Raw genomic sequence first — 56,815 nt, 5'->3', positions numbered from 1 at the left:
CTCGCCGACGCCTACATCCTGGCCGGGTTCGACCAGCATGCGCAATCCTGCCGGGAATTCGCCGGCGACCTCGACGCCTACGAGTGGGAGTTCGTCCGCCGCCGCCGCGGCGAGTATCGCCCCCAGCTAACCGCCGACTAGCGAGAACGGAGACCCCATGTTCATTCGCCGCCTCCCCCTCGGCCCCATCGAGACCAACGCCTACCTGATCGCCCACGAGACCAGCCGCGAGGCCCTGGTCATAGACCCCGGGGGGCCGCCGGAACCGCTGCTGGACCTCCTGCGCCAGAACGAGTTTGCGCTGCAGGCCATCATCAACACCCACGGCCACGGTGACCACATCGCGGGCAACGTCCCGCTCAAGCAAGCCACCGGCGCGCCGGTGTGGGCGCACCAGGCCGAGGCGCGCATGTTGACCGACGCCGAGACCAACCTGCTGGCGTGGACCGGCTTCGACTGCGAAACCGCCCCGCCCGACCGCGAGCTGCGCGAGGGCGACGCCGTCGTCATCGGCGAGGGGCACGCCGACGAGATCCGGCTGCGGGTGATTCACACCCCCGGGCACACCCCGGGCGGGATGTCGCTGGCGGGGGATGGGTTCGTCTTCACCGGGGACTGTCTGTTCGCCGGCGGCATCGGCCGCACCGACCTCCCCGGCGGCTCCGAGTACCAGCTCCTGCAGACCATCCGCGACAAGCTGCTCGCCCTGCCCGACGAGACCATCGTCTATCCCGGCCACGGCCCCGAGACCACCATCGGCCAGGAGCGTCGCCATAACCCGTTCCTGCGGGGGATATGAGCGGACGACGGCGCCACAGACACACGACCGCCGCGGCAGCCAGGACGGCTGCCCTACCTTACTCTGTGCCATCCGCGCTCTAAATCGTTCGGATCTGAAATCCGCGTAATCCGCGGATGGCTCCCTTTCACGCATATTTCGGCTTGACGGCTTTGCCGGTCTGGGCGGACTTCTCGGCGGCCTCCAGGATCGCGATCACGCGCCGCGCCTCTTCCGGCTTGACCGCCAGCTCCTTGCCCCGCAGCAGGTGGTCGGCGATGCTGCGGTAGTAGGCCTCCCAGTTCTGCTCCTGGTAGGGTACCTCCATCTCCGCACGCAGGCCAGCGACGTCGGTGGCGACCAGGAAGTGCTTCTCGCGGCGGCCGTCGCGGATGCCGCCCTTGGTGCCCAGGATGCGCCAGCGGTCCTTGCCCACCGCCGCGATGTGCGAGATCTGCAGCTCGGCCACCGCCCCGTTGCGGAAGCGGATGATCGCCCGCACCTGATCCTCGTTGGTGACGTCGCGCCACACCAGCTTGTGGAAGTAACCGGTGACGCTTTCCATCTGCGCGGGCACCAGGTTGAGCAGCCAGTCGAGGTAGTGGGCGCCCCAGTCATACATCGCCCCACCCGAGATGCGCTTGTTGGAACGCCACCACGTGCCCGGGTGCGCGTAGCTACCCATGTAGGCCTCGATGTGAAAGACGTCGCCGATGAGGCCGCGGCCGATGATGTCGCGCAGGGTCATGAAGTCGCCGTCCCAACGGCGATTGTGGAAGACCGACAGCATGACCTTGTTGTCCGCAGCCGCCTGGATCATGCGGTCGGCCTCGGCGACGGTGATGCACATCGGCTTCTCCACCACCACGTGCTTGCCCGCGCGGGCGCACTGCGCCACGAGCTGCGCGTGGGTGTTGTGGGGCGTGATGATGGTCACCATGTCGAGATTAGACTTACGCAGCATGGTGGCGACGCTGGAATAGGTCTCAAGGTCGGGCAGAACCTCGTGCCCCATGGCCAGGGCGCGGGGATCAATATCGCACAATGCCACCGTTTCCAGGCCCGGCGCGGCGGTGATGTATTGCGCGTGCAGCCGCGCCATCCCGAACCGCCCGCCGCAGCCGATCAGCCCGCAGCGGATGACGTTCTGCTTGCCGGACGCTTGCGCCCGGCGGCCCTGCGTTCGTTTGGCAGCCATTAACGTTCTCCTCCATGGTTCCCTCGCTGCGCGAAGGTCGCGTGTCACGCTGAATACCACACGCGCGGAGCAGACTCCTGCAACCGCCTATGTCGGGGCATCGCCTCCCGCGTCGTTGATTGACCGGCCACAACCCCGCTGCTATAATCGTGCCGATGGCGCACGAGCGTCCCGCCGCGGCCGGGCCCGTAGCTCAGCGGCAGAGCCCCCGGCTCATAACCGGTTGGTCGCAGGTTCGAATCCTGCCGGGCCCACCATCCTGCGTCGCTCTTCATAGCTTCGCAGAACCGACGAAGAGCTATGCAGGATGGTGCCCTTCGTAGTACCGCTTCGCCCGAGCAGGGGCTCGGGCGAGGTGGGACGAAGTAGGGCTATATGAGGTGCGTCTACCTGCTCCAAAGCACTGCTAATCCTAGCAGACGTTACGTGGGTTCCACAGACGACCTTGAGAGACGCCTGGCAGAACATAACTCAGGCAAATCACCGCACACCGCAAGGCACATCCCGTGGAGGGTTGTGGTTGCCGTCCACTTCGCTAGCCGCGCGAAGGCTGACGCCTTCGAACGCTATCTGAAGCAAGGCACTGGCCACGCCTTCGCTAAGCGACACTTGTGGTAGCATACTGTTCGCAGACGACTAGGCCAAGACGCATTGCCAAGCTGCCCACCGGACTGATTGGGCGTGTCGGCGAATCGAGCAAACGCTGCCCGGGCCGACCGGCCGGAGGCTGCCCGAGCCACACGGCCAGGGATTCCTACCGCCCTAACTGACTGGGCAGGAGAACAGCTCTTGCCCAACGAATAGGCCGACACAGCGAAGAGCGAAAAGGGGAGAATAGGTACTGCCCTCCATTGCCCAAAATTGCAGTTTGTAGAACGCGCACAGGGAAGGCAACCAGATGAGCAGCGATGATCGTCGGGTTGATAGTGCAGCGACTGCTCCCGCGCAGGCCGGTCCGCCGATCTCAGCCGCCGAGCTTGACCGACGGCGGACGGTGTACTACGTGCTGATCCTCGCGCAGATACCGGTGGCGGTCGCCGCGCGCGCGGTGCACACCCCGGCCCTCAGCGTGGTCCTGGGCATTCTACTCCTAGTGTGGTTAATAGCGTTCTTGTGGGTGTTTCTGGGGACCGCCCGGCTCGCGGGGATGTCCGTGCCGGCCTTAGTGCCGATTGCAGTCCTGGTCCTGATTCCACTGATCGGCATCATCACCGTCATGGTGGTGGATTTCCACATCGCCGACACGGTCGACCGCGGTCCCGGGCAAGAAGACACTCCCAGGTTATCCCGGCTATCCTACTGGTCCCTCATCATGGCGTGGTTGCCGATGGTGGGACTGCCGATGGCGGCAGTGGCCCTGTGGCAGATCGGTGCGAGGCGCGGGAGGCTCACAGGACGGGGGCTAGCGATCGCCGGGCTGGTGGTCAACACCCTATTCGCCATGCTGTGGGTTGCGGTGATTGTGGCGATCAACATCCCGCGTGGTTAGCCGCCGAGACCTGGGACACTTGCCTATCTCCAGGTCGTTTTCCTTGAGCGGATGCAACTAGCCGTTGGCTCTCCGACCTCGTCCGCGTCCTCGTTGTCTCCACGGCAGATTGCCCCCCCGCCCGGCGGCGGCGAAGGGATAATCCCGGCGTGCGTGGTAGTTCATGGTCGGAGGAAACGCATGGCCCTGTCCAAGCCCGAACGAGAGACCTTGCGCGACCTGGCCCGGCAGGTGGCCGAGATCGCCGCCGACCCGCAGAATGCGCGCAACCGCACCGAATGGAAACGCCACAATGGCTTGCGGCCCGGCAAGGCGATGGTGCTCATCTTCCCCGAGGGCGCGTGGGAGGAGCTGTTGCCCGACGAGGTGCTCACGGTCAGCGATCCCGCTTTTCGCCCCTGGGAGTTGCACCTGCGCCGTATCATCTATCGCTGGCACCACTTGCGCGACGACAACGTCATCGAGCCGATGTGCAAGGTCGGGCTGTCCCATCGCATCACCGGCTGGGGCCTGGAGCCCGCGCGCAAGCCGAGCCCCGAGCGCCGCGGCGCGTGGACCTTCGACCCCGTGATAAGTGACCCCGCCGACGCCGCCAAGCTCACGCAGCCCGACCTCATAGTGGACGAGGAGCAGACGCAGCGCGACCTCGAAGCGGTGGCCGACCTCTTCGGGGACATCCTGGAGGTGCGTGCCCATCGGCGCGTCCACGTGAATACCAGTCTCATCGGCCACCTGGTCAATCTGCGCGGGCTGAACGAGATCATGCTCGACATGTGCGACCGCCCGCAATGGGTGCACCAGGTCATGACCTTCATGACCGAGGCCACCGAGCGCCTGCTCGACCTGGTCGAGCAGGCGCCAGACTTGAGCCTCAATAACGGCGACGACTATGTCGGTTCGGGCGGGGTGGGGTATACCGACGACCTGCCGGGGCCGGGTTTCGATGGACGCGTGCGCCTGCGCGACCTATGGGGGTTCGCCGAGGCGCAGGAGCTGGCGCTGGTGTCGCCGGCGATGCACGAGGAGTTCGTGCTGCGCTACCAGGGGCGCCTGCTGGAGCGCTTCGGCCTCAACTGCTACGGCTGCTGCGAGGACGTCACGCAGAAGCTCGAGATGATCAAGCGCACGATCCCGCGCCTGCGGCGGCTGTCGGTCAGCCCGTGGACCGATCTGGGCGCGGCGGCCGAGGCGCTTCAGGATCGCATCGTCTATTCGTGGAAGCCCAACCCGTCGCCGGTACTCCTGAGTTTCGACGCCGGCCGCATCCGCCGCGAGATCAATGAGTGTCTGGACGCCGCCGACGGCTGCATCGTCGAGATGGTTCTCAAGGACACCCACACCGTGCACGGGCATCCCGAGACCCTGCACAACTGGGTGAAGATCGCCAACGAAGTCACCGCCGAGCGTGGGCCGTGACCAGAGATTGACCGCCGATGGGCGCAGATTGAGAAGGAGGTGGAGCGCAACTGTTAGCTGGGCGAAATGACGAAGTGGAATGACAGCCTGAATGTCGCTCAGATCAATGCCCTCAACCAGCGCGGGGGGCGGATGTTGAGCGTGGTGGACCTGCTCGATGCCGGCACCATGGACCTCGACCTGGCGAGCGCCCTGTGCGCGCTGGTGGCGCGCGGGGCGAGTTTCCTCTCCGGCGCGGTGCCCGGCGGCGCGGGCAAGACCACGATTATGGCTGCGATCCTGGCCTTCCTGCCGCCGGACATGGAGATCAGCACCGTTGACGGCGAGCGCGTGATCGCCGGCGCCGACTCCGCGGGCAAGCCGGGCGCGCGCCGCTGCTACCTGGCGCACGAGATCGGGGCCGGCCACTGGTACGGCTACATCTGGGGGCGGGCGGTGCGTGAATATCTCGACCTCGCCCGCCGCGGGCACATGATCGCCACCGGCTTGCACGCGGATACGCTGCCTCAGCTCCGGGATATCCTGCTGTCGCCGCCGCTTGGCGTCGAGGAAGATGCCCTGGCGACCCTCGGTTTCACGCTCTTCGTCGCCGCCGACAGATGTGGCCGTGAGGTGCGCCGGAGGGTGTCTGCCGTGCACGCCGGGGCCGCCGCGGACGCGCCGGCGCTGTTCAGATGGGATCGCCGATCCGACCGCTTCCGCCGCGAGGCCGACCTCGACGCCCAGGTGCCGCCCGCGGAGCGAGCGGCGCTGCGCGAGCTGCTGGGGAACCTGCAGCGGCAGCAGGTGCGCCGCATCGAAGACGTCCGCGCCGCCTACCTCGACTCCCTGCTCCGTTCGTGACACCGCTTGGCGAGCCGCGTCGCGCCCCGGAAGGGGTCGGTGGCCCCTCCAACGAAGTGGGCGCCATCGTCGGCTCCAGGCACTACCTATGCGAACCAACCACGTGAAGGAAAAGCTGAGTCGTGGCGAGCCGGTCTTCGGCTGCGCCGCTTTCGGCGTGGCCAACCCGGAAATCGCCCACGCCCTGGCCGCATCGGGGTTCGATTTCCTGCTGATCGAGAACGAGCACTGGCCGATGTCGCTGGAGTCGGGGCAGCTGCTGGTGCGGGCGGCGCGCGCCGCCGACATCACCGCCATCACCCGCGTGCCCGACGCCGAGTATCACCTGGTGGCGCGCACCCTGGACACCGGCAGCGAGGGCGTGATCGTGCCGCGGGTGGAGACGCCGGAGCGCGCCGCCGAGGTGGTGTCCTGGGCGCGCTTCCCGCCCGAGGGCCAGCGCGGCTGCGGCCCCGGACCGCTGCTCTACGACTACGAGTCGGTGCCGCTGCCGGAGGCGCTGGCGCACTGGAATCGCAACACCCTGGTCGTCATCCAGGCGGAGTCCCGGCGGGCCATTGAATGCGTGGACGAGCTGGCGGCGACGCCCGGCCTGGACGCGATCATGATCGGCCCCGCCGACCTCTCGATTTCCATCGGCGCCCCCCACGACCTCGATCACCCCGAGTTCGTGCGCAGCGTCGAGCGCCTGACCGCGGCCTGCGCCACCGTCGGCATCGCCTCCGGCATGTTCATCGGCGACCTGGAGCGCATCCGACGGTACATGACCTTGGGCATGCGCCTATTCGTGGTCAGCGGCGACCTCCAGCTGGTGCACCAGGCCGGGCGCGAGCTGATGGGCAAGCTCACCACCATCGCCCGCGACGTGCTGGGCGGTGACCCGGCACTGTAGGGCGCGCGGCTCATGCGTACCGTGGGTAAGACGGATGGAAGACGAAGCCTAGGGTTTCCAGTCGGCGCTGCGCTGTCTCTGATATCTCGCAGGGTATCGCGGCAGTCGGGAAAGGAGCGAACGCGTTCAGGAAGTCAACGAGCCGCCCCTGGCTCACCAGATCCTCCAACCACCGCACCTCGCGCAGCGCCATCTCTTGCCAGAGGTCACCGAACTGACTAGCAGCGTGCATTGCCGTGAGTTCTTCTCTATCCTTGATCACGCAGTTGCGGCCACTGGCACTGATAAGCACATCAACGCACAGGTCCGTCGTGTACAGCTTGTCGCGCACCCGATAATGAGGCGTTGTGATATCACAGTTGAACGCGAAGGGGAACCCATGAGACCGATCCTCCGCGGGCATTAAGTCATGGCCGAATGTTGCTAAGACGTGGAGCCAACGCCTCAGGAACATGTAGCTGCGGCAATAGCCCCGAGTCGCCCCGCTGGAATACCACCCGTCACAGACGATTACCTCATCGTCCGCCTGGACGGGCGGCGATAGGTATCGGAAGACCCGGACCTCGCCGGGCAGGTGATGTTGGTAGAGTGTGATCTGCATGTGGGAGTCACGCCCCGAGCTGAGGCCGAAGATCATTCGTTAGGTGCGTCCAGCAATCCCATGCGCTCAATGTCCTTGATCGTCTTGAACAAGTGCTGCGGCCCAGTCGAGAGTTCCTCGAAACCGTACTTCCGGTAGAACGCCGCTGTCCGGTCGTTGAGGGCATCAACCACAAGCGCATATACGCCGACCTGCCGAGAAACGAGCAGGGCGCTGCGTTGAGCATCCATCAAGAGGCGAACACCGATGCTTTGGCCCTGGTAGCGTTTATCAACTGCAAGCTTGCCGAGGAGAAGCGCGGGGACCTTCTTGATCGCGTTCTTCCTGGGCAGTTCCCCTGGAGCGAGGGAGGTCATGGAAAGCGCGTAGTAGCCGAGCACTTGCGCGGAGCCCGGTGCGGTCACCGCCACCCAGACCTGAGCGTATCCCTTGTCAACATGCTGGCGTGCGGTGAAACGGAGGTAGTCATTGAGTTCCGGTTCTCCGCAATCGAAATTCATCCGGTCGTGGACGCTCTTATCGAGGCGCTCAATGACCAGGGGAGTGGGGTTCACTGTTTCGCTCGCCACACCCGTCTGTCTCCCTCGTCCCGACCCTTTCGGTAAAGAGAAACGGCGCGCTTCGTAGCCTCGTCAGGTTCTCGCGCCGGCCGCTCGAGGGCGCGGGTGAAGCGATCCCACTCCTCCTTGGTGAGCCGGATGGTTGAGTCGTCATGGAGCACGTCGGAGGCTGCCGTGACCAGGGTGTGGATGACGAAATCGGACACCGAGAAGCCGGATCGCCGAGCGGCTCGCTCGATCATCTTCTTGTGTTCCGGAGACACCCGGCAGGACAGGTTTTCAGACTTCACACGTGCGGTCGGCATGGTCCACCACCTCTGCCGCTAGTATATCACGATGTACTACAAATGTCACGCGCGATAACCCTGGGTATGTTCGTTTCCTGTGGGGATGGCCGGCTGCATACCCGGATGTAGCACAGTCGCCCTCGGCTGTGGACAGGGCGCACGCCGTGCGCCCCTACGCATTCCTCACCCTCGCCCTACCTCTTCCCGTACTCCGCGATGGCTTCGAGGTAGCACTCGATGTTGGGGATGGGCACCACGTATGGAATGTGATTGCCCACGGCGAAGAAGTACCCGGGGCACGCCTTGCCGAGATCGGCGCAGCGCTTGACCTCGGCGCGGATCTCCGCCGGCCCCTTGGTTTGGAGTATGCGCGAGTCAATGTTGCCGATGATGACGTGGGTTTGCCCATAGCGCTCCACGATGTAGCGCAGATCCGTCAGCGGCTCGAAGATGAACCCCTCGGCCCCCGCCTCCGCGATGTCATCAACGAAAGCGTCGAAGTTCCCGTCGGAGCAGAACAGCACCTTGATTCCCGCCTCCCGCAGCGGCCGCAGCAGGCGCTTCAGGCGCGGGAACACATAGCGCCGCATCCACGCCGGCGAGAACGACGGCCCGCTCGCCCACACGATGTCATCGTGGCACAGGAAGATCGGCACCTCCGCGCGGACATGCGCCTCCACCACCATCGCGCTGATCTCCGTGAACCCGTCCAGCACGCGCTCGAAACGGTCGGGGTCATCCATCGCCGCGGTCATGAACAAGTCCCAGCCGAAGGTCAGGATGGGCCACGTGAACACCGAGTTGTAGAATCCGCCGGGGAACACCGCATCGGGGTAAGCGGCCTGGCCCGCCTCGTAAGCGCGCCGGACGTCGGCCGTCAGCTCCTCCATGGTCGGCAGGTTTGCGGTCGCCAGCGGATCGAAGGCCAGCACCTCCTCTTCCGTCTTGAACGGATAGGACGCCGCCCACGGCGTTTCCGATTCGTAATACTTCGCCCGGCCCATGTCGGTGCGCGGCGTGCCCCAGTCGCGGCCATAGGCGGACCAGATGAAGTCGTAATCCAGGGCCTTGGCGAGCGCGGGGCCGGCCTGGGCGGCCTGCTCCGGGTTGTCAAGATCGAACCCGGTGACCTTGAGGACGAACTGGCGATGGGTGACATACTCGGTATGCGGGATTTGCTCCGGCATCTCCAGGTGGATCGCCTGCCAACCGCGCTGGTAACTCATCGCCTGCTCCTCGCTTTGGTCCGTCATGGACAGCGCGCTGCCTATTCGCCGCCTGCGTCGCCGCAACCTGCGGCGCGGTACTGGGCGTGCGCGGCGCCCCCCTTGTCGCAACCCTTCACATCCTCGCGCGCGGCGGCGTTGACTCGGCCTGGCAAGCGCCGCTATAATCGCTTCGCTCTGGGTTCGGCGCGGCTCGTTGCAGTCATTGATCGCCTGCGCAGGATGACTGACGGCAGTTCGCCTGTCGCCCTCGAGACCGCGCGGGGCAGCCGGCGACGCCGACTCCGGGCATGGTGTGCGGTGGTCGAGCGCACCTTCCCCTCGCTGGCGTCGCAGGTTCCCCGCGGTTGTCACCGGCGCCGGGCCACGGAGGCGCTGTCATGTCACTGCTGCAAGCTATCCGCGGGCGCGGCGCGCGCGTCACCATTCTCGGCCTGGGCTATGTCGGCTTGCCCCTGAGCGTGAGCATGGCCGAGGCGGGGTTCGCGGTCACCGGCTTCGACATCAACGCCGAGCGCGTGCGCCGCCTGCGCACCGGCGCCAGCGATGTCGCCGATGTCTCGCGCAAGCGCCTGCGGCAGGCGCTTGCGCACGGCAAGCTGCAACTGCTGGCCGACGCTGGCGAGCTGGCGGCCGATGTCTTCGCCATCTGCGTGCCGACGCCGTTCGGCAAGGCCCGCCAGCCGGACCTGTCGTGCGTGACCGCCGCCGCGCGCACCGTCTCCCAGCACCTGCGGCGGGGGACAATGGTGGTGCTCGAGAGCACGACCTACCCCGGCACCACCCGCGACATCGTGCGCCCGCTGCTGGAGGGCTCGGGGCTGAAGGCGGGGCGCGATTTCGCCCTCGCCTTCGCCCCCGAGCGCGTGGACCCCGGCAACCCCAGCTTCCACATCGAGAACACGCCGCGCATCGTCGGCGGCCTGACCCCGCGCTGCGCGCGCGCGGCCAAGGCGTTCTACTCGCAGGTGACCCCCGACGTGCGCACCGTCGGCTCGCTCGAGACCGCGGAGATGGCGAAGCTGATGGAGAACACCTTTCGCCACGTCAACATCGCCCTGGTCAACGAGATGGCGGTGCTGTGCACCGATCTGGGGGTGGACGTATGGGAGATGATTGACGCCGCCGCGACCAAGCCCTTCGGCTACATGCCCTTCTACCCCGGGCCGGGCGTGGGGGGCCATTGCATCCCCATTGACCCCTGCTATCTGTCCTATCGCGTGCGGGAGCTGGGGCGCCAGGCGCGGTTCGTGGAGCTGGCGGAGGCGGTCAACGAGGAGATGCCGGACTACGTGGTGGCGCGGGTGGCGGACGCCCTCAACCAGCGCAGCCAGGCGCTGCGCGGGGCGCGCATCCTGGTGCTGGGGGCGGCCTACAAGCGCGACGTCGCCGACACCCGGGAGTCGCCGGCGTTGAAGGTGATTCACAAGCTGCGGCAGAAGGGAGCGCTGGTGCGCTATCACGATCCCCTGGTGCCGGAGGTCAACGGCACCGGGGAGGCGCTCCATTCGGTGGCGCTGACGGCCCGGGAAATGGAGAGCTGTGACTGCGCGGTGGTGGTCACGGACCACAGCTCGCTGCCCTACCGCGAGCTGGTGCGGCGCTGCCGGCTGATCCTCGACACGCGCAACGCGCTGCGGCGCTACCGGGCGGACAACATCGTGCGCCTGTGAGCGCGGCGGGCTCGGGGGCGGCGGCCGACATCGGCGGCGGGCAGCCGACCCATTGGGTCTCGTCTGCCGCGGCGATTGCGTCATGCGTCCTGACCCCCTACCACACAGTGCGCGGAGAACGACGGGGTGAAGCTCCTCTGCGTCGCCGGTAGCCGCGGCGAGCGTGCCCGGCTGGCGCCGGTGGTCCAGTGCCTGGAAGGCGAACACGACATCGTCTGCGCATATGTTTCATGCGCGGGCGAGGTGCCCACCTGGGACCTGACCGCCCCGCCGCCCCCGGACTGGGGTTTGGAGATTGAGGACCCCACTCCGGCGTCGCGGGTGGGATCGGTGTTGCGCTGGTCGGAGTCCCTGCTGGCGGAGGGGCGGTTCGACCTGCTGCTGACATGCGGGGAGTCCGATATGGCGGTCGGCGCCGCGATCGCGGCGTGCCTGGCCGAGGTCACCATCGCGCATCTCGATGCCGGGGTGATGCTCGATCCCGCGAACCCCAACGCCCGCCTGCTCGATCAGGCCGCCGCATTCCTGCTGGCGCCGCACCTGGAGGCGGTGCAGCGGCTGGCCGCGCGCGGCATGGAGGACGCGGCCTACCTGTGCGGCGACACCCTGGCGGATTCACCCCCGGTCGCGGGTGTGGCCAGTGGCGCGGCGGACGGCTGCCTTTGCTACCTGGCCGGGGTCGCCGTGGGGCCGGCGGTGCTGCCCGCCGTGCTGGCGGCGCTGCGACGGTTGCCCATGGCCGTGACCATGCCCGCGGGACCGCGCGCGCAAGCCCTCCTGGCCGCCGCCGGGCTGCCGCGGGGAAACCTGGCCGTGGTCGAGCCGCTCGACTACGCCCCGCTGCAGGAGGCCGTCGCGCGCGCCGCTCTCGTGATCACCGACAGCGCCACCTTGCAGCGTGAGGCGTACTTCCGCGGCACCGTCGCCATCGGGCTGGCGCCCGCCGATTTCCCCGACGGCGAGCGCACGGGCTGGGTGCGCCCGGTGGCGGTGGACGAGGACGCCATCATCGCGGCCGCGCAGGCGCCCCCGCCCCCCCATCCACCGGAGATCGAGGGGCAGCGCGGGGCGGCCCTGCGCGCCGCTCAGTTCCTGACGGCATCATGAGCGTCTTCAACATCGCGGTCATCGCCGCCGAACGGGGCGGCTTCGTGCGCGCGGCGCCTCTGCTTGCCGAGCTGCGCGCGCGCCCGGAATGCAATCCCCGGTTCGTCTTTGCCGGCGAGGACTACGTCCCCTGGGCCGCCTCCGAGCTCTTCCACGACCTGGGGCTGCCCTATGCCGACGCGGTCATCGGCGCCAGCGAGGGCACGCGCGCCGAACGTCTAGCGCGGGTCATGACCGGCTGCGAGCGATTCGCCGCCGCCCGTGACCTGCGCGCCGTCGTCCTGGTGGGCCAGTCGCCGACGATGCTAGGCTGCGCCATCGCGTGCGCGCGCTCCCGCGCTGTGGTCGCGCACGCGGACGCGGGTCTGCGCGCCCCTGGGGTCAGCGGGCGCACCGGCCTCGCCGCGCAGATGGATCGAGCCTGCGGGCTGCTGTTGGCGGCCTCCGAGCCCGCCCACGACCGGCTGCTGAACGAGGGCGCGGCGGAAGAAACGGTGATGCTGGCGGGCACCCTGGCCGCCGACGCCGTTGCGCGCTGGCTGAAGCCGGCGCGTGAGAGCGATGCCCCGGCGCGGGCGGGCTTGCAGCGCAAGGAGTTCGCGCTGGCGCTGGTGGAGTCACCGGCCACCATCGAGAACGTCGTCAACCTGCGTAAGCTGGTGGACGTGCTGGCGCGCGTGCAGGACCAGGTGCCCATCGCTATGTGCGTCCATCGGCGGCTGTCGGAGAAGCTGAAACACTGGGACCTGGCGCAGAGTGTCGCGGAGCTGCCGCACGTGCGTGAGGTCGAGCCGCGCGGATACGTCGAGTTCCTGTCGCTGCTCGACTCGGCGCGCCTGGTGCTGACCGACGTCGGGGGCATCCAAGATGAGGCGGCCGTCCTGGGGGTGCCCTGTCTTACGCTCGCCGATGCCACCGATCGCGCGGCAACGGTGGTCTGCGGCAACAACACGCTGGTCGGCCTCGATGCGGAGCCGGCGGGGCAGGCGGTGGCGGCGGTGATGGAGAATCGGTACCCGCAAGCCAGGCGGCCCGCCGCCTGGGACGGCCGCGCCGCCGAACGCATTGTGGATGCCCTGCTGGAGACCGTGTAGGCAACAAGAACCGAAATCGCACGAATGCAGAGCGGCAAGAGCAGGCTGCCAGAGACATTGTTGCCTTGCGGTGATGACTCCCGGGGCAGCGGACGTGCGTGGAACCTCACCGGAATGATGCGCCGTCGCGGTGTACTGCGGCCGTTAGTGTGGCACAGCCGCCCTCGGCTGTGGCGCGATATACACGGGAGGGTCCCTGCTGCGCATCCGGGCTGCCAGTGTTCCGGCTCGGCGTGGTGACTCGGCAAAAAGGTGTTTCTGCCACGTGGACAAGGAACCTAGTTGCCCCGCACCGCGATGTGGGAGAGAGCAATATGGAGAACAACGAATTGGCATTCCTGATGAGGCAGTACGAGATACTCATCAGTCGAAGCGAGCACCATCATATCCGATGGAACGACCATTGGAGGGTGTATTTGACTGTCTTGGGTATCATCATGGGAGCTATGATTACAGTACTCGCCGTGGGCAGCGCGGACGTCGGCGGGCGCATCTCGTCGTTTGCATGGCGGACCGTGTCAGGGATCGGGGCTGCTGTCGCCCTGCTCGCTATGATCAGCCTGAACCGCATCAGAAACGACCACAAGCTGATCTGGCACTATCTCCGGAGAATCGAGGAGAGAATAAAGTGCGTGGCCGACGGCTGGCCGTTCATCTCGCAGTTCACCGTCGGGCGCAAGTTCTTCTCCGACGAGGTTGCCGATCTCCCGTTCCGTTCTGACGGGCAGGAGGTAGAAGGCGAGAAAGGAATGGAGAGATTCACGCCCACCTGGGTGCCGCGCCTGTGGAAGTTGAACCAGTCCCACCTGGCCACGGTCACGTTCGGTCTGTTCGCCTTGTTCTTCCTCATAGGGCTTCTGTTTCCAGGAATACTGGTCACACGAGAATCATCCGGGAATCAGAGCTCCGCGGGCGTTCAAGAATCGCAGAGGCCGACCGCCGAGATCCAGACAGACAGACGCCGCGGAGACACTATGCCCTTGAATGTCCCTGCAGAGTGAGGTGATAGGATCATGAAGCTTCTCGTCACCGGCGGCGCCGGGTTCATCGGCAGCAACTTCATCCGCTACCTGCTGCGCGGCCACCCCGATTGGGAGGTGGTCAATCTCGACAAGCTGACCTACGCCGGCAACCTCGACAACCTGGTCGAGGTCGCCGGCGATCCCCGCTACACCTTCGTCCAGGGCGACATCTGCGACGTCGAGGCGGCCCGCGGCGCCGCCCGGGGCTGTGACGCCATCGTCAACTTCGCCGCCGAGAGCCACGTGGACCGCTCCATCGCCGACCCCGGCGGCTTCCTGCGCACCGACATCTTCGGCGTCCATGTCCTGCTCGAGGTCGCGCGCGAGTTGGGCATCAGGCGCGTCCTGCAGATCAGCACCGACGAGGTCTACGGCCCCATCGAGCAGGGTGCATTCCGCGAGGACGACCGCCTGCGCCCCGGCAATCCCTATGCCGCGAGCAAGGCGGGGGGAGAGCTGCTTGCCCACTCGTACTGGAAGACCTATGGCGCGCCGGTCATCATCAGCCGCGCCACCAATAACCTCGGCCCCCACCAGTACCCGGAGAAGATGGCGTCGCTGTTCATCACCAATGCCCTCGAGGACCAGCCGCTGCCGGTCTATGGCGACGGGCGGCAGATGCGCGACTGGATGCACGTCGAGGATCACTGCCGCGCGTGCGAGCTGCTGCTGGAGCGCGGCGAGCCGGGCGAAATCTACAACATCGGCGGCACGCCGACCGCCACCAACATCGAAATCGCGACCATGATCCTCGACGCCCTCGGCAAGCCGCACGACCTCATCACCCACGTCAAGGATCGCCCCGGCCACGATCGGCGCTATGCGGTGGACGCCTCCAAGCTGCGGGCCCTGGGCTGGGCGCCGACCTATGATCTCAAGTCCGCCCTCGCCGCCACCGTCGAGTGGTACCGGGAGAACCAGGCCTGGTGGCGCAAGATCAAGTCGGGAGAGTTTTTGGAGTATTATCGGCGGCAGTACGGTCTGTGACCGCGTCGCAGCGGGGGGCAATGTGGTTCTGGCGCCCCGACGAGTCGGTGCGCGCCCGAGGGATAAGCCGTTGTGCTACTTCGGAATGACGCCTGCGCATGATCCGTCCGGAGGAACATGGTAATGCTGCCGGTGATAAGGCTGGGGACGAAACCTGCCGGCGGGCGAGACGGGTAGGCCGGGATGCATGAACTGATAACCACGCCCACACTGGCCGACATCCAGCAGGTGGTGCAACAAATTGGGGAGCGCTTCCATCCGCGCCGGGTGATCCTGTTCGGGTCCCATGCCGGCGGCAGGCCCGGTCCGGACAGCGATGTGGACTTGCTCGTCGAAATGGAAACGTCGCTGCCGAACGTAGAACAGGCGGTGGAGATTCGCCGGGCGGTGGACCTACCGTTTCCGGCTGATCTGCTGGTCAGAACTCCCGCGCAAGTCGCGGAACGCTTGGCCCTGGGGGACGTCTTCCTGCGCGAAGTGCTGACGAAAGGCCGGGTGCTGTATGAAGGCCATGACGCAGGAGTGGGTTGAGAAGGCGGAAGGCGACTACCGGGTGGCCGTCGGCCAACGGCAGGACGCCGAGCCTGTGTACGACGCGATCTGCTTCCACGCGCAGCAGTGCGCAGAGAAATACCTCAAAGCCTGGCTGGCCGAACAGGGGTTGGGCTTTCCCAAGATACATGACCTGGAGGCGCTTGCCAAGCTATGCCTCCCTTCGCTGTCGGAGTTGGATGTCGTCATGGATGATCTGCGGCTGTTGACCAGCTTCGCGGTGGAGATTCGTTACCCCGGCGTCTTCGCCCAGAGGCAGGACGCCGAGAGATGCTGGCGGGCTGCCGTGCGAGCTCGTGATGTCATCCGGCGCGGTTTCGGCATAGGCCCGGCCTGAGAGGTTGACCGATGGATGACCCGCTAGAGGAGATCGTAGGGCGACTTGACCAGGCCAAGCTGCTGGTGCTCGGCGATATCGCCTTGGAACGGGTGCTGCGCGGGGAAGCGGTAGAGGCCGGGCCGGGCGTGCTCAGGCTGCGGGCCCCGGAGCAGACGACGCGGGTGGGCGCGGCGGGCGGCATCGCCGCGGCCGCGGCCGCGGTTGGCGCCCAGGTGTGGGCGGCTGGTATCCTGGGGCAGGATCCGCAGTCCGGCGAGGTGCTGCGCGCCCTCGCCGGCGCGGGGGTTGACCCCTTCGGCATGGTCACGGCGGCGGGCGCTCGCACGGGCGAGAGCATGGTCGTGGAGTTCGACGCAGCGGGGCCGTGGTCGAGGGTGGAGATCGAGCTAGCGCCGCCCCCACCCCTGGAAGGACCGCCGGCGCAGGAGATGCTCCAGCACATCGAACCGCTGATCGCGCGGGCGGATGCGCTGGTGATGGTGTCCCCGCGGGCGGCGGCGCCGGAGACGCTCGCCCGTGCCGCCGAGTTCGCACGGGGACGAGGCAAGCTGGTCATCGGCGCCCTGGGCGACAGCCCGCTGCCACCCGGTGACGTCGTGGTGCAGGGACCGGCGGATGACGCGCCCGCCGCGACCCCCGAGGCGCTCATCGCTGTGCGGGATGACGGCAGCGTCCAGGTGCTGGGGGGCAGGGTGGAAACCGCGAGCTTCGCCGCCGCGCTCGACCGGGGCGATCCGCGGGCATGGGAGCAGTTCATCGCCGGCGTCGCCGCCGCCGCGGCGATCGGGGCGGAGCCCCTGGCGGCGGCGCGCATCGGCGCGGCAGCGGCCGCGGCCGGTTCGCGCGCGCCCATCACCGCCGACGCGATCAGACGACAGCTAAGCGCCGGGTGAACACCCTCCGCGGCCGGCGCGCGAACTGAGATGATACATTCCCAGACATCGGCCGGCGGCATCGTCGTTCGCCGCCGGGGGCAAGACGTGCAGGTGTGCTTGATCCTCGACGACTACGATGCGTGGACCTTTCCCAAGGGCAAGGTGGAAACGGGGGAGGCGCTCCCCGACACCGCCCGCCGTGAGGTGCGGGAGGAGATCGGCCTCGCCGACGTGCGGATCGTCGCGGACCTGGGCGCCAGCAAGTATCGGTTCGCCCGCGGCGACGACATCTACAAGAAGACCGTGCGCTGGTTCCTGATGGCGGCCGCGCCCGGAGCCGAGGTCACCCCCATGCGCGCCGAGCGCGTGCGCGACGCCGGCTGGTTCGTCCCCGGGCAGGCGCTGTCCATGCTGGGGTATCGCAACCTGCGCCCGATCCTGCGGCGAGCGCTGCGAGGGCTGGGCACGGAGATCCCGCCGCCCAGACTGAATCATCCGTGATTCCGGCCAGAGCCCCGGCATGTCCAGGCGTCACCTGATCACCTCGACCCACCGGGGGGCTAGCCCCACTGCGCCTTGCACCCCCATCATCGCCGGACACGCCCTCCCCGGCCTTCAGCCGGGAGGCGGTATAGGGGCTGGTAAGCTAGGGAATGATCGCGCGAGGCGGCGGTGTCACATGTTCGGCCTCCGATCTTCTGCGCCGCGCGCGGGGAACCTTCCCGGAGGCCGGATGCGGTCCGGCACCGCGCGCAGCTAACCGAGGTGGGAGCGATGCCGGGCAGGATAAGGCGCTTTGCTGGGGAAGAAGGCTGCCACCCTGAAGGGAGACCGCGATGGCCCGCACTTTCTTGCTGGCTGACCGCAAGTGGTTGCACTGGGATTTCGGCGACTGGGCGCCGGAGGGGAGGTTCCGCTTCCGCGTCTGCCCGCCAGCGAAGCACGCGGAGCCGCTGCTCACCGCCGACAAGCCTTGGGAGGCGATGTCCACCGGCTGGCATACCGTGCTCCATGACGGCGGCCGCTACCGCTGTTGGTACGAGGCATGGGGCGAAACCTATGCCCATGATAGCGAGGGCCAGTTGTGCTACGCGGAAAGCGATGACGGCCTGAGCTGGCACAAGCCCGAGCTGGGACTGGTCGAGTATCGGGGGGCGACGGCGAACAATATCCTCATCGCCGGGGAAACGGCCTTCTACGGCTACGGCTTACACGGCAGCAGCGTCTTTCTTGATCCGACCGCTCCGGAGCAGGAACGCTACAAGCTCATCTACATGGGACAGATGAAGGGGTATTTCGACGGTTGGGGCTGCGCCGTGGTGCAGGCCTACTCCGACGACGGCCTGCACTGGCAGGCGCGGCGCCACAGCTGCTGGGACGGCCCGCCCACGCTGCTGGCGCACGCCAGCGACACGCAGACGGTGGTCTTCTGGGACCCGTCACGGCGGCAGTATGTGGGCTATTTCCGCACCTGGGAACCAGGCTACGCACGGTGCATCGGGCGGTCGGAAACGAACGACTTCTATAACTGGCCCGCGCCGCGCACCATCATCCGCTGCGACCATCTGGACGCCCCGGGCGCCGATCTGTATAACAACGCCGCCAGCCGCTATGAGAGCGGCGGCGACAGCGCCTATTTCATCTTCACCTCCGTCTTTAACCACGACCGCGACGACCTCTACGTTCAGCTCGCCACCAGTCGCGACGGTATCGCCTTCGACCGCTTTGACCGCGCGTCGTTCATTCCCAACGGCCCCGCGCCCTTCGACCGCGGCGGCATCTACACCGCGCCGGGCGTCCTCCCCTTCCGCCGCGGCCTCGCCATCTACTACCACGGCGTTTCCTACAAGCACGGCGAAGCCTCCCCCTCGCAGATCCAGTATCAGGGCGCCCTAGGCATGGTGACCTTACCGCGCGACCGCTTCCAGGGCATTCACGCCGATGACGAGTTCGCCTTCAGCCTGCAGCCGTTTGCGCTGGAGGGAGGCCTCTCCGTCAATGCCGAGACCGCGCCCGGCGGCGAAGCGCGCGCCGCACTCATCTGCGATGGGAAGATCGCGGCCGGATTCGACTTTGCGGATTGCCGGCCGATTGTCGGCGATCAGCCGGCGGGAGCGCTGAGCTGGAAAGGCGAGCTGACGCCGCTGATGGGGAAACCGGTGATGCTGCGGCTGCGGCTGCGGCAGGCGACCGTCTATGCGGTCAGCGTCGGATGAGGAAGCCGCCGCTGACCTCGCCGGCCGGCCGCGCCGCGCCCCCCGCGCGGCCTAGGCGAAGCCGGGTCGCGCGCGGTGTCGGGAAGGAGGTCGGCGCGGGGCGGCGAATCGCCATCCTATGTGCGCCAGCATCTTCCGGCGCGGCAAGCATCGGCAGCGCAGGAAGGGTGAGGTCCCGGTTTCGCCCTTGCGCAAGCGCGCGCGCACCGCGGCTGAGGCGATCCACAGCGACAAGAGCGCCCGCTGGTTTCCGGTCACCGACGTCTTCCCGATCTACAACTACCTCTACGACTACTTCGACGGCCGTGCCGAGGACGCCCGGCTGCGTCGCATCGCCCAGGAGGCCCTGGCTCGGCTCCACGACGTAGCGCGGCGCGTCGAGGCGAGCGCCGTCAATCCCCTGCCGCCGGACTGGGACCGGGCCAAGGCGGCGCTGGCCGAAGTGTCCGCGGTGCTCGAGGCGGTGACGGGGCCATGATAGGCAGCCGCGGCGGCCGGCGCCGGCTGCCCCCGGCCCATCGGGATTGCCCTCGCTCCTTTCCTCGGCTATAATCTTCGCGGAGCGCAGGCCGTGATAGACTTCGAACGCGTTTCGTTCGTCTACGATAACGATGTCGAGGCTCTCCACGACATCAACGTTCACATCGACAAGGGCGAGTTCGTCTTCCTCGTCGGCCCCACGGGTGAGGGGAAGACCACTGTTCTCAAGCTCATCTACCGCGAGCAGGTTCCCACCAGCGGGCGCGTGATCGTCGCCGGCACTGACATCGGGCGCCTGCCGCGGCGGCGGGTGCCGCACCTGCGGCGACGCGTCGGCGTCGTGTTTCAGGACTTCCGGTTGCTGTCCGACCAGACCATCACCGAGAACATTCTGTTCGCGCTGGAGGCGATGGCCGTGCCCCGACGCGACATGCGCCGGCAGGCGCAGGAGGTGCTGCGCCAGGTCGGGCTCGGGCACCGTACAGATGCCTTCCCGGATGAGTTGTCGGGCGGCGAGCAGCAGCGGGCGTGCATCGCCCGCGCCATCGCCAACCATCCGCCCATCCTGCTCGCCGACGAACCGACCGGCAACCTCGATCCCGACACCTCGCTCGACATCATCTTGCTGCTGCGCGACATCAACGTCCGCGGCACCACCGTGATCGTCGCCACCCACGACCGCTACATCGTGGACGCCCTCAACAAGCGCGTCATGTCGCTGCACCGGGGTCGCATCGTCCGCGACGTCCCGCGGGGCTACTACTATGCTACGCACCCTTGACTTCGCGCTGCAGCGGGCGCTCGCCAACATGCGACGGCACAGCCTGATGAGCGTCGCCGCGACCTCCACCATCGCGGTGACGCTGTCCATCGTCGGCGCCGCCGGCCTGGCCCTGCTCAATGTCAACGCCTGGACGCGCACGGCGGTGAGCGAGGTCGAGATCTACGTCTATGCCAGGCGCGACCTTTCGCGCGCCGACGCCCTCGCGCTGCAGCGGCGCATCAGTGCGCTGCCGCATGTCGTCCACACCGAGTTCGTCCCGCGCGAGGCGGGGCTGCGCCGGTTCCAGGAGAGCTACCACTTCGACCCCGGGCTATTCGAGGGCGTGGGCAACCCCCTGCCCGACGCCATTCACGTGCGCACCGATGACGCCGGCCGGGTGGCGGCGGTGGCGGCGACGGTAGCGACCTGGCCCGCGGTGCGCAAAGTGGTGCATGCGGAGTCCACCATCCGCATCCTGCTCACCGTGCGCCGCATCGTTACCCGCGCCAGCGTCGGCGCGGGGGTGCTCCTGACGCTGGCGGCGATGCTCATCGTGCACAATACCATCCGCCTCGCGCTGCTCGCTCGCCGCAGGGAAATCGGCATCATGCAGCTGGTGGGCGCGACCCCGGCCTTCGTCGCCGCGCCGTTCCTCTTGGAGGGAGTATTCTACGGTCTCGCCGGCGCGCTCATCGCGCTGTGCGTGCTCGTGCCCGGCTACGTCTGGGCCCGCCACGCGCTGGCCAGGATCCTGACGCTGTTCCCCCTGGCGCCGCTGAGCGTGCTCGTTGACTGCGGCGTGCTGCTGGTTATCGGCGGGCTGCTCGCCGCCGGCCTGGCAACGGCGGTGTCGCTCACGCGCTTCCTGCGCAAGTCCCATCCCACGTAGCCGGTGGTGCTCGCGCGACAGGGCCGCGGCCTATTGCCGCCGAATCCATCGTCCGCGGCGCCGTGCCGGCGCCTGACACAATATCTCGCACTTCGGGTTGCAGGCCCCGACGGAGAAGACCTTGGCACGCGTATATCTCGATCATGCCGCCACCACCCCCGTTCACCCGCGGGTGCGCGACGCCATGCTGCCTTACCTGGAGGGCCAGTTCGGCAACCCCTCCAGCATCCACGGCTTCGGCCAGGAGGCGGCGCGGGCGGTGGAGGAAGGAAGGACGTCGCTGGCGGCGCTCATCGGCGCCCAGCCGGAGGAGATCTTCTTCACCAGCGGCGGCTCCGAGGCCGATACCATGGCCCTCTTCGGCGTCTTCCACGCGCGCCGCGACCAGGGCACTCACATCATCACCACCACCATCGAGCACCATGCGGTGCTGCACAGCTGTCAGGCGCTGGCGAAGCGCGGCGCGCGGATCACCTACCTGCCGGTGGACCGACACGGCATGGTCACCCCCGACCAGGTCGCCGCCGCGATCAACGACGATACCATCCTGGTCTCGGTCATGCACGCCAATAACGAGATCGGCACCATCGAGCCCATCGCCGACATCGGCCGGGTATGCCGCGAGCGCGGTGTCATCTTCCACACCGACGCCGTGCAGAGCGTGGGCCATATCCCGCTCGACGTCGCGGCGCTGAACGTTGATCTGCTGTCCCTGTCCGCGCACAAGCTCTACGGCCCCAAGGGGGTGGGGGCGCTCTACAAGCGCAAGGGGGTGCGCATCACCCCCCTCATCTACGGCGGGGGCCACGAGCGCGGCCTGCGCTCCGGCACCGAAAACGTCCCCGGCATCGCCGGCCTCGGCGAGGCCGCGCGTCTGGCGCTCGAGGACATGCCCGCCGAGGCCCCCCGCCAGGCGGCGCTGCGCGACCGCCTGCTCGAGGGTATCGAGCGCGCCATCGCCGACACCGTTCGCACCGGCCACCCCACCCAACGCCTGCCCAACAACGCCAGCGTCTGTATCCGCTACGTCGAGGGCGAGTCCATGCTCCTCAATCTCGACGCCGCCGGCATCGCCGCCTCCAGCGGCTCCGCCTGCACCTCCGGCTCGCTCGAGGCCTCCCACGTCCTGCTCGCCATCGGCCTCGAGCACGACGTCGCCCACGGCTCCCTGCGCCTGTCCCTGGGCCACGACAACACCGAGGAGGAAATCGCCGCCGTGATCGAGGCGCTGCCGCCGATGGTCGAGAAGCTGCGGGCGATGTCGCCCCTCTATCCGGGCAAGGGGGGGGTGTGAGAGAATCCGCGATGAGGGCGTCGGCCCGTGCGAGTGGCTAGACCCGGAGGGCCGCCACGGCGGTCGCAATGCGACCTAGCCGCCGGTCTCTGACCTAGGGACATGATGCGGGGACGAGATGTTCGAACGGCGCTTGCTCAAGCACCTCGACTGGGCGCTGATCGCGGCGACCATGGCGCTGGCCCTCTACGGGCTGGCGATGATCTACAGCGCCAGCTTCTCCAACCGCTCCCTTACCGGCGGCGACGCGTTCTTCTTCGTCAAGCGCCAGGCCTGGTGGCTGGGGGTGGGATTGGCGACAGCGGCAGCCTGCGCAGGTGTAGACTATCGGGGGCCGGCCCGCCGCCACCGCCTGATCTACGTTGTCGTCATCATCGGTCTGCTGGGGGTGATGTGGCGGGGCCAGTCCGCGGGGGGGGCGGCGCGCTGGGTGAGCATCGGCGGCTTCCGGCTGCAGCCATCGGAGCTCGCCAAAGTGGGGTTGATCATGACCCTGGCCGCGCTGCTGGCTCGCCGGCGGCAAACCGTGACGCGGCTGGGCACGATCGCGGTGACGGTGATGCACGTCGCGGCGCCGGCCGCGCTGATCGCGCTGCAACCCGACCTGGGGACGGCGCTGGTGCTGGTGGCATTGTGGTTCGTCATGCTTTTCCTGGCGGGGGCGCGCAAGCTCCATCTGGGGGTGGCGGCGCTGGCCCTGGCGCTGCTGTTTGCGGGCGCGTGGAAGCTCGATGTGCTGCGGCCCTACCAGAAGGCGCGCCTGTCGGTTTTCCTCAACCCGGGCGTGGATCCGCTCGGCAGCGGCTACCACGTCATCCAGTCCAAGATCGCCGTCGGCTCGGGGCGCTGGTGGGGCAAGGGCTATCTGGGGGGCACGCAGAGCCAGCTTCGTTTCATCCCCTCCCAGCACACCGACTTCATCTTCACCGTGGTGGGCGAGGAACTTGGGTTCGTCGGCGCCGCGTGCCTGCTCGCGTTGTACCTGGTCGTGCTGTGGCGCGGGCTCGCGATCATGGATCACGCCGACGACGCGCTGGGAATGCTGCTTGCGGGCGGCATCGTCGCCATGTTTGCGCTGCAGGTGCTGGTCAATATCGGCATGACGGTCAGCATCATGCCGATCACCGGACTGCCGCTACCGTTTTTCAGCTATGGGGGCAGCAGCATGGTCGCGAGCATGGCGGCGGTGGGCCTGCTGCTGAGCATCGCCATGCGCCGCCAGCGCATCAGGTTCTGACGCCGGCGGCCGCCCAGTACCACAGGTAGGCGGAGGTGAGGTCATGTCAGATGAGAAACAGGACGAACTGGACCCGGGATTCCGCGTCGTGGACAAGCGCCAGGGGGCGGCGAGCGAAGGGGGAGGCCAGGCAAACGGGCAAGCGGCGGACGAGCACCCTGCGGAGGCGCCGGCAGACACGGGGAGCCGCCCCGGTGCTGAGCAGGCCGAGGAGGGCGAGCAGGCGCCGGAGCTGGAATCCATTGACGTGTACGGCGTCGTCCAGTACTGCATCGCGCTCCTCAACGGCCACGCCTGGCAGTGGATGGGGCTGGTGATGAACCCCGTGACCAAGAGCGTCGAACGGGATCTGGCCCAGGCGCGGGTCGCCATTGACTGCATCGAGGCTCTGCTCAAGCAGTCGCAGGCGGGCATGCCCGAGGCGCAGGCGCGCCAGCTGCAGCAGGCTCTGAACGACTTGCGGATCAACTTCGTGCGCCAGGGCGCCCAGGGCGCGTGAGAACGATCCCGGTCCCTAGGTCAGAGACCGGCGGCTAGGTCGCATTGCGACCGCCGTGGCGGTGGCTAGGGCTTTGCCCGCCACGGCGGCCTTTGGGCCTAGCCACGGGTGGCACAGTAGGGGCAAGGCATGCCTTGCCCCTACGTGGTCGCCCCGACGCGTCGGGGAAAACGCGCAATCTCGCACAGACGCCTGGCAACCGTTCCTTGACACGGCTCGGCGCTGATAACTATAATCCTCGCGGCTGCGCGGGGGAAGAGTCATGACCCTTGCCGATACCCGGCTGCGCCGGGACATCCAAAAAGAGCTGGTCAAGCGCGACATCGAGTCGAACCAGATCAACGTCAGCGTGGTCAACTTCGTCGTGCACCTGGAGGGGGAGCTACGCGCCGTGCGGGGGATGCGGCTCGATCTGCGCCGGGAGCGCGAGATCATCGAGGAAGTCATTCGCCGCATGAAGGCTGTGCGCGACGTCGTCAACAACCTCAAGGTCCCCCTGTGACGCCTCCTCCGCGCAAGCAGCGCTCGGCGGGCGGCGCCGGGCTTCTGGTCGTCATCTCCGGCCCCTCGGGCGTGGGCAAGGGCGCCATCGTCGCCGGCGCCGGCGACCGCTTGCCGGGCCTGCGGCGCGCCGTGTCGGCCACCACCCGCGCCCCGCGCGCGGGCGAGGTCGAGGGCAAGAGCTACTACTTCAAGTCGCATGACGAGTTCCGCCGCCTGCGCGACGCGGGCGAATTGCTGGAGTGGGCGCAGTACCTGGATGACTACTACGGCACCCCCCGCCGGGAGGCGGAACGCGACCTCGCCGCCGGCGAAACGCTGGTCTTCGAGGTGGACGTCAAGGGCGCGCGCAGCATTCGCGGCCTCTACCCCGAAGCCGTGCTGGTGTTCGCGGCGCCGCCGACCTGGGAGGCGCTGGCGGCCCGTCTCGGCGCCCGCCAGAGCGAAACCGGCGACGCGCTCACCCGTCGCCTGGAGGTCGCGCGGGCCGAGCTCGAGTGCGCCGAGGAATATGATTACGTCATCATCAACGATCGCCTCGCCGACGCGGTGGACCTGTTCCGCGCTATCGTGCGCGCCGAACACGCCCGCCCCCAGCGGGTGGACCTGAACCGCCTGCGCGCCGACGCCAGCCGCGCTAAGCGCACACCATGAGCCACTGCCACTTGCGCGATAAGTGCATAGCAATCGGCGTCACCGGCGGGATCGCCGCCTACAAGGTGGCCGGGGTCGCCAGCGCCCTGCGCCAGGCCGGGGCCGACGTCCACGTCATCATGACCGCGGCCGCCACCCACTTCATCTCGCCGCTTACCTTCGCGACCCTGTCCGGCAACGAGGTAGTCGCGGACATGTTCGAGCGGCCCGCGCACTGGGAGATCAAGCACGTCGCGCTCGCCGATCGCGCCGACGCGTTCCTGGTCGCGCCCGCGAGCGCCAACACCATCGCCAAGCTCGCCGCCGGCCTGGCCGACAACATGGTGACCGCGGTTGCGCTGGCGACCCGCGCGCCGGTCATCATCGCCCCGGCGATGAATGAGCACATGCTGGCGCATCGCGCGACCCAGGACAACCTCGCGCGCCTGCGCGCCTTCGGCTACCACGTCATGGAGTGCGGCGAGGGCCACCTGGCATGCGGCGCCACGGGCCAGGGGCGCCTGCCCGAGCCGGCGGCGATGGTGGCCGAGGTGGAGCGCATCCTGGGCGGCGCGCGCGACCCTGCGGGCCGCTCAGAGCTTGCCCTGAGTGCAACGAAGGGGCCGGCGCTCGAGGGCCTGACGGTGCTCATCACCTCGGGGCCGACGCGGGAACCGATAGACGCCGTGCGCTTCATCTCCAATCGCTCCACCGGCAAGATGGGTTATGCGCTGGCGCAAGCCGCGGCGGGCCGCGGGGCGCGCGTGATTCTCGTCAGCGGGCCCACCGCCCTGCCGGACCCGCCCGGGACGCAGGTGGTGCGAGTGGAGACGACGGCGGAGATGCTGGCGGCGGTGGAGCAGCATGTGGAGCACGCCGATGTCGTGATCGGCGCCGCCGCGCCCTCGGACTATGCGCCCCAGGAACCCGCGGCGCACAAGATCACTAAGTCCGCGCCGCACATCGCCCTCAAGCTGGAGCGTACGCCGGACCTGCTGGCGTGGGTGGCCGAGCGCAAAGGTGAGCGCGTCCTGGTTGGCTTTGCCGCGGAGACCTCGGACCTCATCGCGCGCGCCCAGGACAAGCTTGCGCGCAAGCGCCTCGACCTGATGGTAGCCAATGACGTGACGGTGGAGGGCGCGGGCTTCGCGGCGGACACGAATGTGGCGGCCCTGGTGTTCCCCGATGGGCGCGTGGAGGAGCTGCCGCTGATGAGCAAGCTCGAGCTCGCCCAGCGGGTGATGGAGGTGATCGCGCGCCTGGCGCGGGAGCGCCGGGGCGCCTGAGCGTTCACATCGCAATCGTAATCGTACCATGAAACGCGGCGCAGCCGCCCCGCCACCGGATCGGCGGGCAAGCCTCGGCTGCGACCGTGAGGCGAAAGGACACCGCATGTCGAATAGGTACGTCTTCACCTCGGAGAGCGTGACCGAGGGCCATCCCGACAAGATGGCCGACCAGATCTCGGACGCCGTGCTCGATGCCATTCTCGAACAGGATCCGCTGGGGCGCGTCGCCTGTGAAACCCTGGTGACCACGGGGCTGGTGATCGTCGCGGGGGAGATCACGACCGACTGCTACGTCGAGATCCCTCAGATCGTGCGCAACATGGTCGAGAGCATCGGCTACACGCGCGCGAAGTACGGCTTCGATTTCGAGACCGCGGGGGTGCTGTCATCCATTCAGCCGCAGTCGCCCGACATCGCCAAGGGCGTCAACATCGGCGGCGCCGGCGACCAGGGCATGATGTTCGGCTATGCCTGCACCGAGACGCCGGAGCTGATGCCGATGCCGATCATGGTCGCGCACAAGCTGGCGCGGCGGCTGGCGGCGATTCGCCGCGAAGGCGTCGTGGACTACCTGCGCCCCGACGGCAAGACCCAGGTCACCGTCGAGTATGAAAACGGCAAGCCGGTGCGCATTGATAAGCTCGTCGTTTCCGCTCACCATCGCCCGGACGTGGGCCTGGAGACCATCCGCCGCGATGTCATCGAACACGTGATCCGCCCCATCGTGCCCGCCGACTACATGGATGACAACACGCGCATCCTGGTCAATCCCACCGGCCGCTTCGAGAAGGGCGGCCCGCAGGCCGACACCGGGCTCACCGGGCGCAAGATCATCGTTGACACCTACGGCGGCGTGGCGCGGCACGGCGGCGGGTGCTTCTCCGGCAAGGATGCGACCAAGGTGGACCGCTCGGCGTCCTACATGATGCGCTACATCGCCAAGAACCTGGTGGCCGCGGGCCTCGCCGACAAGCTCGAGGTGCAGGTGGCCTATTCCATCGGCGAGCCCTCGCCGCTGGCGCTGGGGGTGGACGCCTTCGGCACCGGCAAGGTGGAGGATGAAGTGCTGATTCGCCTCATCCGCGACCGCTTCGACCTCACGCCCGCCGGCATGATCGAGAAGCTGGAACTGCGCAAACCGCAGTACCGGCAGGTAGCGGCGTACGGGCACTTCGGCCGCACCGACCTCGATGTGAGCTGGGAGCATACCGACATGGCCGAGACCTTGCACGCCGCCGCCGGATAGGACCGGGTCCCGCGGCAGATGCCGACGGTCCGCGCAATCCGCGCAATGCGCCATGGGCGCACAAGTCTGCGGACTACTCTCCAATGTACTGCGCCGACGTGCTTCCGAATCCCGGAAGGCCCTTCGATCAGGTCTTCACCTATGCCGTGCCGCCGGAGCTGGCGTCACGCATCAGCGAAGGCGGCCAGGTGGTGGTGCCGCTGGGGGCGCGCATGGTGCCGGGGTTCGTGGTGCGCCTGCACAGCGCGCCCCAAGTCAGCGACCTCAAGCCGGTGCAGCAACTTCTGCGCGAGGCGCCGACGCTGCCCGCGCCGCTGGTTCGCCTCGCGCGATGGATGAGCGAATACTACCTGTGCCCCCTGGGCGAGGCGCTGCAGCCGGTGATGCCGCCGGGAAGTCCCCGCCTGGCGCGCCGCGCGCGGCTGGCGGTGAGCGCTGACTCGGAAACCGCGCGCGACCTCTGCCGTCAGCACCCGGAGTGCGCCTGCGCCGTGCGCCTCCTGCGCGAGGAGGGGGGCGAGACCTCGGTGCGCCGCCTGGAGCGCGAGGCCGGGGTGGCGGCCGTGCGCCGGTTGCGGGCGAGCGGGGTGATCGCGGTGGACGCGCGCATCGTGGCGGGGCGAACGCTGGCGGCGCAGATGGCGGAGCTGGTGCACCCGGCGCCCGAGGTGCGCCGGGCGGCGGCAGCGCTGCGCCGGCGCGCCCCCAAGCAGGCGCTGGTGCTCGAACAACTGCTGGCGGCAGGTGAACCGGTTGACATTCGCCACCTGGCGCGGCGGGCCGGCACCGGCGTCGGCGCCGTGCGCGGCCTGGCGGCCAAGGGGTTGGTGCGCGTGTTCAGCAGCCCCCTGCTCCGCGCGCCCTGGGCGGAGGCCGAGCTGGTGGGAGACCTCCCTGCGCGCCTCACCACCGAGCAGGAGTCGGCGGTGGAGCGCATCGCGGCTGCAATCGAGGCCCGGCGCGCGGAAACGTTTCTGCTCTATGGCGTGACCGCCAGCGGCAAGACCGAGGTCTTCGTGCGCGCGGCCGAGCGCGCGCTGGCGCGGGGGCGGCAGGCCGTCATCCTCATGCCCGAGATCGCCCTCACCGCGCAGGCGGTCGGCATCTTCCGCGGGCGCTTTGGCGCGCGGGTGGCGGTGCTGCACAGCGCGCTCGGCCCGGGCGAGCGCGGCGGCGAGTGGCGGCGCATCCACGCCGGCGAGGCCCAGGTCGTCATCGGCGCGCGCTCGGCGCTGTTCGCACCCTGCCCCGACCTGGGGCTGATCGTCCTCGACGAAGAGCACGATCCGTCGTACAAGCAGGATTTCCCGCCGCGTTATCACGCGCGCGACACCGCCATCGAGCGCGCGCGACTGGCGGGCGCCGCGGTGGTGCTGGCGAGCGCCACCCCCAGCCTCGAGTCCTTCCACCGCGCCCGCGCCGGCGACTACACCCTGCTGGCGCTGCCCACCCGCATCGGCGAGCGCCCGCCGCCGGCGGTGGAGGTGGCGGACCTGCGCGGGGTGCGGCAGTCCATCTTCACCCCGCGCCTGATCTACCTGATGAAGCAGGCGCTCGACGCCGGCGAGCAGATCATCCTCTTCCTCAACCGCCGCGGCTATGCCACCATCGTGCTGTGCCCCGAGTGCGGCACCGCCCTGCGCTGCCCCCACTGCGATGTCGCCCTCATCTTCCATCGCGCCGCGCGCACCGTCGAGTGCCACCACTGCGGCCTGAGCGAGACCCCCCCCACCACCTGCGGCAAGTGCGGCGGCGCCAACATCCAGTTCGCGGGCTGGGGCACCGAGCGCGTCGAGCAGGAGCTGCGGCGCCGGCTGCCCCGGGCGCGTCCCACCCGCATGGACCGCGACACCACCACCCGCAAAGGGGCGCACGTGCGCATCGTCGAGGACTTCCGCCGCGCCGACGCCGACGTCCTGGTCGGCACGCAGATGGTGACCAAGGGCTTCCACTTCCCGGGGGTGACGCTGGTGGGCGTGCTGTGCGCCGATGTCGGCCTCAACCTGCCCGACCTGCGCGCCGGCGAGCGCACCTTCCAGCTCCTGGCGCAGGTCGCCGGGCGTTGCGGCCGCGGCGACCGCCCCGGCCGGGTGGTGATCCAGACCTACGCCCCCGAACACTACGCCGTCACCGCCTCCCGCCGCCACGACTACGAGGCCTTCTTCGCCGAGGAATCGGAGGCGCGCCGGGAGCACGGGTATCCGCCCTTCGGTTATCTGTGCAACGTGGTGGTAAGCGCGCCCAGCGAGGGCGCCGCGCGGGCCTACGCCGAGGCGCTCGCCCGCGCCGTGGGACTGGCACCGCAGGGACTGTCCCCATTTTCTTCCGGGAAAATGATGGACTGTACCCTCGGAGAAACCGGTGCCGCTCCCGGCCTGACCGTCCTCGGCCCTGCCTCCGCGCCCCTGGCCAAGGTGCGCGGCAAGCACCGCTGGCACTTGCTGCTACGGGCAGCAGAGGCAGAGCCCATCCGCGCCGCCCTGGTGCGCGCCCTCGACCACGAACGCCCGCCTAAGGACGTCTCGGTTACGGTGGACATGGATCCCGTGTCGCTGACGTGATGGTGGGCGGTGGCAATTGACGCGGAGCTGTGCGTCAACCTTCGCGGTGATGGCGAGTGCGCGAACGCTCACGGTACAGCCGCTCGGTGAACCCGCCGTCGCGGAGAAACGTCTCCTTTAATCGCTGCAACTGCCGGCCGAGGAGAAAACTCGCCTGGTTGAGCAGGCAGATGAGGGTGTTGGCGGCCTCTTGGGCCGAGGCGGTGGCGAAATGGTAGGGGTCGGACGTGTCGGACTTGTCTGACCTGTCGGACGTGTGGGACCCGTCTGACAAGTAGCTTCCCCGCACCGCCAGCGCTTGGGGCGAGTTTTTGTCCCAGATGGGCAAGCCGCGCTGGCGCAGGAAATCCTCGTAATCGAGCAGCAGTTCCTCCAAACTCGCGCGGGCGACGCCAGTGAGCTTGAGCTCGGTCTTTCTCGAGGTCGCTGACGCCATGCTGCCTTCAGCGATGTTCTGAACTCCGCTGCGTGCCGCTTGCACCATCTGGTCGTGGGTGCGCGAGCGTTTCTCGACAAAGCGATCGCAGAAGACCACAGTCCCGTCATATATGGTCTGCACTACCTGGAAGCTCCGCAACTTGCGATAGCCGCCATGCGCCGGAATCAACCGCCTCCGGCGGTCGTCCGACCGGTCCGATCTGTCTGGCACGTTGTGTTCCTTTGTCTGGCACCGAAATCAGAAGCCATAACTCAGCCTGCAAGCTCCGGCAAGTACTTGCCTACGCGCTCGCGCAGGACGCCGAGATGCCGGTCAAGGAAATCATCGTTCACAGAGAAGCCGGTGAGACGGGGCCAGTTGTCTGCGAACAGCGCCAGCCGCCATAGTTGGCGGGCGACGATGAACCAAGAGACCGCGGCGACGGTTGCCTCGGGCAGGGGACGGACTTCCTGGTATCCCCTGCAAAAGGCCTCCCACAGGGCCTGCTCCCCGCAGTACAAGCGGCAGACAGAGAGGTCATAGGCGCGCCAGCCGGGGCCGCCGCAGTCGAAGTCGAACACGCGTAGCGTGCCATCGGCATCGAGGCGGGCATTGCCGCCGTGGAAATCGCCATGGCAGAACCCCCAGTCCAGCCTGCTAATCCGGGCCTCCAACCCCGCGCGCAGTTCCCTGGCTACCACCTGAAGGAACGCGGTATCCGCCGGCCGGTCTGCCAGGTAAGGAAGGATTCCTGCGAGCGGCTGATCGAGCAGGTGGTCGAGATCAAGGCGGAAGCGCCGATACTCGCAGGTGAAGCCGTCAGTATGGTGGTGGATCAGCGCCATGACGCGGCCGCAGGTGCGAACCACATCAGGGTTTGTGGCATCAGGCTTCTCCCCCGGCGCACTCGGGAAGAGGACGGCAATCCGCGGTCCTTCCGCCTCCTGGATCGCGCGTTGGTAGGCGCCGTCCCGCCCGGCAATCGGCGCGCAGACGGGAACGCCGCGCGCCTCCAGATGGGTGAGCGCGGCGAGTTCGTAGGCGATGTCCTGCGCCGTCCGCCACCCGCGCTGATACACCCGCAGCACGTACTCGCCCTCCGCCGTCGCGATCAGATAGTGGTCATTGAACCCGCTCTGGAGCGGCTGACAGGCGGTAGGCGCGGCGAGGCGATAGTCGGGCCAGAGGACTGCGACCAGCGTCTCCGGCGCCGGCGTCGAGTTCACAGCGGGCAAATGGCGCTCCCTCACGGGCGGTGTCTAGTCATCATAGGACACATGGCCAGGGCTGTCAAAGGCTACCGCAGCCTGGGAATCGGTCATAGCAGGCGCTGGGGTAATGGACGCCGGCGGGCTAGTTTGATACACTATAGCTGATGTCCGCCAGCGACGACATCCTGCATTACGGTCATTCCGTGCTGCGGCGCAAGGCCGCGCCGGTGGCCAAGCTCGACGCCGAGATCGCCGACCTCGCCGCGCGCCTGACGAGCACCCTCGAGCGCGCGGGGGGGCTGGGGTTGGCGGCCCCCCAGATCGGGGCCGGTCTGTGCGTCATCGCCTATGACATCGGAGACGGGCCGCAGGTGCTGATCAACCCCCGCGTGGCGAAGAGCGAGGGCGAGCAGGCGTCGGTCGAGGGATGCCTGAGCCTCCCGCGGCTATACGGACAAGTGCAGCGCGCCGAGCGCGCGGTGGTCAGCGGCCGCGACCTCCAGGGTCGCGCCGTCACCAGCGAGGCCGAGGACCTGCTGGCGCGCGTGCTGCAGCACGAGATAGATCACCTCCAGGGGGTGCTGTTCGTGGACCGCGTTGATCCCGACACCCTCTATTGGGCGCTGGGCGACGCCCAGCACGATGACGAGTCCCAGCGCGTGCCAACGACGCTGGAGGACGCGCTCAAGGTGTTCGAGGCGCACATGGCCTCTCGCAGGTAGGAACCAGGCCTCGGGTCGGCGCGAGGGGACAGTTCCCCGTCGCCCAGCGCACCGCCGACGCCCGGGGCGGGAAGGAACTGTCCCCTGCCGGACCCGTCATGCGCATCATCTTCTTCGGAACCACGGATTTCGCCGCCGTTTGCTTGCACGCCCTGGCGCGGGCGGGGCACGAGCTGCCGGCGGTAGTCACGCAGCCGGACCGGCCGGCGGGGCGGGGGCTGCGCCTACGCCTGTCGCCGATCAAAGAGCGCGCGCAGGAGCTGGGCCTGCGGGTGGAGGCCCCCGCGGACCCCAACGCGGCGGCCTTCGTCCGTCTGCTCCAGGACCTCAAGGCCGAGCTTTTCTCCGTCGCCGCCTACGGGCACATCTTCGGTCGGGGCTTGCTCGCGGCGCCGGCGCGCGGGTGCGTCAATGTCCACGCCTCCCTGCTGCCGCGCTACCGCGGCGCCGCCCCCATCCACCACGCGCTGCTCAACGGCGATACCGAGACCGGCGTCACCATCATCTGGATGGACGAGCGCATGGACGCCGGCGACATCATTCTGCGGCGCGCGCTGCCCATTGCCCCCGAGGAGGACGTGGGTGAGCTCGAACGCAAGCTCGCGGCGCTGGGCGCGCAGGCGCTGGTCGAGGCGGTGGCTCTGATCGAGCGCGGCGCCGCCCCGCGCCTGGCGCAGGATGACGGGCAGGCGACCTACGCCCCGGCCCTTGCCCGCGCGCGCGCGCAGATAGACTGGGGCGAGAGCGCGCTCCAGATTTGCAACTTGGTGCGCGGCGCCAATCCGACGCCGGGCGCGTTCACCTTTCATCGCGGCAAGCGCCTCAAGGTGCTGCGGGCGCAGGTGGCGGAAAAGGCGCTGCCGACGGCAGGAAACGCGGGGGAAATCGTGGAAACCGATGCGCGGGGGGTGCTGGTGAGGGCCGGAGCGGGAGCGGTGCTGCTGCTGCAGGTGCAGCCGGACGCTAAGCGCCCGATGTCGGGCGCGGCCTACGTGCGCGGATATAGGGTCGAGGTGGGCGAGGCACTGGGGGGCGTCTCGGGCGAATGACGTTCGGGTGTAGGTGGCTGCCATGAGCATAGCCCCCGACGAGCTCGAGAAGCACTACCAACAGGGCACGGCTCATAAGAACGCCGGCGAGTACGACCAGGCGATGGCGGAGTTCCGCTTCGTGCTGGAGCGCCGCGCCGACCACCTCGACGCCCGCATCGGCCTGGGTCTGGTCTATGGTTTCATCGGCATGTTCGATGAGTCGCTGGCGGAACTGCGGCGCACCGTGGAGACCGCCCCCGACTCGGTGGAGGCGCTCCTTTACCTCGCCAAGACCTGCTGCATGCTCGGGATGTATGACGAGGCGCGGGTGCACTTCGCGAAGATCCTGGAACTGCAGCCGGACCACGCCGAGGCCAAGAAGCAGTTCGCGCTGCTGAGCGACATGCCGCCGTTGTAGCCGCGCGAGCGGGCGGCGGTGCGGACGAGGTCCCGGGGCGGGGCTCAGCCCCCGCCCGTTGTGTTACGGCCGGTCGCGCCGGGCCGGGCATGAGGCGGGGTGAGGCGGGGTGAAGAGGCAGGCAGCGCAGGCGCAGAGCCTATGGCCGACATAGAGATTCGATTCCTGCCCGACAAACTGCGCGTGCGCGTTCCTGTGGGCAGCCCCATCCTGGAGGCCGCGCAGCAGGCGGGCATAACGCTGGAGACCCCGTGCGGCGGGGAGGGCCGCTGCGGCAAGTGCCGGGTCAAGGTGCGGGACGCCGCGCCGCCGCCGACGGCGGAGGAGACCCAGGCGCTCGGGGCGGAGCTGTTGGGCGCCGGTTTTCGCCTGGCGTGCCAGTGCCGCCCGCGGTCGGACCTCACGGTTTACATCCCCCCGGCGTCGCGCCAGCTCCAGCAGAGCATCCTGAGCGAAGGTGTCGCCCACGAGCTGGCCCTCGACCCCGCGGTGGTCAAGCAGTTCGTGGCCGTGCCCGCGCCCGTGCTCGAGGATCAGCGAGGTGACCGCGAGCGGCTGCTGGCGGCGGCGGGGCGGCCCCGGGCATCGTGCTCACTGGCGCTGCTGCGCGAGCTCGGCCGCACGCTGCGCGCGGCCGACTGGCAAGTGACCGCGGCATTCGCCGGCGACCGGCTGCTCGCGGTCGAGCCCGACGATACCACGGCCGCGCTCTACGGCATCGCCTTCGACGTCGGCACCACCACCGTCGTCGGCTACCTGCTGGACCTGATCGCGGGGCGCCAGGTCGCGGTCGCCTCCGACATGAACGCGCAGGTCGCCCATGGCGAGGACGTCATCAGCCGCATCCAGTTCGCCACCGATAATCCCCACGGCCTCGAGCTCTTGCGGCGTGACATCGTGGGCGTGCTCAACGGTATCATCGGCCACTGCTGTCGCCGCGCGGGCATTGATGCGCGTCACATCTACGACGCGGCCATGGTCGGCAACACCTGCATGACCCACCTGCTGCTGGGCCTACCGCCGGGGCAGCTTGCGGTCATGCCCTACGTGCCGGTGATCACCGCCGCTCGCGACCTGCTCGCCGCCGAGGTCGGGCTCGCGGTCAACGCCGCCGCCCGCTGCTATGTCCTGCCCAGCATCGCAGGTTTCGTTGGCGCCGACACGGTGGGGGTCATCCTCGCCGCCGATCTCGACCGCTCGCGCGAGCTGCGGATCGCCATTGACATCGGCACCAACGGCGAGATCGTGGTCGCTGCCGGCGGCAGGCTTGTCGCCTGCTCCACGGCGGCGGGTCCCGCCTTCGAGGGCGCCACTATCTCCCGCGGCATGCGCGCCACGGCCGGGGCGATTGACGCCGTCTCCATCGGCGACGATGTCACCTTCACCACCATTGACGGCGCGGGCGTGCGCGGCATCTGCGGTTCGGGGCTGATTGACGCGGTGGCGGAGATGCGGCGCGCGGGGGTGGTGGACGACACCGGGCGCATGCGGTCCCCCGCCCAGGCGGACGGCCTGCCGCCCGCGCTGGCGCGGCGGCTGCGGGAGGGCGCCGCCGGCGCCGAATTCGTCGTCGCCTCGCAGGAGCAGACGCAGAACGGAGAACCGCTGACGATTACCTCCCGCGACGTGCGCCAGCTCCAGCTCGCCAAAGGCGCCATCTACAGCGGGATTGAAGCCTTGCTCGATGAAGTGGGGGCCGATGCCTCCCAGGTCGAGGAGATCCTGCTGGCGGGCGCGTTCGGCAACTACGTCAAACGCGAGAGCGCGGTCGCCCTGGGGCTGGTGCCGGCGGTGCCCCTGGAGCGCATTCGCTCCATCGGCAACGCCGCCGGGGTGGGCGCCAAGCTGGCGCTGGCCTCACGCGCGGCCCGGGAGCGCGCACAGGACTTTGCCGCGCGGGTGGAATACATCGAGCTATCCGCGCGGCCCGACTTTCACCTGCGCTTCGCCGAGGCGATGACGATGGCGCCGCTGGCGCCGGGAAAAAGCAAGGCCGCGGGAAGGTGACGGTCGCGGGAACGCAGAAAAACAGCGTTCACGTATCGCCATAGGAGGTAGCCACATGGAGCTGAAGGAGTTGGCCGACGCCATCATCGCCGGGAATCGCGACCGCGCGCGGGAAGTCACCGAGCAGGCGATCGCAGAGAAGACGCCGCCGCAGCAGATCATTAACGACGGACTGATCGCGGGCATGTCGGTGGTGGGGGCGAAGTTCAAGAACAACGAGTTTTACGTGCCCGAGGTGCTGATTGCGGCGCGCGCCATGCACGCCAGCCTCGACTTGCTGCGGCCGCTGATCGCAGAAGGCGGGATCGAACCCGTGGGGCGGGTGGCCATCGGCACCGTCAAGGGCGACCTCCATGACATCGGCAAGAACCTGGTCGCCATGATGTTGGAGGGCGCGGGCTACGAGGTCAAGGACCTGGGGGTGGACGTCAAGCCGGAGCAGTTCGCCGAGGCGGTGCGGGACCAGGGCATCCAGGTGCTGGCGCTGTCGGCGCTGCTCACCACCACCATGCCCGCCATGGCGGAAACCATCAACGCGCTCAAGGCCGCCGGCGTGCGCGACCGGGTCAAGGTCATGATCGGCGGCGCGCCGATCACCCAGAGCTATGCCGACGAGATCGGCGCCGACGGCTATGCGCCCGATGCCGCCAGCGCCGTGGACACGGCCCAGGAACTCCTCGCCGCTTAACCGGTTTTCCGTCCGTCAGCCGCGGGTAGTAATTTCCGTAGGGGCGCACCGCTGTGCGCCCCTACGGTTTCAAGCCATGCTCCGGTTTTGAGGTGCTGCCATGTTCTACTTCGACTGGACCCTGTGGTTGCTGGCGCCGGCGTTTGTGTTCGCGCTGTGGGCGCAGCATAAGGTCAAGTCGTCGTTCGAGCGCTACTCGCGCGTGCGCGCATCCAGCGGTTACACGGGGGCGCAATTGGCGCGCGAGCTGCTGCAACGGGCGGAGGTCGCGGCGGAGACCGCGCCAGCCGGCGATCGGCGTGCCGCCCAAGCCCTGGGCGCGGTGGCGGTCGAGGCGATCGCCGGGCGGCTCACCGACCACTACGATCCCCGGGACAACGTCCTGCGCCTGTCCGAGCCGGTGTACGGCAGCGATTCCATCGCCGCCCTCGGGGTCGCGGCCCACGAGACCGGCCATGCCATCCAGCAAGCGGTTCGCTACCCCGGCATGTCGGTGCGGGCGGTGCTGGTGCCCGCCGCGCAGTTCGGTTCCACCCTCGCGTTCCCGATCTTCTTTGTCGGCCTCATCGCCAGCTCCACAGGCCTGAAGTTTCTGATGGATGTCGGCATCCTGCTCTACGTCGCCGCGGTGACGTTCACCCTCGTCACGCTGCCCGTCGAGTTCAACGCCAGCCATCGAGCGCTCGCCCTGCTGCGAGAGGGCGGCTTCGTCTCGCCGCCGGAGCTGCAAGGCGTCAGGCGGGTGCTGGGCGCGGCCGCCCTCACCTACGTCGCGGCGGCGGCGATGGCGATCATGACCCTCCTGCGGCTGCTGATCCTGCGTGAGAGGGACTAGCGCCCGATGCCCGGGCCTGCCGGCGCCGGTGCACCCCCCCGCGGTCCCACCCCCGCCCGGGCGCTGGCCCTGCGCGTGCTGGGGCGCGTGGAGCGCGGCGCCTTCGCCAACGCCGCCCTCGATCAGGCCCTGTCGTCCTGCGCCCTGCGCGACCGCGACCGCGCCCTGGTCACCGCCCTGGTGGACGGGACGCTGCGCTGGCGCGGGCGCCTCGACTACGCGCTTGCGCAGTGCCTGGCGCGGCCGCTGGCGGCGCTGACCCCGGCGATCCGCAGCATCCTGCGTCTCGGCGCCTTCCAGATCCTGCTGCTGGACGCCGTGCCCGCCCGCGCCGCGTGCGACGAGGCGGTGCGCATGGCGCGCGCCCGCGGCCATCCCGGCACTATCGCGCTGGTCAACGCGGTTCTGCGCCACCTGGCGGAGCAGGGGGAGCCACCTGCTCCCGATCGCGGCGCCGATGCGGCGAGTCACATCGCGGTCGTCCACAGCCACCCCCGCTGGCTGGTGGAGCGCTGGATCACCCACTTCGGCGTCGCCGCTGCGGAAGCCATCTGCGACGCCGACAATCGCCCCGCCCCGGTGTGTCTGCGCCCCAACCGCCTGCGCGGCGACGCGGCAGAGCTGGCGGCGGAGCTGGCGGCCGCGGGCATGGCCACCCAACCCTCGCCCCTGGTGGCGGGCGCCTTGCGTCTGACCTCGGGGGGCGATCCCCGGCGCGCGGCCGCGTACGCCGCCGGCCGCTTCACGGTGCAGGGAGATGGTTCCATGGTGGTCGGACTGGCGGCCCGGCCGCGACCCGGGGCGCGCGTGCTCGACCTGTGCGCCGGTGTCGGCGGCAAGGCGACACACATGGCGGAGCTCATGGACAACCAGGGACCGGTCTTGGCGGTGGACCGGCAGGGCTGGAAGCTGGCGAGGCTGAAAGAAGAATGCGCGCGCTTGGGCGTCACCATCGTCGAGACGCGCGAGCAGGACGCACGCGCGCTGGAGGGGATAGGCGGGTACGACCTGTGCCTGGTGGATGCGCCTTGCTCCGGCACCGGGGCGCTGCGGCGGCGTGCGGACAGCCGTTGGCGCAAGACGCCGCAGCAGCTCGCCAAGCTGGCGGCGCTGCAGGGCGAGCTGCTGGCGACGGCGCTGACCTTGGTGCGGCCGCAAGGGGTCGTGGTTTACAGCACCTGCAGCCTGGAGCCGGAGGAGAACGAGGGGGTGGTGTCGGCGGCGCTGGCGGACGGGCGCGCGCGCGCCGAGGATTGCCGCGGCCTGGTGGCGGGGCTGCCCGATTCGGCGCTGGCGGCCGACGGTCGTGCGCTGCGCCTGCTGCCGCACCTGCACGACGCCGACGGCATGTTCATTGCGCGTCTGCGCAGAAGGGCCTGAGGAATGGAAGAGGGCGAACGGTCCGCAGTGGAGAACGATGCGAACGGCGTGCCGCGGCAGCCGCCCGCGCAGGCGGCAGCCCGACCGGCGCCGGCCACGCGGCGCCGCGCACTGGTGAGCCTGGTCGTCCTGGCGGTGGCGGCGGCGGTGCTGCTGCGGCTGTACGTGTATGAGTCCGATATCGTCGAAGGCTCCTCCATGCGCCCCGGGCTGCGCTCCGGTGACTTTGTCCTGGTATCGAAGATCGCGTACCGGCGCCCTGCCCCAAGGCGCTTCGACGTCATAACTCTGAGCGCTCCGGGCAAGCGGCGCGAGGTCGTCATCAAGCGCGTGGTGGGGCTGCCCGGCGAGTGGGTATGGGTGTGGAGCAATCACGTGTTCGTCAACGGCGGCCGCCTGGTCGAGCCCTACACCGCGAGCTGGCGCGGGGATTTCCGATCGCCGGTGCGAGTGCCGGAGAACAGCGTCTACGTCTTGGGCGACAACCGCGACGATAGCGATGACAGCCGGGCGTGGGGGCCGGTCGCCCTGTCGTCGGTGCGGGGGAAAGCGATCTTCGTCTACTTCCCGTTTGGCCGCGCCCGCCGCGTGCAATAGCGCCACCGAAAGGAGCCGCCTCCGTTGCCTATACTGCTGCTGGTGTTGATCGCAGTCGTGCTGGCCAGCTTTGGCCAGATCTCCATGAAGCACGGCATGAACATGGTCGGCACGCTCGGCAGCCCCGGCATCACCATGCTGCTCGGCCTGGTGCGGGCGGTCTTCACGCCCTATGTTTTTCTGGGTCTCGGGCTCTACGCGGTGTCGGCCATGGTGTGGCTGGTGGTGCTCAAGCAGGCCACCGCTCTGAGCTACGTCTATCCCCTGATCGCCTCGACCTACATCATCGTGCTCTTCCTGTCGTGGCTCATGCTGCACGAGGCGATCCCGCCCGTGCGCATATTGGGGGTGGTGCTGATTTGCGCCGGGGTAGCGTTCGTGGCCAAGAGCTGATGGCGGCCTCGGGGGCGGAGCCGGTGGGGCGCCGCGTCGCCAGGCCGCTGCTTATGGCCGCGCTTGCGGTCGGGTTCCTCGGCCGCGCGCTGTTCACCGGCGACGTGCTGCTGCCCGCCGGCTATCTCCACCATTTCGCCCCCTGGCAATCGGCCGCGCCGCCGCCCCCCGAGCATTGGAACGCCCTCATCTGGGATGCGATGGCGCAGTACTACCCGTGGCGGGCTTACGCCCATGACGCCCTCGCGCGCGGCATCATCCCCCTGTGGAATCCGTTCCAGTTCTGCGGCACGCCCTTCGTCGCCAACAGCCAGTCCGCCGTGTTCTATCCGCCCAACCTGCTGTTCTACCTGTTGCCGCCGGCGCGCGCCTTCGCCATCGCCGCCGCTCTGCACCTGTGGCTGGCGGGGCTGTTCACATACCTGTTCCTGCGCGCCCTGGGCCGCGGGCGCTTCGGCGCCGCCTTGGGCGGAGTCGCCTTCGCCTTCAGCGGCTTTCTGGCGGCGTGGCTGCAGTTGCCCACGGTGCTCGACACCGCGGTCTGGCTGCCGCTGGCCCTGTTCTGCGTCGCGCGGTTCTTCGCCACCCGGCGGCCGGGGTATGTCGTCGGCCTGGGTCTCGTCACCGGCACCGCCCTGCTCGCCGGCCATCCGCAGATGTTCCTCTACGTCGCCGGCGTGACCGCGCTCTATTTCGCCGCCTGCGCCGTCACCGGGGCGGGCGCGGGGCGGGCGAGCCCGGGGCGGCTGGGGGCCGCACTGCTGGCCGCGGCGGCGGCCGCCGCGCTGGCGCTGCTGTGGGGCGCGGTGCAGCTCCTGCCGAGCGCGGAGCTGCTATCGTTCAGCCACCGCGCGACCGCTGCCAGCGCCCAGGGCTACAGCGCCTACCTGCGGTTCGCGATGCCGTGGCAGCAGTTGATCACGCTGGTGCTGCCCGAGTTCATGGGCAACCCCGCCTACGGCACCTATTGGGGGCGCGGCAACTTCGCGGAGTACGCGGCATACGTGGGCGCGCTGCCGCTGGCGCTGGCGGCGCTCGCGCTCATCTGGCGGCGCGACCGCCACACCGTGTTCTTCGCCGCGGTGGCGCTTCTCGCCCTGCTGGCGGCGCTGGGGACGCCGATCAGCCGGCTACTGTTCTACGCCATTCCCGGCTTCAGCAGCACCGGCGGCCCGGGGCGGATGCTCTTCATCTACTCCACCGCGATCGCCATCCTCGCCGGCTCGGGCGCCGATGCGGCGGCGAGGGCGCTGGCGGAAGCCGACCGCGGGAGGCGCTTCGCGCGCCACCTCGCCGTCGCCGCCATCGTCATGGTCGTCGCCGCCGGGGCCCTCGTCCTCGGCATCGCCGCTTCGCTGCACGTGCCGGCGCCGGCCCTGCTGAGTGCGCCCGCCGTCAACCTGCTGGTGGCGCTGCTGTCCCTGTGCGCCGGCGTCGGCGCGCTGTGGGTGGCCAGCCGCCGCCAGTCCGGTTCCGCCGCGGCGCTCGGGGTGCTGCTGGCGGCGTCGGTATTCGAGCTCTTCGCCTTCGGCATGGGTTACTACCGCACCGCCCCCCCCGGCAGCGTCTATCCGCCCACGGAGCTCACCGCCTACCTCGGCGATCGCGACGGTGCCGGCCGCATCATGCCGTTGCACCAGTCCTGGGGCCTGGACGACTTCCCCCGCGCGGTGCTGCCGCCGAACGCCGCCATGGTTTACGGACTGCGCGATGTCCAGGGCTATGACTCGCTCTACCTGGCGCGCTATCGCCAGGTGCTGGCGCGGGTGGAGGGGCGCGATCCGAGCCCCAGGGCCAACGGCAACATGCTGCTCGGGGCGCCCTGCGATCCGGCGCTGCTGGCGGTGCTGGGGGTGCGATACGTGCTGTCGGAGACGCCGCTCGACGTGCCGGGTCTGACCCGGGAGCGGGCCGGGGAGGTGAACCTGTACCGCGTCCAGAACTCTGTGCCCCGGGCCTACATGGCGCGGAGTGCGGTAGTTGCGAGCGGTCTGCTCGGCTCCCTTTCGCAGCTGGGCGAAGCCGCGGGTGGCGGGGTGGTGCTCGAGACCGGCGAGCCGCTGCCGCGAGTGGCGCCCCTCGACTCCGCTCGGGACGGTCCTGAGCCTGTCGAAGTGCCGCCCACGAAAGAGGGGATGGTGGCGGCGATGATTCTGCGCGACGGCATCAACCGGGTGCGCCTCGATGCGCCGCGGGCTGGATACCTGGTGCTGAGCGACGCCTACTACCCCGGCTGGCGGGCGTGGGTGGAAGGGAAGCCGGCCGAGATATGTCTTGCTAACGGGGCCTTTCGCGCGGTGCGGGTCGGCCCCGGAGAGCACGAGGTCGAGATGCGGTTCGCGCCGACCTCTTTCCGGCTGGGGCTGTTCGCGAGCATGATCGCGGCGGCGGTCGGCATGGCCGGGGTGGGCGCAAGCCTGGGCGGGCGCAGGCGGCGGGTTCTGCGGGCGAAATCGAAGCGCCGTGTCTGAGTCGGCGGCGGACGGGCGAACAAGTGAAGCCCTACCAAGTCGAGCGCATCGAGAGGGCCTGCCTCGCGGCGGTCATGCTGGCGGCGATGGGGCTGCGTTTCGCCGGGCTGCGCTGGGGGCTGCCGAGCGCAGCGCACCTGTTCTCCTACCACCCCGACGAAGCCCCTCTGCTCGGCCCCGTATGGTACATGCTCAACACCGGCGACTGGGATCCACACTTCTACAACTACGGCACTTTCTACATCTACCTTGTCGCCGTCTGCGCCAAGTTCGGCGCCCTCCTGGGCTTGGTGCCGCTGCCCGAAGGCGGCTGGACCGAGCTGCACTTGCTCGCCCGGTCGCTGACCGCGCTGCTGGGCGTGGGCACCGTGTACTTGGTGTACGTCATCGGCAAGGACCTCGGCGGGCCGCCGGTCGGCCTGGGTTCGGCGGCGCTGCTGGCGGTGCTCCCCGCGCACGTGGTCAACTCCCACTACGCGACCGTGGATGTTCTCGCCACCTTCCTGATCGTGCTGCTGCTGGCCGTGCTGCCGCGCCTGTTCGGGATGGCGGACCTCGCCATCTACCTGGTCGCCGGGCTCGCGCTGGGGCTGGCGACGGCCGCCAAGTACACGATGATCCTGGGGTTGGTGCCGCTGCTGTTCGCCCACCTCTTCGCGCGAGATGAGCAGGGCTACGCCCCCTCCCTGCTGATGCCGATCGCCGGCCTCGCCGCCGCCGCCCTGGCTTTTTGGGCGGTGACGCCCTTCCTGCTGCTCCTGGGGGACGACGGGCTTCACCTCAACCCCGATTTCCTGCGCGACCTGCACTTCGAGTTGCAGCACATGCGCATCGGCGGCACGCCGGCCTTCGCCGCCACCGGCAACGGTTGGCTCTACCATCTGCTGCGCGCCCTGCCGGCGGGCATGGGCTATCCGGCGCTGCTCCTGGGGCTGGTGGGAGCCGGGCTCATGCTGCGGCGCGGCCCCTCGACTTCGCTCGGGACAGGCTCCGGAGTGGCGATGGTGCTGCTGAGCTTCGCCCTGCCCTACTTCTTTGTCATCGGCGCGGGCAAGGAGCGGTTCCTGCGCTACAGCTTGCCCTTGCTGCCGGTGCTGGTGATCGCGGGCGGCTATGCGCTGGAGCGCCTGCGATTGGCGACTCCACCCGCGCTCGCCGCCTGGAAGGGGGCCGTCTCCCCGGCGGTGCTGGGCCTGGCGGTGTTGGCTGGCACCACCTGGTACGCGGGGCAGATGGTGGGCACCATGACCGCGGCCGATCCGCGCACCCGCGCCGCCGAGTGGCTGCAGGCGCGGGCTGCGCCCCGCACCCGCATCGGGCTCGCCTCCACGCCCTGGTATTTCACCCCGCCCCTAACCCCCTTCAACGGCGGGCTGCGCAGCGCCGAGGAGTTCCACCGGTGGCAGCGCGAGAAGCCGCCGTATCGCGTCATCGTCACCGGCTGGGACGCGGCGGCGCTGCGGCGGGCGCGCTCCGACTTCTTCGTCGTCAGTGATACGGAATATGCGGATCTGCTGCGGCTGGGGCAGTCGGATCCCGCGGCGCTGATGGCGGAGCTGCCCAAACGCTACGACCGGCTCGAGACCTTCGAGCATGCGCCCCCGATGCCGGCCCTGCGGCCCGCGAAGCTCACCTGCCCTCCCGACTGGCTCTACACCTGGCCGCGCGTGGAGGTGTACCACTAATGGGGCGCGAGGGGACAGTTCCCCGTCGCCCAGGGCAGCGCCCAGGCCCGGGGCGGGAAGGAACCGTCCCCTGCCGACCCGTGAACGGGGCCGGCGAGCAGGCCGCGCGCGCGGGCGCCATGACCCGCGACGAGTGGCGCTGGGCGCTCTGGGCCTCGCTCGCGGTGATGGGGTTGACGTGCCTGCCCTACCTCTTCGGCTGGTTCATCACCCCCCCCGGCTACCACTACATGGGCTTGCTCGCCAATCCCGACGAGCACAATGTCTATCTGGGGTGGATGCGCCAGGTGCTGCGCGGGGAGCTGCTGTTCCACGACCCCTTCACCACAGAGCCGCAGCCGGCGCGCTTCTTCCTCGGCTTCTTCCTGGCCTTGGGGTTGGCGGCCCGCGGAACTCATATCCCGCCGATCTGGGTCTATCACCTCGCCCGCGTCATCTGCGGCGCGCTCCTGCTGGTTGCGGTGTACGCGCTGGCGGCGCAGCTATGCGAGCGGCGGTTCACGCGCCGGCTGGCGTGGGCGTTCGCGGCGTTCTCGTCGGGCCTGGGCTGGCTCTACGCGCTGGCCGCCCCCGGTGCCACCGTGCACCCGATTGACTACGGGCCGCGCCTGATCATGCCCGAGGCCATCACTTTTCTCACGCTCCTGCTCAACCCGATGTTCGCCTGCTCGGTGGCGCTGCTGGTGGCGATGTGGGCCGCCTACCTGGCGGCGGTGCGCGCCGACTCGTGGAGGCTGGCGGCGCTGGGGGGTGCGGCGGCGCTGATGCTGGGCAACGTCCACACCTACGACGTGTTCCCGGCGTGGCTGACGCTTGCCGTGTACGTGGTCGCGGCGGGGATTATCGGCCGCCGGATGCCGCTGCGCGAGATGAAGTTCGCGGCGCTGATCGCGGTCATGGCGGCGCCCTTCGTCGCCTACCAGTACTGGGTGTTCCAGACCAATGTGGTCTTCCACGACAAGGCCGTGACGCAGAAGCTGACGCCGCCCCTGGCGCACTTTGCGGCCGGCTTCGGGCTGGTGCTGGCGTTCGCCATCCCCGGGGCGATGACGGCTCTGCGCGGGCGCAGCGCGCCGCAGGCGCTGCCGGTGATATGGGCGGTGGTGACCTTCCTGCTCGTGTTCTTGACGCCGGTATCGTTTCAGCGCAAGCTGGCGGAGGGGGTGCACATACCGCTGTGCCTGCTGGCCGCGTCGTTTGTCGGCGAATGGGCGGCTCCGCGCATGTCGCGGTCGGCGGCCCTGGCCTTGGCGGTGCTGTTGGTGGCCGCCGCCTGCCCGTCGAACGTGTTCTTCATGGCGCGGGGCGCGCGCGACCTGATGACCAATAACCGCGCCTACCTGCGGGTGCTGATGCCGCCCCTCTACCTGCGCGCCGACGCGGTGCAGGCGATGACCTGGCTGCGCGAGAACACGCGCATGGAGCAGGGGGTGATGTGCGCGTCGCTGGAGGGCAGCTACCTCCCCGGCGTCGCAGGCAACACAGTCTTCGTCGGGCACTGGGACGAGACCCTGCACTACCCGCGCAAGCTGAAGCAGGTCGTGTGGTTCTTCTCCGCGGCCGCCTCGCCCTCGCAGCGCCGAGAGCTGATGGCGGACAACGGCTTGCGCTTCGTGCTCTACACAGAGTATGAACGGGCGCTGGGGGTTTTCAACCCCGGCGCCGCGAGTGACTTCGAGGCGGTATTCGTGCGTCCGCAGGCCGCGCTCTTGCGCCTGGTTCCGGAGTAGGTGATGCGCACCCGCGACTTCGCGTTTCTGGCGGCCACGTTGTTGGTCGGCATGGCGGCGGCAATGCTCGCCGCCCGCGGCGCCTGGGGCGTCGCCAGCGAGTGGCAGTGGCCGCACCGAGGGCCTGGCGACATCGCTTGGGCGCGCTGGTGGAGGCCGACGCTGCCCTCATTGGCGCTGATCGCCTTCAGCCTCTGGCTGCTGCGCCGCGCGCGCCGCAGCGCCCGCGTCTGCGCCGCGTGGGTGCTGCTGTTCGTGCTGCTGGCGTTTGCACTGCAGCTTTCAGTGCTGGAGATGCACCCCGCCTCCACCGCCTTTGCCGGCGCCGTCATCCTGAGCCCGGTGGCGACCACCTATTTCGGCGAGGCGGGCAACATCAGGGACATGGCGCAGTTCCTGCGCGAATACGCCTACCACATGCGAGCTTTCAGCCAGCACGCACAGACCTACCCGCCGGGGCCCATCATCTTCTTCTGGGCGGTGCGCCGGGCGGTCGCCCATTCCCCCGGTCTCCTCGACGCGGCCTCCAGCTTCATCGCCGCGTACACCGGCATGGAACCGGCGGAGATCGCGGGCGCCTACGCACGCCTGTACGGTCGTCCGGTGCCGATCGCCGAGGCCGTCGCGGCGGTGCTGGCGGCGTGGCTCCTCGGTCTGCTGGGGTGCCTGAGCATCATCCCCGTGTTTCTGCTGGCGCGCGAGCGCGGGGGCGCGACGGCGGCGGTATGCGCCGCCGCGCTGGCAGGGGCGGTGCCGAGCCTGCTCCTGTTCACCCCCTCCATCGTGCAACTGGTCACCCTGGAGACTATGCTAGCCCTGTATCTCTTCCACCTGGGGTGGTCGCGGCGACGCCCTGGGTGGGGCGCGGCGGCAGGCGCGATGTGGGCGCTAGCGGCGCTCACGAGCCTGGCGGTGCTGGTGCTCCCGCTATTGCTGGCGGCGTGGGCGGCGATGGCGCAGCTTGCGGGCGGAGGCCGCAGCGGCGAACCGCGACCCCGCCCGGCGTGGCGGGTGGCGGGCGCGTGGCTGACCGCAGCGGTAGCGGTGTTCGCGGTGGCGCACGCGGCGGCGGGGATAGACTTCCCGGCGATCGTGAGGTCGGCGCTGGGGGCGCACCGCGAGGTGACGACGCAGGCATTCGCGCGCACCTACTGGCGCTGGCTGGGGTGGAACCTGTTCGACTTCTGGATGTTCCTGGGTGCCGGGCTCGGGCTGTGGCTGCTGTGCCAGATGTGGGGGGAGGCGAGGGCGCTCGCGCGCGGCGAACGCGCGCAGATCACGCCGCTGCTATGGGCGTTGGCGTTCACGCTGATCGCGCTCGACCTCTCGGGGGTGGTGCGCGCCGAGGCCGGGCGCATCTGGATGTTCCTGATGCTGCCCGCGACGGTTGCCGCCGGGGGTTTCGTCGCCGTCGGCCGCCGGCCCGAGTGGAGCCTCGCCACCCTGCTTGCCGCCCAGATGTTGCAGATCGCGGTCTTCGAGCGCCACCTGGCGCTGTTCGTCGTTCTGTGAGAGAATAGGGCCGTGAACGTGCTGATGATCACCCCCCACTTCGCTCCGCGGCTGGGCGGCGTCGAGAAGCACGTCCTGCGCGTGAGCGAGGAGCTGACGCGCCTCGGGCACGCGGTCACGGTGCTGACGCGCCTGTGGAAGCCGGGGTGGCCGCGGGACGAGGACCTCATCGGCATCCACGTGCGCCGCGTCCCCGGGGGGATGGCGAAAGCGGTGTGCGACCGCCAGCTCGACGTGCTGAACCGCGCGCAGGTCATTCACTGCCACGACCTCTACTCCTACCTGCGCTTCATCGCCCCCGCCTGGCCCGGGCCGCGGCCGCCGCTGTTCGTGACCTTTCACGGCTACGAGGGCTATCCCCTGCGTCGCACCGCCCGCTGGCTGCGGCGGCGTCTGGCCGCGCGCGCGGCGGCGACCATCTGCATGGGCGAGTTCATACCCCGCTGGTACGGCCACAGGTGCGACCTGGTATCGTACGGCGGCGTTGATTCCCCGCCCGCGCGCGTCCCTGATCCCCCGCCCCAGGCGCCCGCGCTCTACGTCGGCCGCCTCGCCCCCGACACCGGCATCATGCGATACGTCGAGACCCTGCGCCGGCTGCGCGAACGCGGGCACGACCTCCCGCTCGTCATCTGCGGCGACGGGCCGCTGCGCGACACGGTGCTGAGCGCCGCGCGGATGGCGGGAGTCAGCGTCGCCGTGCAGGGCTGGACGCGCGAGGTCGGGCCGTTTCTGGAGGGCTGCCGCTTCGCCTTCGTCTCCGGCTATCTCACCATCCTCGAGGCGATGGCCTATCGCCGCCTCGCCTGCGCGCTCTACGACAACCCGTTGAAGCGCGATTACCTCGAGCTGTTCCCGGCGTCATCCCACATGGTCGCCGCCGATGAGCCCGACCGCCTCGCCGCCGCCATCGCGCGCCACCTGGAGCAGCCGGAAGCGTCCAGCGCCGGCCTGGACGCCGCCGAGGCCTACGCCCGCGCGCAGACGTGGGCGCGAGTCGCAGCGCTCTACCTCGACCTCTACCGCGGCCGGGGGCTGCCGGCGTGAGCCGCGTCTGCCTGATCACCACCGTGCGCCAGGAGGCGGAGGGCATCGCCGAGCTCATGGACTCCATCCAGGCGCAGACGCGACGGCCCGAACGCGTGGTCGTCGCCGACGGGGGCTCCACCGACGTCACCGCCGACCTCGCGCGCCGCTACCAGGACCGCTTGCCGCTGACGGTGCTCGTCCTGCCCGGGGCCAATCGCTCGCGCGGGCGCAACGCGGCCATTGCCGTCGGCGACGAGCCCGTCATCGCCTGCGTTGACGCGGGGTGTGTGCTCGATCCCGAATGGCTGGTGACCATCGTGCGACCGCTGGAAGAGCAGGACGATATTGACGTCGTCGCCGGCTACTACGAGGCCGCGCCGCGCACGACGTTGGAACGCGCGGCGGCGGCCGCCCTGGTGCCGGCGGCGGCGGAGGTGGACCCCGAGACCTTCCTGCCCTCCAGCCGCTCCATCGCTTTTCGGCGCGCGGCGTGGGAGCGGGTGGGCGGGTATCCGGAGTGGACGCCCTACAACGAGGACACCGTCTTCGACGTCGCGCTGCGGCGCGCGGGCATGAAGTTCGCGTTCGCGCCGCGGGCGGTCGTGCGCTGGCGGCCACAGGGGCGCCCGGCGCGCTTGTTTCGACAGTTCTATCGCTTCGCCCGGGGCGACGGGTTGTCCGGCCTGTGGTTCGCGCATTACGGCAAGGCGTACCTGGAGCTGGTGGTGGCGGCGGCGATCATCGCGCTGGGCATGGGGGCGAACCGAGCGGCGCTGTGGGCGCTCCCGGCCCTCGCGCTCCTCTATGGGGCGCGGCTCGCCCGGCGCGCCCGCCGACGTGGCGCGGGCCCGGGTACCGCCCTGCTGGCGCCGCTGGCGATGGGGATCGTGGACCTCGCCCATCTCTGCGGCTATACCATCGGCATCGGGCAGCGCCTCGCGCTGGCGGCGTTGGGGCGCGCCCCGCAGGTCCGGAGTGCGAGCCACTGATGCGCCTGGCGCACATCACATACACCTACCTGCCCCTGGTCGGCGGCGGCGACGTCTATGTCGAGAACCTGCGCCGCGCCCTGGCCGCGCGCGGGCATCGCCAGCTTGTCATCGCCCGCGCGTCGAGCGCTGATGCGCCGTGGTTCGTGCCGGCGCCGAACCCTTTGCGCGGCCTGCCGGCGGAGTTCTGGACCCACCTCCTGGGCCTGGCGGCGCGGGTCGCCGTCATCCGCGCCCAGGACGCGGTCATCGCCCACTACCCGGTCTATGCGCTGGCGGCAGCTCTGGTCGGAGGGCGCACACGTGTCGTCGGCCTCTCCCATGGCGTGACCTGGGACGACCGCCCGGGGGCGCTGCGCAGCCGCGTCAAGCGCGCGTTGGCGCGCGCCGCCTTCCGCCGCTGCGCCGCCTTCGTCGCCAATGACAGCGCCTTCCTGCGCGAGATGGGCCTCGAGGTCGCGCCGGGCGATCGTTTCTTCGAGCAGGTGGCGCCGGGGCGCTGGTTCATCCCCAACTGCGTGGACACCGAGCGCTTTCGCCCCAACCGGGGATGGGATAAGCTGCGGACGCTGCGCCCGATAGTGGTACCCCGCAACCTCTACTTCAACCGCGGCGCGCATCTCGCCATCGCCGCCTTCGCCCGCTTCCGGCGGGTGCACCCTGGGGCGCGGCTGGTCGTCGTCGGCGCGCCCAGCCGACGGGATTACGCGCGCTGGCTGCGGCGCCTGGTGCGCGAGCTCGACTTGCGCGACGAGGTCCTGTTCTGGGGGTCGGTCGCTCACGCCGACATGCCCGCCGTTTACGCCTCGGCCGAAATGGTCGTCATCCCCTCCGTCGCGGGCGAGGGCACCTCCCTGTCGGCGCTGGAGGCGATGGCCTGCGGCGCCGCCACTCTCTCGACCGACATCGGCGGGCTGGCGGACCTGCCGACCGAGCACTGCGCACCCCACGCGGCGAGCCTGGCGCAGGCGATGGCGCGGGTGTACGAACAGCGCGCGGAGATCGGCGCGCGCCAGCGGGAGCAGGTGCGCCGGACCTTCTCGCGCGAACGCTGGGAGAACGCCTGGGCGAGCGTCATCGCCTCGCTGGCATGAAATGAGGGCGAAGTGGAGATCATCGTCGCCGACAACGCGGGTTTTTGCTTCGGCGTCGAGCGCGCGCTCGACATGGTCAAGGGGGAGGAGGAGGCCGGCCCACGCCCCCTGCACACGCTCGGCTCGCTGATCCACAATCCCCAGGTCGTGGAGCGCCTGCGCCAGGAGGGAGTGCGCCAGGTGTCATCCCTGGACGAGGTCGCCGGCGGCACCGTCGTCATCCCCTCCCACGGGGTGGGCCCGGAGGTTTCGCGGCAGGCGCGCGAGCGCGGCCTGCATGTAGCGGACGCCACCTGCCCGTTCGTGGCGCGAGCGCAGGATCACGTGCGGGCGCTGGCCGACGGGGGCTACCAGGTCATCATCCTCGGCGACAAGGGGCACCCCGAGGTCGCGGGCCTGGTGGGGGCCGCCGGCGGGCAGGCGGTGGTCATCGAGCACGAGGATGAGCTGGCGGGGATAGAGCTCCGGCCGCGGGTGGGACTGGTGGTGCAGACCACCCAGGCGCCGGCGCGGCTGGGCGCGGTGGCCGCGGCGCTGGCGGTGAGAGCGCGCGAGCTGCGCGCCTTCAACACCATCTGCGGCGCGACCTCCCAGCGCCAGGAGTCGGCGCTGCGCCTGGCGCAGCAGGTGGAGGTCATGGTCGTCGTCGGCGGCAAGAACAGCGCCAACACCAACCGCCTGAGCCAGTTGTGCGAGCAGACGGGCGTCCCCACCCACCACGTCGAGACCGCCGCCGAGCTCGACCCGCAGTGGTTCCGGGGGGCCCGCAAGACCGGCGTCACCGCCGGCGCCTCCACCCCCGAGTGGCTGATTCACGAGGTCGTCGAAGCCCTGCGGCGGATTGGGGAGTAAAGACGGGGACAGCTTCCCGCTGAGACCCGGCGGCGAGGGGGGATTCCCTCAGCGGGCATTCCGGGGACACGCAACCTGATTATTGACCGGAAGCACAGACAGTGGTACAAGTGGGTCCTGCCCCGCATCGCCCGTATCGTCCCGCCAGGGGTGACGCATCACGTCACTCAGCGCGGCAAACCGGGGCCGAGGGGGCCGAGAAAGAAGTAAGAGCTGCCCGCTGGTTAGGAAATCATGGTGTATATCCCCCGAATTCCCCCTGCCGTCAGACAGAGGCACAGGAGGTCTGCTAGCATGACAGCTGCCATGCCGTTCCCTGGGACGCGTAAAGGCAGCAAGATCCTCGTGGCAGAAGCCGAGCGTCACATCGCACGTCTCATCCAGGTCAACCTGGAGCGTGCGGGCTACCGAGTCGTTACTGCCCCGGATGGCAAGGAGGCGCTAATGAAAGCAGAGTCAGAGCAGCCGGACCTGATTCTTCTGGGCGCCCTCAGCCCACCCCTCGACGCGGATGAAGTGCTCGAGCGTCTGCGCGCTAGCGAAGCGACGAAACACTTGCGCGTGGTCATGGTGCCCCATGAGCGGCGAGGTGGCGGCTCTCGCCGCAGCTAGGCCTGGGAGCGCTGGTTGCCACTAGAACTACCTGGGAGTGAGCGACTTCGATTCTGATCGCCTCCCGAACCATCATTTGCCCATCTGTCCTGCCCAAGGATCGGCCTGCGGCTGTGCATGGGCGGCTCGCGAGCCGCCCATGCATCTGGTGAGCGCCCCCCGATTCCTCGCGGCTTCATCGGAATACGGCCTTGCCGGGCAGAACGCGATGCCCAACGCGATGCCGTTGAGGGATGCCGTTGACCCTTGGGCGGTCCCGTGCTATCCTCTCAGTCGCAAGTGAATACAGCGCTGTCTCGTTAACCTAGCGAGAGACCATGGGGCGTGAAACGCCGTAGTCGGGTCGAGCTCGCGGGGCCGGTTGGCCACGCGGGAGGAGATGCGATTGATGGCGTTTTCTGGTCCCGCCATGTTTCTCGGGTGGCCTCCGGCGTGATTGACCAGCGTGGGAGGCTTCCATGGACACCCGTTCGCTCCGTCGGTGCACAGACCTGCTCGGTGCCCTCCGCCTCGCGTCGCCTGCTGGCCGTCAGTCGGCCGGCACGCTTCGCAAGCTCCGGCAGATCGAGGGAATGCTTCCCTGGCTCCTGGGGCCGATCCGTCAGAGCGCAGCCCTCCCCCCGACTATCATCGAGTTCGGGTGTGGCAAAGGGTGCTTGAGTTTCTTCCTGGCCGCAGCTCTGCGCGGCCTCGGGATCGCGCCGGTACGCATTCTCGGTGTCGACCGCAACCTCGACCTCATGAGTCGCTGCATGCAGGCTCGCAGCACTCTCGGCTGGGACGAGGTCAACTTCACCGCGGCTACCTGCGAGGAATTCGCCATCCCAGCCCCCCCGCTTCTCGTCACCTCCCTTCATGCTTGCGACGTGGTGACGGACCACGTGCTTGCTGCCGGCATCCATTTCGCAGCGGAGAACATCGTCGCCGCGCCGTGCTGCCAGTCGACCGTTCAGCGCTCGCTCCGCCACAACGCTCACGACCATCAGTGGGGTTATGTCGCCCGCTCGTTTCCACTCCTCGGCAGCCGGTTCTCGGAATTTGTCACCGAGGCTATGCGCTGCCTGGCTCTGCGCGCATCCGGTTACGAGGTCCGAGTGCGCGAGTTCGTCTCCAGCACCGCAACGCCCAAGAACGTTGTGATTGTTGCGCGCCGCGCAGGGCTGCGTGGTGAGCGCGCGATGGACGAATTGCGGCGCTTGCAGGCAACACTGGGCCTCAAGTGCGAGGTGCTCGCTTCGCTGGCGCGGCGACATGCGGCTGCCGCGCGGCCTGAGCCTGCTCGCAGGAAGGAAGGCTGAACCATGTACGATGCAAAGAAGGTACGAGAGCATTTCGAGAAGTGGGGGCATGAGGGACTCGAAGGCGACCCAGGTCACCCTACATCGCGCTGGACCGTTCCCCATGTCAACCACATGATCCTGGATCGCTGGCTGCCTACGCAAGGTGCGGTGCTCGACGCAGGCTGCGGGCTGGGAATCGAAGCGGTCAAGATGGCTAGACGCGGGCTCGCGGTCACGGCGCTCGACATCTCGCGGTCCCTGCTGGAGCATGCCCGGCACCGCGCGGACCGGGCAGGCGTGATGGACAGAATCACATTCGTGCAGGCCGACTTGACTGAGACGCTTCCGTTCGTGGGGCAGCCGTTCAATGTGTGTACTGCGTTGACCGGTGTAGTCAGCCACACGAACACCCGCCATCGGCAGGCGGTGACCAACCTCACCGCCTGCTGCGTCCCCGGCGGCCTCGTCATCGTCGGCGTGGATTCCTACTACGGCAAGATCCGCCAGTACTTACAGTCCGGGATGATAGAAGAGGCGGAACTCTTGGGTGACACGCGATTGACCTGCACCGTCAGCGACACGTTCGCGGATTACTGCTTCACACCGGTAGAACTGGCTGGCCTATTCGCCGACCTCGGCTGCCGCTGCGAGGAGATGTTCGCCGCGCCGACGGTGGCCGCATACGGCTACGTGGGCGTGCCGGATGATGCCTTCGCCCGGGCGCTGGATCTGGAACGACGCTTCTTGGGCACGCCGGAGCTTCTGGGCACAGGTGAGCAGATCGTCGCGGTCTTCAGAAAGGAGTAGCTGGGTTGGCCAGTAACATCGCTGGCCTCATCGTCAGTCAACCGACCGGCGAGTCGCCTTGACGCTCGCTGTGGCCGGTGCTATCATCCCCTCGTCATGGCCCCCGTCGGCATCACCACCACCGTCCCCATCGAGGTCATCTACGCCGCCGGGCGCGCGGTGGTTGACCTCAACAACGCCTTCATCACCAGCGCCGACCCCGGCGACCTGGTGGATCGCGCCGAGCTGGCCGGCTTCCCCCGCACCCTCTGCGGCTGGATCAAGGGCATTTACACCGCCGCCCTCGACCTCGGCTTGCAGCAGGTCGTCGCCGTCACCCAGGGCGACTGCTCAAACACCTGCGCGCTGATGGAGACCCTCGCCGATGCGGGGGTCGAGATCATCCCCTTCGCTTATCCCTATGACCGCGACCGCGACCTGCTCGCCCTGCAAGTCGAGAAGCTGCGCGCCCGGTTCGGCGCATCGCCGGAGGCGGTCGCCAAGACCAAGCGCCGCCTCGATGCCATCCGCCTCAAGGCGCGCCGCATTGACGACCTGACCTGGCAGAGCGACGCCGTCACCGGCCGGCAGAACCATTACTACCAGGTCACCTGCAGCGACATGAAATCCGATCCCCCGGCGTTCGCGGCCGAACTGGAGAGCTTCCTGGCCGGCCTTCCCGACAGTGAGCCGCTGCATCCCGACCGCCTGCGCCTCGGCTACATCGGCGTGCCGCCCATCGTCACCGACCTCTACGACCACCTCGAAGCGCTGGGCGCGCGGGTCGTGTTCAACGAGAACCAGCGCCAGTTCGCCATGCCCTTTGACACCGACGACCTGGTCGAGCAGTACCGGATGTACACCTATCCCTACGACATCTTCTGGCGCCTGCGCAACATCGAGGCCGAGATCGCGCGCCGCGGCGTGGAAGGCGTCATCCACTACACCCAGAACTTCTGCTATCATCAGATCGAGGACATCATCGTGCGGCGGCACGTTGAGCAGCCGGTGCTCACCCTGGCCGCCGAGCGACCGGGGCCGATGGACGCGGGGATGCGGCTGCGCCTCGAGAGCTTCGTCGAGATGCTGCGGCACGGACGGAGGGAGAGCTAAGCCGCCGATGAACGCCGACGAACGCCGACGGGCACTGGACGCCGTCACCGAGCGCGTAATCGGGTGCGCTTTGCATGTTGGGCACACGCTCGGCTGTGGATTCCTGGAGAAGGTATACGAAAACGCTCTCGCCATCGAGCTGAAGCGCAAGGGCCTCGGCGTGGAGCAGCAACACGGGGTTGCGGTGCGCTACGAGGGCGAGATGGTGGGCGATTTCGTTGCCGACCTGCTGGTCGAAGGTCAGGTGGTTGTTGAGTTGAAGGCTGCGAAGTCGCTGGACGACGCGCACATGGCCCAGTGCCTCAACTACCTGAAAGCGACCGGGTTGACCGTATGCCTGCTCATCAACTTCGGCACGCCCAGAGTGGAAGTGAAGAGGGTCGTCAGTGGTTTCTGAGTCGGCGTCAGTCGGCGTTAGTCGGCGGCGAATGGAATCGGCGCGACTACGGATCGCCCTGTCGGCGGAGAGCGGGACGAGAAAGAACGGAGACACCAGAGTGCTCGACCCCGAACAGCAACTGAAGATCATCACCCGCCACGCGGTGGACATCGTGACCGAGGAGGAACTGTTGGCGAAGCTGCGCGAGGGGCGCCCCCTGCGCGTCAAGTACGGCGCCGATCCCTCCGCGCCCGATTTGCACCTCGGCCATACGGTGACCATGCGCGCCATGCGCGACCTGCAAGAGCTCGGCCACCACATTGTATTCATCATCGGCGATTTCACCGGCATGCTGGGCGACCCCAGCGGCCGCAGCAAGACCCGGCCGCAGCTCTCGCGCGAGGAGATCGAAGAAAACGCGAAGAGCTATGCCGCGCAGGTGTCGAAGATTCTGGATATGACCAAGGCCGAGGTCCGCTACAACAGCGAGTGGCTCGCGCCCTTGACCGCGATAGACGTGGTGCGTCTGGCGGGCAAAGCCACCGTCGCGCGCATGTTGGAGCGCGACGACTTCGCCCAGCGCTACGCGGCGGGGCAGCCCCTGGGCGTGCACGAGTTGCTCTACCCGATTCTCCAGGGATATGATTCGGTCGCCATCGAGGCCGACCTCGAGCTCGGCGGCACCGACCAGATCTTCAACCTCCTGCACGGCCGCGAGATGCAGGCCCACGCGGGTCAGCCGCGGCAAGTGGTCATCACGCGGCCGCTCATCCCCGGCACCGACGGCGCCCAGAAGATGAGCAAGAGCCTCGGCAACTACATTGGCATCGCCGAGCCGGCGGAGCAGATGTACGGGAAGGTCATGTCCCTGCCCGACGAGGTGATCGTCATGTACCTCCAGTTGTGCACGGATGTCGCCGAGGATGACATTCGGGGCATGGAGGCGGCGATGGCCCGCGGCGAGATGAACCCCCGCGACGCTAAGGCGCGCCTGGCGCGGGAGATAGTGACGCTGTACCACTCGGCGGACGCGGC

General features: G+C 68.9%; 58 protein-coding genes and 1 tRNA gene (1 of these 59 cut by a window edge). 52 read left to right on the top strand and 7 right to left on the bottom strand.

Going from position 1 to position 56,815, the window contains the following annotated elements; translation table 11 throughout:
- Both VM221_13670 and VM221_13665 read left to right on the top strand, forming a co-directional pair.
- Positions 1-141: the end of a tetratricopeptide repeat protein gene (locus VM221_13670; GenBank protein ID HUT75869.1), read on the top strand. It extends 735 nt beyond the left edge of the window; 141 of the gene's 876 nt are visible here — the last part of the coding sequence; its start codon lies off the left edge, out of view; the stop codon is at positions 139-141.
- Between the two features lie 16 nt (positions 142-157).
- Complete coding sequence (locus VM221_13665; protein HUT75868.1) at positions 158-799, top strand: MBL fold metallo-hydrolase; 642 nt, start codon at positions 158-160, stop codon at positions 797-799.
- A gap of 127 nt (positions 800-926) precedes the next feature.
- Here VM221_13665 and VM221_13660 read toward each other — a convergent pair whose 3' ends face one another.
- The gene (locus VM221_13660) at positions 927-1,976 is read right to left on the bottom strand and encodes a Gfo/Idh/MocA family oxidoreductase (protein ID HUT75867.1); all 1,050 of its coding nucleotides are present in this window, start codon (positions 1,974-1,976) and stop codon (positions 927-929) included.
- A gap of 182 nt (positions 1,977-2,158) precedes the next feature.
- On the opposite strand from VM221_13660, the gene VM221_13655 reads away from it, so the two are divergent.
- The 6 genes from VM221_13655 to VM221_13630 all read left to right on the top strand — a co-directional run bounded on the left by VM221_13655 (position 2,159) and on the right by VM221_13630 (position 6,616).
- A tRNA-Ile gene (locus VM221_13655) sits at positions 2,159-2,233 on the top strand.
- A 118-nt stretch (positions 2,234-2,351) separates the two neighbouring features.
- Entirely contained in the window at positions 2,352-2,594 is a 243-nt protein-coding gene (locus tag VM221_13650; protein HUT75866.1) for a GIY-YIG nuclease family protein, read from the top strand.
- Between the two features lie 280 nt (positions 2,595-2,874).
- Complete coding sequence (locus VM221_13645) at positions 2,875-3,465, top strand: hypothetical protein (GenBank protein HUT75865.1); 591 nt, start codon at positions 2,875-2,877, stop codon at positions 3,463-3,465.
- Positions 3,466-3,645: 180 nt separating this feature from the next.
- Positions 3,646-4,881: a hypothetical protein gene (locus tag VM221_13640; protein ID HUT75864.1), complete on the top strand. Its 1,236-nt coding sequence runs from the start codon at positions 3,646-3,648 to the stop codon at positions 4,879-4,881.
- A gap of 66 nt (positions 4,882-4,947) precedes the next feature.
- Positions 4,948-5,724 carry a hypothetical protein gene (locus tag VM221_13635; protein HUT75863.1) on the top strand — a complete coding sequence of 259 codons (777 nt, stop codon included), beginning with the start codon at positions 4,948-4,950 and terminating at the stop codon, positions 5,722-5,724.
- 88 nt (positions 5,725-5,812) lie between these two features.
- Complete coding sequence (locus tag VM221_13630) at positions 5,813-6,616, top strand: aldolase/citrate lyase family protein (protein ID HUT75862.1); 804 nt, start codon at positions 5,813-5,815, stop codon at positions 6,614-6,616.
- A gap of 10 nt (positions 6,617-6,626) precedes the next feature.
- On the opposite strand, the gene VM221_13625 is transcribed toward VM221_13630, so the two are convergent.
- The 4 genes from VM221_13625 to VM221_13610 all read right to left on the bottom strand — a co-directional run bounded on the left by VM221_13625 (position 6,627) and on the right by VM221_13610 (position 9,317).
- The gene (locus tag VM221_13625; GenBank protein ID HUT75861.1) at positions 6,627-7,253 is read right to left on the bottom strand and encodes a DUF402 domain-containing protein; all 627 of its coding nucleotides are present in this window, start codon (positions 7,251-7,253) and stop codon (positions 6,627-6,629) included.
- Positions 7,250-7,786 carry a GNAT family N-acetyltransferase gene (locus VM221_13620; protein ID HUT75860.1) on the bottom strand — a complete coding sequence of 179 codons (537 nt, stop codon included), beginning with the start codon at positions 7,784-7,786 and terminating at the stop codon, positions 7,250-7,252. The genes VM221_13625 and VM221_13620 overlap by 4 nt, the downstream gene beginning before the upstream one ends.
- On the bottom strand, positions 7,768-8,082 hold the full coding sequence (locus VM221_13615) for a DUF1778 domain-containing protein (protein HUT75859.1): 315 nt from the start codon (positions 8,080-8,082) through the stop codon (positions 7,768-7,770). Before VM221_13615 ends, VM221_13620 begins: the two co-directional genes overlap by 19 nt.
- A gap of 176 nt (positions 8,083-8,258) precedes the next feature.
- Positions 8,259-9,317, bottom strand: coding sequence for a uroporphyrinogen decarboxylase family protein (locus VM221_13610; protein HUT75858.1), 1,059 nt, complete (start codon positions 9,315-9,317; stop codon positions 8,259-8,261).
- Between the two features lie 353 nt (positions 9,318-9,670).
- On the opposite strand from VM221_13610, the gene VM221_13605 reads away from it, so the two are divergent.
- From VM221_13605 to priA, 21 genes are all read left to right on the top strand, one after another.
- The gene (locus VM221_13605; GenBank protein HUT75857.1) at positions 9,671-10,963 is read left to right on the top strand and encodes a nucleotide sugar dehydrogenase; all 1,293 of its coding nucleotides are present in this window, start codon (positions 9,671-9,673) and stop codon (positions 10,961-10,963) included.
- Between the two features lie 126 nt (positions 10,964-11,089).
- The gene (locus VM221_13600; GenBank protein ID HUT75856.1) at positions 11,090-12,070 is read left to right on the top strand and encodes a UDP-N-acetylglucosamine 2-epimerase; all 981 of its coding nucleotides are present in this window, start codon (positions 11,090-11,092) and stop codon (positions 12,068-12,070) included.
- Positions 12,067-13,164 (top strand): UDP-N-acetylglucosamine 2-epimerase, encoded by a 1,098-nt coding sequence (locus tag VM221_13595; GenBank protein HUT75855.1) that lies wholly within the window; start codon positions 12,067-12,069, stop codon positions 13,162-13,164. The genes VM221_13600 and VM221_13595 overlap by 4 nt, the downstream gene beginning before the upstream one ends.
- Positions 13,165-13,478: 314 nt before the next feature.
- Positions 13,479-14,165: a hypothetical protein gene (locus tag VM221_13590; protein ID HUT75854.1), complete on the top strand. Its 687-nt coding sequence runs from the start codon at positions 13,479-13,481 to the stop codon at positions 14,163-14,165.
- Between the two features lie 12 nt (positions 14,166-14,177).
- Complete coding sequence (gene rfbB, locus VM221_13585; protein ID HUT75853.1) at positions 14,178-15,173, top strand: dTDP-glucose 4,6-dehydratase; 996 nt, start codon at positions 14,178-14,180, stop codon at positions 15,171-15,173.
- A gap of 183 nt (positions 15,174-15,356) precedes the next feature.
- Complete coding sequence (locus VM221_13580; GenBank protein HUT75852.1) at positions 15,357-15,704, top strand: nucleotidyltransferase domain-containing protein; 348 nt, start codon at positions 15,357-15,359, stop codon at positions 15,702-15,704.
- Complete coding sequence (locus tag VM221_13575; protein ID HUT75851.1) at positions 15,676-16,062, top strand: HEPN domain-containing protein; 387 nt, start codon at positions 15,676-15,678, stop codon at positions 16,060-16,062. Before VM221_13580 ends, VM221_13575 begins: the two co-directional genes overlap by 29 nt.
- Positions 16,063-16,073: 11 nt before the next feature.
- The gene (locus tag VM221_13570; protein ID HUT75850.1) at positions 16,074-16,958 is read left to right on the top strand and encodes a PfkB family carbohydrate kinase; all 885 of its coding nucleotides are present in this window, start codon (positions 16,074-16,076) and stop codon (positions 16,956-16,958) included.
- A 30-nt stretch (positions 16,959-16,988) separates the two neighbouring features.
- The gene (locus VM221_13565) at positions 16,989-17,441 is read left to right on the top strand and encodes an NUDIX hydrolase (protein HUT75849.1); all 453 of its coding nucleotides are present in this window, start codon (positions 16,989-16,991) and stop codon (positions 17,439-17,441) included.
- Positions 17,442-17,776: 335 nt separating this feature from the next.
- Positions 17,777-19,156 carry a hypothetical protein gene (locus VM221_13560; GenBank protein ID HUT75848.1) on the top strand — a complete coding sequence of 460 codons (1,380 nt, stop codon included), beginning with the start codon at positions 17,777-17,779 and terminating at the stop codon, positions 19,154-19,156.
- 118 nt (positions 19,157-19,274) lie between these two features.
- Positions 19,275-19,634, top strand: a complete 360-nt coding sequence (locus tag VM221_13555) for a hypothetical protein (GenBank protein ID HUT75847.1) — start codon at positions 19,275-19,277, stop codon at positions 19,632-19,634.
- 93 nt (positions 19,635-19,727) lie between these two features.
- Positions 19,728-20,417: a cell division ATP-binding protein FtsE gene (gene ftsE / locus VM221_13550; protein ID HUT75846.1), complete on the top strand. Its 690-nt coding sequence runs from the start codon at positions 19,728-19,730 to the stop codon at positions 20,415-20,417.
- Positions 20,401-21,288, top strand: coding sequence for a permease-like cell division protein FtsX (locus VM221_13545; protein ID HUT75845.1), 888 nt, complete (start codon positions 20,401-20,403; stop codon positions 21,286-21,288). The genes ftsE and VM221_13545 overlap by 17 nt, the downstream gene beginning before the upstream one ends.
- Before the next feature lie 121 nt (positions 21,289-21,409).
- Positions 21,410-22,582, top strand: coding sequence for a cysteine desulfurase NifS (nifS, locus tag VM221_13540; protein ID HUT75844.1), 1,173 nt, complete (start codon positions 21,410-21,412; stop codon positions 22,580-22,582).
- A 118-nt stretch (positions 22,583-22,700) separates the two neighbouring features.
- Entirely contained in the window at positions 22,701-23,819 is a 1,119-nt protein-coding gene (rodA, locus tag VM221_13535) for a rod shape-determining protein RodA (protein HUT75843.1), read from the top strand.
- A gap of 43 nt (positions 23,820-23,862) precedes the next feature.
- Positions 23,863-24,318 carry a DUF1844 domain-containing protein gene (locus VM221_13530; protein HUT75842.1) on the top strand — a complete coding sequence of 152 codons (456 nt, stop codon included), beginning with the start codon at positions 23,863-23,865 and terminating at the stop codon, positions 24,316-24,318.
- A 262-nt stretch (positions 24,319-24,580) separates the two neighbouring features.
- A complete protein-coding gene (locus VM221_13525; GenBank protein HUT75841.1) occupies positions 24,581-24,820 on the top strand; it encodes a BON domain-containing protein in 240 nt (79 codons plus the stop codon).
- Complete coding sequence (gene gmk / locus VM221_13520) at positions 24,817-25,473, top strand: guanylate kinase (protein ID HUT75840.1); 657 nt, start codon at positions 24,817-24,819, stop codon at positions 25,471-25,473. Before VM221_13525 ends, gmk begins: the two co-directional genes overlap by 4 nt.
- 11 nt (positions 25,474-25,484) lie before the next feature.
- Positions 25,485-26,738 (top strand): bifunctional phosphopantothenoylcysteine decarboxylase/phosphopantothenate--cysteine ligase CoaBC, encoded by a 1,254-nt coding sequence (coaBC, locus tag VM221_13515; GenBank protein ID HUT75839.1) that lies wholly within the window; start codon positions 25,485-25,487, stop codon positions 26,736-26,738.
- Positions 26,739-26,844: 106 nt separating this feature from the next.
- Positions 26,845-27,987, top strand: a complete 1,143-nt coding sequence (metK, locus tag VM221_13510) for a methionine adenosyltransferase (protein ID HUT75838.1) — start codon at positions 26,845-26,847, stop codon at positions 27,985-27,987.
- An 83-nt stretch (positions 27,988-28,070) separates the two neighbouring features.
- A complete protein-coding gene (priA, locus tag VM221_13505; GenBank protein ID HUT75837.1) occupies positions 28,071-30,548 on the top strand; it encodes a primosomal protein N' in 2,478 nt (825 codons plus the stop codon).
- A 34-nt stretch (positions 30,549-30,582) separates the two neighbouring features.
- Here priA and VM221_13500 read toward each other — a convergent pair whose 3' ends face one another.
- Together VM221_13500 and VM221_13495 are read right to left on the bottom strand one after the other, a co-directional pair.
- Positions 30,583-31,155 carry a four helix bundle suffix domain-containing protein gene (locus VM221_13500; protein ID HUT75836.1) on the bottom strand — a complete coding sequence of 191 codons (573 nt, stop codon included), beginning with the start codon at positions 31,153-31,155 and terminating at the stop codon, positions 30,583-30,585.
- Between the two features lie 83 nt (positions 31,156-31,238).
- On the bottom strand, positions 31,239-32,192 hold the full coding sequence (locus VM221_13495) for a phosphotransferase (protein ID HUT75835.1): 954 nt from the start codon (positions 32,190-32,192) through the stop codon (positions 31,239-31,241).
- 149 nt (positions 32,193-32,341) lie between these two features.
- On the opposite strand from VM221_13495, the gene def reads away from it, so the two are divergent.
- The 23 genes from def to tyrS all read left to right on the top strand — a co-directional run.
- Positions 32,342-32,899: a peptide deformylase gene (gene def, locus VM221_13490; protein ID HUT75834.1), complete on the top strand. Its 558-nt coding sequence runs from the start codon at positions 32,342-32,344 to the stop codon at positions 32,897-32,899.
- Positions 32,900-32,997: 98 nt separating this feature from the next.
- Positions 32,998-33,948, top strand: a complete 951-nt coding sequence (gene fmt / locus VM221_13485; GenBank protein HUT75833.1) for a methionyl-tRNA formyltransferase — start codon at positions 32,998-33,000, stop codon at positions 33,946-33,948.
- Positions 33,949-33,970: 22 nt separating this feature from the next.
- Positions 33,971-34,348, top strand: coding sequence for a tetratricopeptide repeat protein (locus tag VM221_13480; protein ID HUT75832.1), 378 nt, complete (start codon positions 33,971-33,973; stop codon positions 34,346-34,348).
- Positions 34,349-34,489: 141 nt separating this feature from the next.
- Positions 34,490-36,355 (top strand): ASKHA domain-containing protein, encoded by a 1,866-nt coding sequence (locus VM221_13475; protein HUT75831.1) that lies wholly within the window; start codon positions 34,490-34,492, stop codon positions 36,353-36,355.
- Positions 36,356-36,410: 55 nt separating this feature from the next.
- On the top strand, positions 36,411-37,043 hold the full coding sequence (locus VM221_13470; GenBank protein HUT75830.1) for a corrinoid protein: 633 nt from the start codon (positions 36,411-36,413) through the stop codon (positions 37,041-37,043).
- A gap of 100 nt (positions 37,044-37,143) precedes the next feature.
- Positions 37,144-37,878: a zinc metallopeptidase gene (locus tag VM221_13465; protein HUT75829.1), complete on the top strand. Its 735-nt coding sequence runs from the start codon at positions 37,144-37,146 to the stop codon at positions 37,876-37,878.
- Between the two features lie 6 nt (positions 37,879-37,884).
- Complete coding sequence (rsmB, locus tag VM221_13460; GenBank protein ID HUT75828.1) at positions 37,885-39,258, top strand: 16S rRNA (cytosine(967)-C(5))-methyltransferase RsmB; 1,374 nt, start codon at positions 37,885-37,887, stop codon at positions 39,256-39,258.
- 3 nt (positions 39,259-39,261) lie between these two features.
- Positions 39,262-39,855 (top strand): signal peptidase I, encoded by a 594-nt coding sequence (lepB, locus tag VM221_13455; protein ID HUT75827.1) that lies wholly within the window; start codon positions 39,262-39,264, stop codon positions 39,853-39,855.
- A 24-nt stretch (positions 39,856-39,879) separates the two neighbouring features.
- Complete coding sequence (locus VM221_13450) at positions 39,880-40,248, top strand: multidrug resistance protein (protein ID HUT75826.1); 369 nt, start codon at positions 39,880-39,882, stop codon at positions 40,246-40,248.
- Positions 40,215-42,719: a YfhO family protein gene (locus VM221_13445; GenBank protein HUT75825.1), complete on the top strand. Its 2,505-nt coding sequence runs from the start codon at positions 40,215-40,217 to the stop codon at positions 42,717-42,719. Before VM221_13450 ends, VM221_13445 begins: the two co-directional genes overlap by 34 nt.
- Positions 42,720-42,742: 23 nt before the next feature.
- Complete coding sequence (locus tag VM221_13440) at positions 42,743-44,404, top strand: glycosyltransferase family 39 protein (protein HUT75824.1); 1,662 nt, start codon at positions 42,743-42,745, stop codon at positions 44,402-44,404.
- Between the two features lie 119 nt (positions 44,405-44,523).
- Positions 44,524-46,134: a hypothetical protein gene (locus tag VM221_13435; protein HUT75823.1), complete on the top strand. Its 1,611-nt coding sequence runs from the start codon at positions 44,524-44,526 to the stop codon at positions 46,132-46,134.
- Between the two features lie 3 nt (positions 46,135-46,137).
- Positions 46,138-47,646, top strand: coding sequence for a hypothetical protein (locus tag VM221_13430; protein HUT75822.1), 1,509 nt, complete (start codon positions 46,138-46,140; stop codon positions 47,644-47,646).
- A gap of 12 nt (positions 47,647-47,658) precedes the next feature.
- A complete protein-coding gene (locus tag VM221_13425) occupies positions 47,659-48,693 on the top strand; it encodes a glycosyltransferase family 4 protein (protein ID HUT75821.1) in 1,035 nt (344 codons plus the stop codon).
- Positions 48,690-49,664: a glycosyltransferase gene (locus VM221_13420; protein HUT75820.1), complete on the top strand. Its 975-nt coding sequence runs from the start codon at positions 48,690-48,692 to the stop codon at positions 49,662-49,664. Before VM221_13425 ends, VM221_13420 begins: the two co-directional genes overlap by 4 nt.
- Positions 49,664-50,758, top strand: coding sequence for a glycosyltransferase family 4 protein (locus tag VM221_13415; protein HUT75819.1), 1,095 nt, complete (start codon positions 49,664-49,666; stop codon positions 50,756-50,758). Before VM221_13420 ends, VM221_13415 begins: the two co-directional genes overlap by 1 nt.
- A gap of 12 nt (positions 50,759-50,770) precedes the next feature.
- Positions 50,771-51,610: a 4-hydroxy-3-methylbut-2-enyl diphosphate reductase gene (locus tag VM221_13410; protein ID HUT75818.1), complete on the top strand. Its 840-nt coding sequence runs from the start codon at positions 50,771-50,773 to the stop codon at positions 51,608-51,610.
- A 294-nt stretch (positions 51,611-51,904) separates the two neighbouring features.
- Positions 51,905-52,222 (top strand): response regulator, encoded by a 318-nt coding sequence (locus VM221_13405; protein ID HUT75817.1) that lies wholly within the window; start codon positions 51,905-51,907, stop codon positions 52,220-52,222.
- Between the two features lie 458 nt (positions 52,223-52,680).
- Positions 52,681-53,520 carry a methyltransferase gene (locus VM221_13400; GenBank protein HUT75816.1) on the top strand — a complete coding sequence of 280 codons (840 nt, stop codon included), beginning with the start codon at positions 52,681-52,683 and terminating at the stop codon, positions 53,518-53,520.
- A gap of 3 nt (positions 53,521-53,523) precedes the next feature.
- Positions 53,524-54,309 (top strand): class I SAM-dependent methyltransferase, encoded by a 786-nt coding sequence (locus VM221_13395; GenBank protein HUT75815.1) that lies wholly within the window; start codon positions 53,524-53,526, stop codon positions 54,307-54,309.
- A gap of 96 nt (positions 54,310-54,405) precedes the next feature.
- Positions 54,406-55,401 (top strand): 2-hydroxyacyl-CoA dehydratase, encoded by a 996-nt coding sequence (locus tag VM221_13390; protein HUT75814.1) that lies wholly within the window; start codon positions 54,406-54,408, stop codon positions 55,399-55,401.
- Positions 55,402-55,408: 7 nt separating this feature from the next.
- A complete protein-coding gene (locus VM221_13385; GenBank protein HUT75813.1) occupies positions 55,409-55,798 on the top strand; it encodes a GxxExxY protein in 390 nt (129 codons plus the stop codon).
- Between the two features lie 100 nt (positions 55,799-55,898).
- Positions 55,899-56,815 (top strand): tyrosine--tRNA ligase (tyrS, locus tag VM221_13380; GenBank protein HUT75812.1); only part of this gene is annotated, 917 nt, incomplete at its 3' end.

The organism is Armatimonadota bacterium (assembly GCA_035527535.1).
Lineage (GTDB): Bacteria > Armatimonadota > Hebobacteria.
Note: the sequence above shows the minus strand (reverse complement) of the source record. Positions and strands in the feature narration are given on the sequence as shown.

What these genes read in the sequence shown, in the direction of transcription:
- VM221_13565 (HUT75849.1), top strand. Translation starts at nt 16,989, where the DNA reads ATGATACATTCCCAGACATCGGCCGGCGGCATCGTCGTTCGCCGCCGG.
- VM221_13590 (HUT75854.1), top strand. Translation starts at nt 13,479, where the DNA reads ATGGAGAACAACGAATTGGCATTCCTGATGAGGCAGTACGAGATACTC.
- VM221_13480 (HUT75832.1), top strand. Translation starts at nt 33,971, where the DNA reads ATGAGCATAGCCCCCGACGAGCTCGAGAAGCACTACCAACAGGGCACG.
- VM221_13595 (HUT75855.1), top strand. Translation starts at nt 12,067, where the DNA reads ATGAGCGTCTTCAACATCGCGGTCATCGCCGCCGAACGGGGCGGCTTC.
- VM221_13605 (HUT75857.1), top strand. Translation starts at nt 9,671, where the DNA reads ATGTCACTGCTGCAAGCTATCCGCGGGCGCGGCGCGCGCGTCACCATT.
- metK (HUT75838.1), top strand. Translation starts at nt 26,845, where the DNA reads ATGTCGAATAGGTACGTCTTCACCTCGGAGAGCGTGACCGAGGGCCAT.
- VM221_13530 (HUT75842.1), top strand. Translation starts at nt 23,863, where the DNA reads ATGTCAGATGAGAAACAGGACGAACTGGACCCGGGATTCCGCGTCGTG.
- def (HUT75834.1), top strand. Translation starts at nt 32,342, where the DNA reads ATGTCCGCCAGCGACGACATCCTGCATTACGGTCATTCCGTGCTGCGG.
- VM221_13640 (HUT75864.1), top strand. Translation starts at nt 3,646, where the DNA reads ATGGCCCTGTCCAAGCCCGAACGAGAGACCTTGCGCGACCTGGCCCGG.
- VM221_13435 (HUT75823.1), top strand. Translation starts at nt 44,524, where the DNA reads ATGACCCGCGACGAGTGGCGCTGGGCGCTCTGGGCCTCGCTCGCGGTG.
- VM221_13645 (HUT75865.1), top strand. Translation starts at nt 2,875, where the DNA reads ATGAGCAGCGATGATCGTCGGGTTGATAGTGCAGCGACTGCTCCCGCG.
- VM221_13610 (HUT75858.1), bottom strand. Translation starts at nt 9,317, where the DNA reads ATGACGGACCAAAGCGAGGAGCAGGCGATGAGTTACCAGCGCGGTTGG.
- rodA (HUT75843.1), top strand. Translation starts at nt 22,701, where the DNA reads ATGTTCGAACGGCGCTTGCTCAAGCACCTCGACTGGGCGCTGATCGCG.
- VM221_13555 (HUT75847.1), top strand. Translation starts at nt 19,275, where the DNA reads ATGTGCGCCAGCATCTTCCGGCGCGGCAAGCATCGGCAGCGCAGGAAG.
- VM221_13570 (HUT75850.1), top strand. Translation starts at nt 16,074, where the DNA reads ATGGATGACCCGCTAGAGGAGATCGTAGGGCGACTTGACCAGGCCAAG.
- VM221_13615 (HUT75859.1), bottom strand. Translation starts at nt 8,082, where the DNA reads ATGCCGACCGCACGTGTGAAGTCTGAAAACCTGTCCTGCCGGGTGTCT.
- VM221_13630 (HUT75862.1), top strand. Translation starts at nt 5,813, where the DNA reads ATGCGAACCAACCACGTGAAGGAAAAGCTGAGTCGTGGCGAGCCGGTC.
- VM221_13475 (HUT75831.1), top strand. Translation starts at nt 34,490, where the DNA reads ATGGCCGACATAGAGATTCGATTCCTGCCCGACAAACTGCGCGTGCGC.
- VM221_13415 (HUT75819.1), top strand. Translation starts at nt 49,664, where the DNA reads ATGCGCCTGGCGCACATCACATACACCTACCTGCCCCTGGTCGGCGGC.
- VM221_13395 (HUT75815.1), top strand. Translation starts at nt 53,524, where the DNA reads ATGTACGATGCAAAGAAGGTACGAGAGCATTTCGAGAAGTGGGGGCAT.
- priA (HUT75837.1), top strand. Translation starts at nt 28,071, where the DNA reads ATGTACTGCGCCGACGTGCTTCCGAATCCCGGAAGGCCCTTCGATCAG.
- VM221_13650 (HUT75866.1), top strand. Translation starts at nt 2,352, where the DNA reads ATGAGGTGCGTCTACCTGCTCCAAAGCACTGCTAATCCTAGCAGACGT.
- rfbB (HUT75853.1), top strand. Translation starts at nt 14,178, where the DNA reads ATGAAGCTTCTCGTCACCGGCGGCGCCGGGTTCATCGGCAGCAACTTC.
- VM221_13560 (HUT75848.1), top strand. Translation starts at nt 17,777, where the DNA reads ATGGCCCGCACTTTCTTGCTGGCTGACCGCAAGTGGTTGCACTGGGAT.
- VM221_13470 (HUT75830.1), top strand. Translation starts at nt 36,411, where the DNA reads ATGGAGCTGAAGGAGTTGGCCGACGCCATCATCGCCGGGAATCGCGAC.
- VM221_13400 (HUT75816.1), top strand. Translation starts at nt 52,681, where the DNA reads ATGGACACCCGTTCGCTCCGTCGGTGCACAGACCTGCTCGGTGCCCTC.
- VM221_13625 (HUT75861.1), bottom strand. Translation starts at nt 7,253, where the DNA reads ATGATCTTCGGCCTCAGCTCGGGGCGTGACTCCCACATGCAGATCACA.
- VM221_13665 (HUT75868.1), top strand. Translation starts at nt 158, where the DNA reads ATGTTCATTCGCCGCCTCCCCCTCGGCCCCATCGAGACCAACGCCTAC.
- VM221_13465 (HUT75829.1), top strand. Translation starts at nt 37,144, where the DNA reads ATGTTCTACTTCGACTGGACCCTGTGGTTGCTGGCGCCGGCGTTTGTG.
- lepB (HUT75827.1), top strand. Translation starts at nt 39,262, where the DNA reads ATGGAAGAGGGCGAACGGTCCGCAGTGGAGAACGATGCGAACGGCGTG.
- VM221_13405 (HUT75817.1), top strand. Translation starts at nt 51,905, where the DNA reads ATGACAGCTGCCATGCCGTTCCCTGGGACGCGTAAAGGCAGCAAGATC.
- VM221_13580 (HUT75852.1), top strand. Translation starts at nt 15,357, where the DNA reads ATGCATGAACTGATAACCACGCCCACACTGGCCGACATCCAGCAGGTG.
- VM221_13525 (HUT75841.1), top strand. Translation starts at nt 24,581, where the DNA reads ATGACCCTTGCCGATACCCGGCTGCGCCGGGACATCCAAAAAGAGCTG.
- VM221_13660 (HUT75867.1), bottom strand. Translation starts at nt 1,976, where the DNA reads ATGGCTGCCAAACGAACGCAGGGCCGCCGGGCGCAAGCGTCCGGCAAG.
- VM221_13635 (HUT75863.1), top strand. Translation starts at nt 4,948, where the DNA reads ATGACGAAGTGGAATGACAGCCTGAATGTCGCTCAGATCAATGCCCTC.
- VM221_13430 (HUT75822.1), top strand. Translation starts at nt 46,138, where the DNA reads ATGCGCACCCGCGACTTCGCGTTTCTGGCGGCCACGTTGTTGGTCGGC.
- VM221_13385 (HUT75813.1), top strand. Translation starts at nt 55,409, where the DNA reads ATGAACGCCGACGAACGCCGACGGGCACTGGACGCCGTCACCGAGCGC.
- fmt (HUT75833.1), top strand. Translation starts at nt 32,998, where the DNA reads ATGCGCATCATCTTCTTCGGAACCACGGATTTCGCCGCCGTTTGCTTG.
- VM221_13390 (HUT75814.1), top strand. Translation starts at nt 54,406, where the DNA reads ATGGCCCCCGTCGGCATCACCACCACCGTCCCCATCGAGGTCATCTAC.
- VM221_13575 (HUT75851.1), top strand. Translation starts at nt 15,676, where the DNA reads ATGAAGGCCATGACGCAGGAGTGGGTTGAGAAGGCGGAAGGCGACTAC.
- rsmB (HUT75828.1), top strand. Translation starts at nt 37,885, where the DNA reads ATGCCCGGGCCTGCCGGCGCCGGTGCACCCCCCCGCGGTCCCACCCCC.
- VM221_13545 (HUT75845.1), top strand. Translation starts at nt 20,401, where the DNA reads ATGCTACGCACCCTTGACTTCGCGCTGCAGCGGGCGCTCGCCAACATG.